This window comes from Cyanobacterium stanieri LEGE 03274 (genome assembly GCF_015207825.1).
GTDB lineage: Bacteria > Cyanobacteriota > Cyanobacteriia > Cyanobacteriales > Cyanobacteriaceae > Cyanobacterium > Cyanobacterium stanieri_B.
This window is the reverse complement of record NZ_JADEWC010000003.1, coordinates 115,343-162,723: the sequence shown is the minus strand read 5'-3', so window position 1 is coordinate 162,723 and position 47,381 is coordinate 115,343. Positions and strand designations below refer to the sequence as shown.

Genomic DNA, 47,381 nt, shown 5'->3' with positions numbered 1-47,381 from the left:
GAGGGGTTGTTGTCTTGGGGGGAGGGATTTTTGATGATGTTTCCCCGTTCTAGTTGTTCTCTGACGGTGGATTGGTTGCGTTTACGGCTACTAATGAGAGAGCCTTGGAGGAGGCTTTTTTCATACATATCTTGGGTGCGATCGCCCACTTCACTTAAATCTTGGGCGTGGGAAAGAAGATTATCTAAAAATTGTCGTAGTTTTTCTTGATCTTCTTCAAGGCGGTTACGACGGATTACCATTTCCCCGATGAGGTTATTGAGGTTATCTAGTTGTTTGACAGGTACTCTCATACTCTGTTCAAAGGTTGGTTGTTTTTGGCTCGGGGCGCTCGGGGCTGGGGGTTTTTTCCATTTTTGAGCGGAGGAGGGTTTTTCGGCTTCGGCTAAGAGGCGATCGAGATCGCTCAATTCTTTCTCGAGGTTGTTTTCTGAGCCTAAGGAAGAAACACTGACTTCTAATCCTTCATTAACAATATTTTCTAATTGTTGCCAATTTACTTCTGGGATTGATGCTTGAGCCCTATTAATAATTTTTTCTAATTCTTCAAAGGTTTCGTAGTAGTGATGGGTAACGCTAGGTAATTCTATTTCAAGGGCGGAAATTTCCGTTTCTGTAAGGAAGTGATTTTCTTGGTTAATGGTTTGTTCTAATTCGTCAAACTGTTCATAAATGATTAGTTTAGTATGAACGGTAATGGCATTTGAGTTTGATTTTTCGGCAACGGGTACTTGTTGGGGGGTTATCTCGGAAATTTCATCACGGGCATTTTCGATAATAACCGTTTGACGGGGGTTAGGAATTTCGTTATGAATGGTTAAATTATCTGTACCAAAATCGATCGCACTTTGGGTGTCAAATAAATCGTCAAGACTATCGATAATATCATCTTCTACAGAGGTATGATCATCATCAGAATCAGAGCTTAATTCTTCTTGCTCCTCTAATTCTTCCTCTTCTAAAAAGTCCCAGTCATCTTCCACATCTTGGGCAGGGGCTTCCACATTGTCCAATAACTCCATATCATCTAATAGTGAATCAATGGATTCTCCCTGATTAGTATGGGTTGAAATGGATGAAAAAAATTCACTAGTTCCCGTGGTATCGTTATGTTTAGTTGTTAAAAAATTATTGACAGTTTCTTCGTCGTCAGTATCTAAGAAAAGATCGTCATCTTCATCATATTCAATGCCATTATCCTCCAACAAATTGGATATTTGATTTTCATTGAAGGATAATTCGTTGGTTTCTTCTACTTCTTCTGTGCTGGTAAATAAAGTTTCTCGCCAAAGATCTCTTTCTAAGGTATTATTTTTATCTTCATCTTCTGGACTCGAAATAGACTCACTTTCATCGAAAGAAGTATCCATATCAGCCCCCGCATAGATGGTTTCTACGTCCATAAAACGGGTACGTGCCGAGGGTGCTAGTTCGAGCAGTTGATCACTGACACTAATGGCATTTACATCCCCTTGGAGTAAATATTCTGATGCTTGTTTGATTTCTTTGATAATTAATTTGGTGGTGGTGCTGTAATTATGGTGGGGCTTGGCGATCGCCCCTTGAGCTGTTTCCATAATCGCTACCCAGCCAAACAAGTTTTGTTTTTTTCCCTCTAAAGAAAGAGCCTCACAGTGTTTTTGAACGTTGCGTCGATTATCAGGTGAGTCCCCCTGTTTCAATAACTTTAACATTGCTCCTAGGCGAAACAAGGTCTGTTTGTATAACTCTTGAGCTTGATTAGAGGAAATCATAATACCATTCTGACCAATTTATTACAAAGACAACCTGACTGAAAATGGGTAGCACACAAGACAATGAAACTATCTCTCTAACCCCTTCTTAGTATAGCCTAACAAATTCTCCTTGAAAAATTTAATTAGTCATGGAAATAGCATTTATTGACAACATTGGGTAGGCAATAGGGCATCTCGACTACGTTTATCAACCATGGGCGATGATGAGAAAATTATCTTAACCCCATCTTGAATCTTTGCCCCAAAGAGCTAGTCTCAAATACAATTGGAAAGATAGTTATTTTTACTTAAAAACGTTATTTTCCATGACTCAAGCGCCAAATAACAATAGTCAATCTGACTCAGAACATAATAACTCGTCCTTAGTATCTGTAGAGAAAGATAAAGATTCGGTGTCGGTATCCATTCCCATGATTCCACCAAAACAATTAAGTCATGTAAAAAAACCAAAAAGTTCTTTTTCTCTCAACATTATTATTTTCCTTGCCCTTTCCTTCATCGGTATCTATGGCAATATTCCTTGGTTGGGTGCTAGTTGTGCCTTGATTGCCTTTGTTTTAGCAGTGTTACAAACAACCCCTTTTATTCAAGAATGGATTGCCTTTTTTCTCACTCCCCAAGAAAGAAGGGCATTAATTGGCTCTATTGGTTTAATAATATCCCTATTAATTTTGGCAAAATATTTGGGAGTTTATCAACGTATCAGCCAATGGTTAAATCAGTTTAAATATGATGAATTTGGTTCTTGGGCTGACTGGGTTGGGGCTTTAGGACAAATATCCATTGCTGTTTTAGCGGTGTATGTTGCTTGGCAACAGTATGTAATCTCTAAAGATTTAACTATTCAACAAAATCGCATTACCCAACAACAAACTATTGATGCTTATTTTCAGGGTATCTCAGATTTGGTCTTAGGTCCTGATGGACTTTTGGAGGATTGGCCGCAAGAAAGGGCGATCGCCGAGGGGCGCACAGCATCCATTCTTACAAGTGTTGATGCGGCGGGTAAAGCTAAGATTTTGCGTTTTTTGTCAAGATCTCGTTTAATAACCCCTTTACGGCGAGATAGTCACCTAGGGAGAGTGATTTTAGATGGGGCTGGAGGGTATGCCGAAGATCGTCAATATGGTATGAGAGTAATTAATTTGGGGGTGGTGTTGGCAGGAAATAATTTGATGGGGCAGGATTTACGATGGACTGATTTAAGTGAAGCGAATATAGTAAAGTCTAACCTGTCCCGTTGTGATTTGAGTCGGGCAAATTTATCCCGCACTGTTTTGGTGGAAGCTACTTTGCAGGGGGCAGATTTGAAAAAGGCGATTTTGTTTTATGGTAGTTATGAAAGGGCAACACCGCGCGATCGCACCCATGCCCCGAATTATGAAACGGGAGAATATACGGGCGCTGTGATCGAAAAAACTGACTTTACAGGGGTAAAAAACCTCAGCGAAGAAAACCGCTACTACTGCTGTTGTTGGGGTGGCGAATATACCCGCTCAACTATCCCAGGAGGATGTCAAGGAATTCCTAACAAACTGGAAAACAATTGACAATGGACAATGGACAATGGACAATTAGATGGATTTTAAGTAAAAAAATTCTTAGAAAAAATAATTATTTATAATGACTAATCAATATTCGATAACTCTCCTGCCCGGTGATGGCATTGGCCCTGAAATTATGGATGTTACCGTTAAGGTATTGGAAGCAGTGGGTAAACAGTGCGATATTAAATTTAACTTTCAAACCGCTTTAATTGGTGGTGCGGCCATTGATGCTAAGGGTGTACCTTTAACCCCTGAAACCGTAGAAACTTGCCTTAAGAGTGACTCTGTATTATTGGCGGCCATTGGTGGTTATAAGTGGGATAATCTTCCCCGTGAATTACGCCCTGAAACTGGTTTGTTAGGTATTCGGGCGGCTTTAGAATTGTTTGCCAACTTACGCCCTGCCACTATTCTCCCTCAATTAATCGACGCTTCTAGCCTCAAAAAAGAAGTGGTGGAAGGGGTTGATATTATGGTGGTTAGGGAGTTGACGGGGGGAATTTATTTTGGTCAACCCAAGGGCATCTTTACCTCAGAAACTGGGGAACAAAGGGGCGTAAATACCATGGCTTATACGGTTTCAGAAATTGATCGCATTGCGAGGGTTGCTTTTGAAACTGCCCAAAAACGCCAAAAAAGGCTCTGCTCGGTGGATAAGGCGAATGTGTTGGATGTGTCTCAATTATGGCGCGATCGCCTCATAAAAATGTCTGAGGAATATCCTGATGTGGAATTAACCCATATGTATGTGGATAATGCCGCCATGCAGTTGGTGCGCAACCCTAAACAGTTTGATACCATCGTCACGGGTAATTTATTCGGTGATATTCTTTCCGATGCGGCCGCCATGCTCACGGGTAGTATTGGTATGTTACCTTCTGCTAGTTTGGGTGCTAATCGCCCTGGATTATTTGAACCCGTCCACGGCTCAGCACCTGACATTGCAGGGCAAGATAAAGCCAATCCCTTAGCACAGGTATTGAGCGCGGCCATGATGTTGCGCTATGGTTTAAATGAGCCTGAAGCAGCTACAAAGATTGAAGAAGCGGTATTAAAGGTATTGGATTTAGGTTATCGCACGGGAGATATTATGTCCGAAGGGGCAAAAGCTGTGGGTTGTCAGGAAATGGGTAAGGTTTTATTGCAGGTGTTAGAAGGCAATTAACAATTAACAATTGACAATTGACAATTAATGAGTATTTGTGGGACACATCAATATTTATAAATTTCAATGGTTTAGATATATTAAAAAAATATCAAAAAATAAATCTAAATTATGTTTTTAACATTTAAAATTTTATAAATAAAGAAACAGTAAAAGTAAGATACTTAAACCTTGTTATTGTCAATTGATCTTAACTATTCACTTTTAACTATTAATTATTAACAAGCATCCGTGAATTTACCTCAATTTAATGATATTTGGCAAAATACTACTAATTGGCAACCAAATCCAGATCAACAATTATTATTTGATCAGTTATATAACAAAATTATTAAGACTAATAAATATCTTAATTTAACTCGTATTACTACTCCTGAGGAGTTTTGGGAAAAAAATTTATGGGATTCTTTAGCTCCTTTAATCGCTTATGATTTAAATCATAAAAAAGTTATTGATATTGGTACAGGGGGTGGTTTTCCTGGTATTCCTGGGGCGATCGCATTTCCCCTAGGTCAATTCACTCTGATGGATTCCACCACCAAAAAAATAAATTTTATTACTCAATTAGTCCAAGATTTAAACCTAACAAATATTACCACCTTAGTTGATAGAGTAGAAAAAATAGGACAAGATAAAACCTACAGAAACCAGTTTGATTTTGCTTTAATTAGAGCCGTTGCCGAAACATCCGTATGTTTAGAATACACTTTACCCCTATTAAAACAAGGGGGCGTAGCCATTTTATATCGAGGAAATTGGACGGAAGAAGAAGAAATAAAGAGTAAAAAAGTAGCAAATTTATTAGGAGGAAATATAGAAAAAATAGTCAATCAAAATACTCCCCTTAACAATAATATTCGCCATTGTATTTATGTAAAAAAAATAGGTAAAACTCCCAAACAATATCCCCGAGAAGTAGGGAAACCCGTTAAACAACCCTTATAATCATCTTTGGGTAACATCAGTAATTCATTACAAAGCGAATGATGATATTTTTACTAAATCAGATTTGGTATCATAACCTCATTTAAACATAAAAAAACCCCCTAAATGGGGGCTAAAATACGAAAAGCTAACTAATTAACCCAGCGCATTTGCACCAGATACAACCTCAAGAATTTGTTGAGTAATAGAAGCCTGACGAGCCTTGTTATAAGACAATGTTAAAGTCTTCATCAAATCACTAGCATTTTGACTAGCGTTATTCATCGCCGTCATTCTAGCGGCCAATTCACTGGCTGCAGATTCTTGTAAAGCTCTTAATAACTGATTATTAATATATAGAGGTAAGAGAGAATCTAAAATTTGAACAGGATCTTGTTCAAAAATCATATCCTTGGGAAAATCAGCCTTAGGAGAAGTAACAGCTTCCCTTTCAACTTGGAATGAACCATCACGGACAATGAGACGAAAGATTTCATCATCCTGAACTTCTAATCCTTGGGGGGTAAGAGGTAAAAGAGTTTGAATTACAGGTTTAGAACTAATTAAAGAAACAAAGCGGGTGTAAATCAATTCAACCCGATCAACGGTGTCAGAGAAAAATAAAGAGAGCAACTCATCAGCAATTTTTCCAGACTCCTCAGCGGTAGGAATTTGCTCTAAACCACTATACTTAGCAGAAATGGGCTCATTACGACGTTGAAAATATTGAACTGCTTTTCTACCAACTATTACGAAGGTATATTTTAAACCTTGTTCTTTTAATTCAGCTGCTCTTTGTTCAGCTTTTTTAATAATACTGGAGTTGTAACTTCCGCATAGACCCCGATCGCCCGTAATCACTAACAAAGCAACGGTTTTAACATCCCTTTGTTTAAGTAAAGGTAAATCGGCTTCTTCCATGCGTAAACGGCTTTGTAAACCGTATAAAACTTGAGCTAGGGCATCAGCAAAAGGACGAGTAGCAGTTACTTGCTCTTGCGCCCGTCTTACCTTAGCCGCAGCCACTAAACGCATTGCTTCAGTAATTTTTTTAGTGTTTTTTACTGAGTCGATGCGATCACGAATCGCTTTTAAGTTAGACATGGTGTTAATTGATAATGGATAATGGATAATTGATAATTAAAAATTACCAATAAACAATCGATAAAAAATATACTGCTTAGGATGCAGTCGGGTGGGGCTAGCCCACCGCCATTATTTCAATTAAGCAGAGAAAGCCTGTTTTGCTTCGGTAATAGCTTCTTTTAAAATAGCTTCGGCTTCATCGGTTAATTTCTTCTCAGAGTTAATAATCTCGATGAATTTAGGCTTACTATTTTTGATGTACTGTCTTAAAGTGAGTACAAATTCCACTACTTTATCAACGGCAATATCATCTAATAAGCCATTAATACCACTATAAACCTGGGCAACTTGTTCCCACACTGCTAAAGGAGAGTTTTCTGCTTGTTTGAGTAATTGACGTAATCTTTGACCTTTAGCTAACTGTGCTTGGGTAGCTGCATCTAAATCAGAAGCAAATTGAGAAAATGCTTCAAGTTCTGCAAACTGAGCTAGTTCTAATTTTAATTTACCAGCAACCTGTTTCATGGCTTTGGTTTGAGCCGCAGAACCTACACGGGATACGGAGATACCTGCGTTGATGGCGGGACGGAAACCTGCGTTAAACAAGTCGGAGGATAAGAAAATCTGACCGTCGGTAATGGAAATTACGTTGGTAGGAATATAAGCGGACACGTCCCCTGCTTGGGTTTCGATGATGGGTAAAGCAGTCATACTTCCGCCACCTAATTCGTCGCTCAATTTTGCTGCTCTTTCTAATAAGCGAGAGTGGAGATAGAATACGTCTCCGGGGTATGCCTCACGTCCTGGGGGACGACGTAATAACAAGGACATTTGACGGTAAGCCTGAGCTTGTTTGGTTAAATCATCGTAGATGATGAGGGTGGCTTTACCTTTATACATGAAGTATTCTGCGATCGCAGCTCCAGTGTAGGGGGCGAGGTATTGTAAGGTAGCAGGATCGTTAGCATTAGCTGCCACTACTACGGTGTAATCTAATGCACCTTTTTCTCTGAGGGTATCTACTACATTAGCAACGGTAGAAGCCTTTTGACCCACTGCTACATATACGCAGATTACATCTTCTTCTTTTTGGTTAATAATGGTGTCAACGGCGATCGCAGTTTTACCAGTTTGACGGTCACCGATGATCAACTCACGCTGTCCACGACCTACAGGAATCATCGCATCAATAGCAGTGATACCAGTTTGCATAGGCTCACATACAGACTTACGAGCTACAATCCCGGGGGCGGCCGATTCAATCAAACGAGTTTCAGAAGTATCAAGATCGCCTTTACCATCAATAGGACGAGCCAAAGCATCTAAAACCCTACCAACTAAAGCATCACCCACAGGAATTTGAGCAATTTTGCCAGTAGCTTTAACGTTACTACCTTCTTGGATGTCTAAACCATCACCCATCAATACCACCCCAACGTTATCCTGTTCAAGGTTAAGGGCGATACCCACAGTACCATCTTCAAACTCTACCAACTCACCCGCCATGACTTTATCCAAGCCATAAACACGAGCAATACCATCTCCTACCTGTAACACAGTACCAACATTGGAAACTTGAACCTGTTCATCATAGGATTCAATCTGTTGGCGAATAATATTAGCAATTTCGTCTGGTCTAATGTTGATCATATCTTTTTCTTAGAGCTACTTATATGTAACAAATTGATTGTCAGTTATTAATTTTATTTTGATTATGGCTAGGGCATATAAATCATATGCTCATAACAAACAATTATCACCATCAAGATAACTTAGTTAGAACCAAGCATTCCCAATGTGATACGGCGTAATTGTCCTCGTAAACTAGCATCATAAACCTGAGAGCCAACTTTGATAATTACACCACCGATGATGTCAGGATCAATTTTTGTTTCTATCTCCACGGCACTAGCACCAGTGAGAGTTTTTACTTTTTCCATCAACTTTTCTGATTCCCCTTCATACAACCTCACGGCAGAAGTAATTTCAGCAAGAACCGTATTATTGAGTTTGCGTAGAATCTCTAAATATTTGGCTAAAACACCTTCAATAAAGCTAATTCTACCTTTATCCACCAACAATAATAAAAAATTGAGCAAGAAAGGATTTATCTGCTCACCAGCGATATTTCTAATAACAGCTTTTTTTTGCTCTGCTTTAATCATCGGACTAGCAAAGAGGGCTTTTAATTCTGCAGACTCTTTTAACAAACTTACTAAAGAGCGCACATCCTCACCGATGGCATCGGCAACGTTTTTTTCTTTGGCTAGGGACATCAAGGCCTCGGCATAGGGTTCTACTACTTCAGCGGTAATAGCACTTTGCATTTTTAACCTCCTAATTGCTCAACGGCACGACTAATGATTTTTCCTTGAACCTCATCAGTCAGAGTTTCTTTTAATTGCTGTTCTGCTTTCTCAAGGGCTAGTACAGCAATGGTTCTTTTTAATTCATTCACTACCTTCGCTCTTTCAGAGTCTAGCTCTTGTACTGCGGTAGTTTTCATTCTTTCAATATCTTTTTGTCCTTGAGCCAAAATTTCTTCTCTAACTTTACCAGCGGTGGCTTGAGCATCAGAGATAATTTTCTTAGCTCTTTCTTGAGCTTCGTTTAAGTTTTTCTGTCCTTCGGCTAGAGCTTTGGCGGCATCAGCAGCTTGTTGTTCTGCTTCTTGAATTTCTTGGGCAATTTTTTTACGTCTTTCTTCGAGTAAATTGCCGACAAATTTACCACCATATACTACTAATAAACCAATTACGATAATTAAGTTAATTAGGTTAGAGCCTAGAATGTCTGAACTTAAACCAAATCCGCCTTCTGCTGATTCAGTGGCTAGATAGAATAAAGTCAACATAATTATTTTTTCTTTAAACTAGGCGTGTTTATTTTATGTTTTTTTGCAGGGAAAGAGAATGAGACATCTCTATTCTCTATGCCCTAATTATGGAGCTACTTAAGCAAATTCTTTGCCTAAAACTTTCTCTAAAATTTGCTGGGTAAGGGCTTGAACTTCTTGCTCTAAAGCTGACATGGCTTCTTTTCTTTCCATTTCAATTTGCTCTGATGCCTTTTGACGCTCGGCAATTACTTCTTGCTGGGCTTGTTGGCTTTGTTCAGAAACGATCTTTTGAGCTTCAGTTTGAGCCTCCGCAATAATTTCTTGGGATTGTTTACGGACTTCCTTTAATTCTTGTTCATATTGTTGAACAAGGGCTAAGGATTTTTGTTTTTGCTCTTTTGCACTATTTAATTGACCTTGAACATATCCTGCTCTTTCGTCAATTGCTTTTCCTAAAGGTTTATAAAATAGGGCATTTAATATTACCGCTAATAGTAAAAACTGAACTGCCATGAGGGGCAGGGTAGCGTCAATATCAAATAAACCCCCTTCTGCGGTTTCCGCCGCAAATAAAATCCATTGTGTCATCATCATTTGACTTTGGGGCAGAATTTACTGGTTCTTTTTGTCAATATGCAATTATCCTTAAAAGTATTACTGCAATTGATATTTTTTGGTTCTTAGGTGTTTAGGCATTCGCTCACACTGAGAGATACCTAAAACCTAAAACCTATTTTTTCCTTTACCTTATTTTTTAAATTTAGAGTAATCTAAATTACTTAAGCGAAAGGATTAGCGAATAATAATACTAATGCTACAACTAGACCGTAGATGGTTAGTGCTTCCATGAATGCTAAACTAAGAAGTAAAGTTCCACGGATTTTGCCTTCTGCTTCAGGCTGACGAGCAATACCTTCTACGGCTTGTCCGGCGGCGTTACCTTGACCTAATCCAGGTCCAATAGCTGCTAAACCTACGGCTAAGGCTGCTGCGATTACTGATGCTGCTTCTACGCTCATAATTTTTCCTTTTTTTCTTTAATTAAATTAGTACAACAAGAATTTTTAGTTTTTCGTGTGGGGGAATGGATTTTTTAAAATCTGTTCCCTATGTTAGTTAATCACACAATGGCAATTTATTTAAGCCCAAAATGTATTTAACTATATTTTGGTTTTTTATGCTAGTGAGTTGGGCGGTTTATTTTCCTAAACTCGTTAGTCATGTTCTTCGCCGTGGGCTTCTAGGGCTTCTCCGATGTAGGAACCTGCTAGGGTGGCGAAAATCAGTGCTTGGATGGCGCTGGTGAATAATCCTAATACCATCAAGGGTAAGGGTACAATCAAGGGTACGAGTAAGACTAATACACCTACGGCTAATTCATCCGCTAGGATGTTCCCGAATAGACGGAAACTGAGGGATAAAGGACGGGTGAAGTCTTCGATCGCCCTAAAGGGTACCATGATGGGGGAAGGTTGGGCATAGTCAGCGAAATAACCTAAGCCTTTTTTGCTAATCCCTGCATAGAAGTATGCGAGGGAGGTTAAAAGGGCAAAGGCTACGGTGGTGTTAATGTCCACGGTGGGCGCTGACAATTCTCCTTCGGGAATTTCGATTAGTTTCCAAGGAATCAAAGCACCGGACCAGTTGGATACGAAAATGAATAAAAATAGAGTACCGATGAAGGGAACCCATGGACGATATTCTTTTTCGCCAATTTGATCTTTGGTGAGATTGCGTAAAAAATCGAGGACGTATTCCATAAAGTTTTGGAATCCGCTTGGTATTCTTTGAATGTTTCTGGTAGCGGCGATGGAGGCGATGAGTAGAACACCGATGACGAACCAGGATACGATGAATACTTGTCCATGGACTTTATATTTACCGATTTCCCAGTAAAAGTGTTCTCCCACTTCAATGGCCGCTAATAAGCGATTATTTAGATTGATTATATTTGTTAGTTCCATTAAGCAAGATTTTCCCTGATTGTAGGAATCTCAGACAATTTACCATAAAATTAACCCTTTACTCTGATTTATTTTTGCCACTTAGTAAACTACTGGGCAAAACTGTGAGCAGAATAGAGGCTTTATATGTCATGAAACCTAAAAAAATAGGTATCACTTCTAGTTGTTGTCGTTGGGTGGCGATGATCATTAGTCCTGCGAAGAGTGCTAGACGGGTTGAGCCGATGCTTCGTTTGCTGTTGCCTACCTTTTCGACTTCCCTGGCTAACAGGTTAATATACACTAAGCCTACACAAGCTCCTAGGAGATAGTTTAATCCTGTGGATAGGGAGTAAAATACCCACACAAGAGCAAAGCAAGATAGCCCAATGACGATGGTGGTGATGAGAATATTATATTTTAGTTGATAATATTCGGTCATGGAGTCGTCTATTTTTTCTGGTTCTTTTTCTCCCTGATGATCGAGGGTTTCCAGATTTTCTGTGTTGGTGGAAGTTTCTGAGGTAGTCACTAGGGGCGATCGCACTTGCTTATATTTATCATGATTTTAGCCATACAACGTTAACTAGAACCAGACTACATCTTACCATGGAATGAACGCTTAACCATAGACAATTATCAGGTTAAAATTTATCATTTTTAAAGGCATAAACAATTGACAATTAACCATGAACAATTGATGATAAATGATCAAACTATTATCACCCCGACTCCCCGTCACCTCAACGCCCCATCGCCTCCAGTCCTCATCGAATCCAGTTTTGATTAATTATCAACATCTTCTTTGATAACCCAATTAAGAAAACGATTCCATGCCCACCAAATATCGTTATCTCCATTAATTTTTTGTCCTTGCTTAGAGTTGACATAGCCCACATGACCACCATGGGCAGTTAACATTAAATTTAGATGAGAATTATAAGCTACTTCTTTTTGTAAATCAGGAATAATAGTAGGGCAAAACATGGGATCATCTTTTGCGTAAATAATTAGGGTAGGTTTGTTAATCGTGGAGAGAATACGAAATGGGCTACTAGCATAATAATAATCTCTAACATTTTCAAAACCGAGAGCCGAGATAACAAAATATTGATCAAACTTACGAATACTGTCAACTAGGGCTAAATTTTTTAAACTAATATCCTGAGGATGATATTTGTGGAGCGAGATTGTTAATTCTCGTAATCCTTTGGTAATAACCTTATCCAAATACTTTTTAATAGGATGATTTTCCAAATAGCTTAGGGATTTATCAGCATCAAGACTAGGGCAAATTACCCCACAACCACCAATATCGTTGGCTGTTAAAGTAGATTGATTATTGATTTTGGTAATTTTTGAACCATAGGATATTGCCCATAGTGCTAGTTTTCCCCCTAAAGAATATCCTGTAAACCAAAATTTACTGGGAAATCCTTCTTGTTTAGCATGGGAAGCAATACTTAAAAAGTCTTGTCCTTCAAAAATACCGTCTGAGGTAAGCACGGGGGATAGTTGTGCTGTTTTTCCGTGAGCTCTCCAATCAAATAAAATGATAGCATAACCAAGATAATATGCTTTTCTTGCCAATACTTCTAAATACCATTGATTTTCTAGGCTTCCTGTAATACCGTAAGTGGCGATAATTGTGCCTTTAGCATGAGGGGGAATCGCACCGATAGCATAGAGGGGGGTATTATTCATACCATGGTATATTTTTTCCTGATAGGGAATAGGGTTAAGGTTAAGATATTTTTGCCATTTTTTTTCCATAACTTTAGCTATATAAACGGTTTGAATGAGTCCGTTTTTAAGATAAAAAGGCGGTTGATAGTAATGGTTTTTTTTGTTCATTTATGTTAGATGAGATATAGAGATAATTCTATCGTTTCAAAAAAATCAAACTTGTTTATTACTTAATAGTTAATTAGTTAGTTATTAGTTTATTTTTAGTGAAGATAAATAAAATCAGTTGATCAGCTGAATTTTGCATTAGATATTGATTTCCCTGAATTTATAGTTTTGAGGTTTTATTTTATTTATGTTCATGATCATAAAATTACAATCTTAAAATTAACCCTTAAAGGCGATCGCCCTTAGGCAAAAAATTAACGCAACAGTAAAAAATAAGATAGTATGAAATATATCTTTATGCCTCTCCTATAATTCCTTAATACGATGATAGACCCCCGCACACTTACCGAATTATACTTAAGAGAAAATACGCAAAAAAATCAGATATTATCTGAATACCAAAAATTAATTTTAGACAACATCATTGACGGGGTAGTCTTATTCAAAGACGATCGCTACATTTACGTTAACCAAGCATATATAGAAATTTCAGGTTACCAAGAAAAAGAATTATTAGGAAAAAAATGGCAAGACTTTTACCCCCCAGAAGATGCCCAAAGAATAGAACAAGAAATCCTCTCTGTTTGTCGAGAAAAAAAATATTGGCGAGGGGAAGAAATTTCTTATCACAAAAACGGCCATAAAATTTGGAAACAAATGTCCCTATCCCTAATAGAAGAAGGTATCTTAATCGGTATCTGTCGAGACATTACCGAAAATAGAAAAAATCAAGGCACACTCAAAGCCCAAGAATGTGCCATGAGGGCACTATATAAAGTTACCGCATCATCTAACCTCACCTTTGAACAAAAACTAGAAGGAATCTTCAACCTAGGCAGAAAATTCTTCAACCTTGAAATGGGGGTACTAACTCAAGGAGAAGAACAATCCATCAAAATTATCAAATTTCAAGGAGAAAAAAGAAACGGAGACATAGTGCAACTGCCCCCATACATGAATCAAGAGCAATCATTGTGCTTTATCTGCTTACAACATCAAGAACCTTTAGTCATAGAATCATTAGCCAATTCATCCTATAAAAATCATCCAGGACATACCTTTTGGAATATACAAAGCTACATCGGTTCAAGAATAGAAGTATGTGGTAAAACCTACGGTACATTGTGTTTTTTCTCCTTTGACGAACAAACAAACCACAGAATAACCGATAACTCCCAACAAATCTTAAAACTGATGGCTCAATGGATAGGTTATGAAATTGAGCGTCAACAATCTCAAAAATTATTAGAAGAAAAATTTCAACAAGAAGTTTTATTAAAAACCATTGTTCAATCCATTCGTCAAACCATTGACTACGAAGAATTATTTCAACGAGCCTCCCAAACCATCGGTGAGGCAATGAAACTAGATCGTTGTCACCTATTCACCTACGATAGTAATAAAAATCCCCCCATTACCCCCCTAGGAGAATATCTGAGCGAAGGAATCTCATCCATGGCAGATGCCAATATTAACCCTGAAAACGTTCGTAACATTCACCTAGAAAAAATACTAGAAAAAGATAAAGCCGTTGTCACCAACGATGTTTTTAAAGATCCCCTCCTAGAAGATATGCGATATTTATGTATCGAAGTTAATCTTAAGTCCATGATGGCAGTGCGTACATCTTATTTAGGACAAGCCAATGGAATTATTTGTTTGCATACCTGTAAAGAGTACAGATGTTGGAGTAAATCAGAAATAGAATTAATTGAAAACGTTGCCTCTCAGTTCGGCATTGCGATCGCACAGGCTAAACTACTACAACAAGAAAAAGAACAAAAAGAACAACTAGAACTAAAAAACAAAGCCCTAGAAGAAGCCAAAAAAGAAGCAGAAAGCGCCAACCGAGCCAAAAGCACCTTCCTAGCCACCATGAGCCACGAAATTAGAACCCCCATGAATGGCATCATGGGCATGGCCGACTTATTAACCCATACCCCCCTTAACGCCGTACAAAAAGACTACGTCAACACCATTAATCAAAGCGGTAGCCTACTACTAACCATTATTAACGATATTTTAGACCTAGCCAAAATAGAAGCCGATAAAATAGAACTAGAAAACAACCCCTTCAACCTCCATGAATGTATCAAAGAAGTATTAAAACTAATGAGAGGTAACGCCCTCCATAAACAAATCAAACTTACTTACCTCAAAAACGAACTAATCCCCACCCACTTTATGGGTGATGCCAATAGAATCAAACAAATTATCCTCAATCTAGTCAGTAACGGCATCAAATTTACTCCCCAAGGAGAAGTCCAAATCACCACAGAAGCCCGTCTTTGCCCCGATGGGTTTCACGTCATCCAATTTGCCGTCAAAGATACAGGCATTGGTATTCCGGTTGATAGATGTGATCAACTTTTTAAACCCTTTTCTCAAATAGACAACACCAACACCCGTAAATATGGAGGAACAGGATTAGGATTAGTCATCAGTCAAAAACTAGCCCATTTAATGGGAGGGAAAATCACCTTTCAGACACAGCCAGACATAGGCTCAACCTTTTATCTCACCGTCAAACTTCTTGCCCTCTCCTCCGAAGAAGTCACATCATCAAACCTGATGAATCAAAATAAAACATCATCCCAACCCAACCTCAAAATATCCTCCCTCCCCATCAAAATACTTTTAGTAGAAGACACCCCCGTTAACTACAAAGTAGCCCGTTTAATGTTCCAAAAACTAGGTTACACAGGTAATCAATTAGACATTGTCTATGACGGTTTACAAGCCCTAGAAGCGGTAAAAACCAACCGATATGACATAGTGTTTATGGATTTACAAATGCCCAACCTAGACGGCCTCAACGCCACCACCAAAATTAGAACCCTCGGTAATAAAATTAAACAACCATGGATAGTTGCCATGACAGCCTCTGCCCTAGCAGAAGACCAAGAAAAATGTTTTAATGTAGGAATGAATGATTTTGTTAGTAAGCCCATTCGTTCCGACGACATACACAAGGCACTACAAAGATTTGCCAATAGTTTGATATTATAAAAACCCCATGAATATTATTATTTTATCGATGATTGCCGCCTTGATAATTCCCATGTATCAATCATGGCATGACGACAATGTGTGGCAAAAAATGTTGGCCGTGGCCAGTGTTTCCACAAAAACAGCCCTTCTCATTCTTGTGATTGCCGTCTTTCGGGACGATTGGATGATGGGGGTTGTTGGTGTGATCATTCTCACCGTTGGTAACGCCGGATTAATGTTACTTGCTCATCTGCTCAAGAGAATGGGAGAAATTTAACCTTTGCACCTCAGTGCTATAGTCACCATTTTCAAATAAATTAATCACACGAAAACCGGGTAAATGGGAATCATGGGTAGGTTGAGCAGGGCTTACCTGAGAAAAAGTAGAAGGGCATCCCCAAAAGTCTATTCCTTTACCCACTCCATTGACATGATGATAATGTAGAGCATGGTGAATATGTCCGAACAGTACCAAACGTACTTGGGAAAATAACTGTAATAAATGGATCAAATCATCTCCATTTTCAACCCCAATTTGGTCAACCCAATCGATACCAGTGGTAACAGGATGATGATGGAGTGCGATCATGGTTGGTTTATCTCGATACTTTATTAATTCTTCCTTTAGCCAATCCAATTGAGTTTGTTTAATGTAACCCCCACCAAATTTTGCTCCCACCAACACAGAATCGAGCAACAGTAATCGCCAAAATCCTAAATCAATGCTTTGGCAACCTAAACAGTTTATGGGCGATAACATTTTTGTCAATAGATTACCATCGTCATGATTACCATATAACCAGTAGATAGGGCAATTAAACTCATTCATTGCCTTGAGTAAATATTCATAGGCAACCTTACTACCCTTATCCGTTAAATCCCCTGTTAATAATAATCCATCGGGCTGTAATTTTTTTACTTTATCTAAAATAGCCTTTAAGTTATACCAAGGATTTTCCCCCCGTAAAAATTCTTCTGGTGAATCTAATAAATGGGTATCGGTAATTTGAATCAAAGTTTTTGTCATATAAAATTAAAATTTGTCAGTATGATGAAATGGATAAAAGTTAATATATCTTATGAATTTAGAATTACTGACCTTTGCAGAAATATCCATCGAAGCAAATCTGGCTCAATTTCTGATTGTGCTTTCTGTTTCTTTGGCTGTGGCCACTATTTCAAGGGTTTTTGTCTGGTTTAAACAAATTCCTTATACCCTACTATTGGTAATTGTGGGACTTGGTTTGGCTTTGGTAGATATTCGATTAGTCAACCTTTCTCCTGAGTTAATTTTAGAAATATTTTTGCCTCCATTGTTATTTGAGGCGGCCTGGAATATCCGCTGGAAAGATTTAAAAAACAATCTCACTCCCATAATTCTCCTAGCGGTGGTGGGGGTAATTATTTCTGTTGCTAGTGTTTCTTTTGCTCTTAGCTATTTTACTACGATTTCCCTTGGTACGGCGTTATTAGTTGGTGCTAGTTTATCCGCTAGTGATCCTGTTTCTGTTATTGCTTTGTTTCGGGAGTTAGGCACGGGGAAAAAGTTGACGACGATTATGGAGGGGGAGAGTTTATTTAATGATGGGGTGGCGGTAGTTGCCTTTGTTTTGTTGGTGGGTATTCCCCTTGGTAATGAAAGTATTTCGATTACTCAATCGATTGTCCAATTTGGGACTTTTGTGGGGGTAGGAATAGCTGTGGGTTTTGTGTTGGGTTTTGGTATTTCTTATTTAACTCAAAGATTTGATTTACCTTTGGTGGAGCAGTCTTTAACTCTGGTTTCTGCCTATGGGGCTTATTTAATCACGGAAAATTTGGGCGGTTCTGGGGTTATTGGAGTGGTTACGGTGGGTTTAATTTTGGGTAATTTTGGCTCAAGAATTGGCATGAATCCTCGTACTAGGTTAAGTGTGTCTGAGTTTTGGGAGTTTTTGGCGTTTTTTGTTAATTCTATTGTTTTTTTGTTGATAGGAGATCAGATTGATTTTCCTGTTTTATTGAGTAGTTGGAAGTTAATTTTAGCGGCGATTATTTCTTTGATTTTAAGTCGTCTTGTGGCAGTATTTTTGTTGTGTGCTGTTAGTAATTTGGTGACGAAGGAAAAGGTTAGTTGGCAAGAACAACTTATTTTGTGGTGGGGTGGTTTACGTGGTTCGGTTTCGGTGGCTTTAGCCCTGAGTGTGCCTGTGGTTTTAGCGGATCGGCAGGAGGTAATTGGGACTGTTTTTGGGGTGGTTTTATTTACTCTTTTGGTGCAGGGTTTAACGACGAAAACTTTTTTACAAAAACTTAATTTAGTGGGGGATCAGAATATTAAGCAGGAATATACTGAGTTATTGGCCAGAAGAACGGCTCTTAATAAGGTTTTGGATTATATGAATCGTATTCCTATTCATACTATGCCTGAGATTGAACCTGATTTTTATAATTATGAAAAAAATTTGATTCAGGGACAGTTAAATTCTATTCAGGATAAAATTATTGATTTACAAAATCTCAATCCTGAGTTTAAAAATGTATCGATGCAGAAGTTGAGGGATAATTTGATTTCTGTGGAGGCTGATACTTATGCGGATTTGATTTTGAGTGGGGAGTTAAATGAGAATTTGTCTCCTATGGTTCAGGAAATTATTGCGAAGCAAAGGGGGGAATAATAGTTGTCGGTATAGTTAGTTTGCAGCTATTGGGGTGATGAGAGGTAGGGGCGATAATAGTTTGTTTAGTCTTTTAACAAATATAAATTTTATCTCGAACTCTATTTTTGTCGAGTTAAAGTAATTTATTCTTTGGTGGGTGTTGCCCACCTTGTTTATTTTGGTTTAAAGGCTTTGCCATTCACGGATTACGGCTGGGGGTATGGATAGGTTTATGGTGTCGCCGTTGGTGGTTGAGATGGTTAATTGTAGGGGAATTTCTGCTCTGAGTTGGGGAAGGATGGGTTTTAAGTTGTATTCGCTGACGTTTGCGGGTGGTGTTTTTTGGGAAATGTTGTTGGTAATGTTTTCGGCTTTGAGGGTTTTTCCTAGGGATGTGGTTAGGGTTAGGGGTTGGTTATGATCTAAGTTTGCGATGTCGGGGAAGGCAATTATTCTTAAGGATATGGTGGTTATGTTTTCGGGGGTTGTACGTTTAAAGGCGATCGCACTCCAATAGTTACCTGTTAAGTCTTGAAATTTTTGCCTTGATTGATAAACCATTTGTCCGGGGGCTTCTTCTATTTGTGTCACGGTGGCAATGGCTGGTAAGGGCATTATTATCCATATGGATAGGATAATTATTAATATTGATTGTAAGATGGTTTTTGGGGTGATGGATTTAATCATATTTTTGGATTTAAGTTCATGGTATCTTCTTTTTTTATTTTAAATATTTTTCTGGCATTGCTGATTTTGAGGATGAAACATTATTGAATTACAGTAAATGTATAGTATTAAAACTATTATTACTATTGTCCATTGCCAAACTAAACTAAAAATCATACCTTAATTCACTAACGCCATTTTTCTAAGGGCGATCGCCCCTTAAGACTCTTTGTTAATTCAATTTAACCTTGGTTAAAATACTTTTTATTAATTCTGATTCATATTTTTTTATTCTTTTTATCTGATCATAAAATATTCCAGATTGGTTATATTAATATTATTTTTATAGATCATTCTTAGCTAATATATTTATGATTGTAATACGCCAAATATGAGTTATTTTAGATATTAATATCATTGCTCAAATTCAATCTATTAATCATTGACAGACATCAAAAAATATTACAGAATATTTAGTAAAGATTCTTTAAAGTAAAGAGAATTATATAAAGAATGTGTAAAGCAAATTATCACTAATTTATCTAAAAGTATTTGTTTTGTGGGGTTTTTAGCTAATTTTCCCTAAAAAACTAGAAATCAATAAAACTTAAAAAAGTAAGTTATAACACATTAATTTTGCGAAAAGTTAGATATTATGATGCTAACAGTCAAAAAACAGAGATAAGCCCATGATGCTCATCAACCCCAGAAACATAAAAAATCCATCCTTGAAATCAAAAAAAACTTCATCTCATATCCATCAAAGACTGAATTATTACGACAATAAATATAATAAACTCCACAGTTCCATTAATAATCCATGGAAACGCTTAATTGATATTCTGGGAGGTTTTGTCGGTTTAACCATCACTGCTATTCTTTTTATTCCTTTAGCAATTTTAATTTATAAAGATAATCCAGGGCCGATTCTCTATTCTCAAACCAGATGTGGATTAAATGGAAAAACATTTACCATCTGGAAATTTCGCTCTATGACTGTGGATGCCGAAAAAAAGAAGCATTTGGTTAAAAATCACGCTGATGGCTTTATTTTCAAAAATCCTGAAGATCCTCGCATCACTAAAATTGGTAAAATTTTAAGGTCCACCAGCTTGGATGAGTTTCCCCAATTTTGGAACGTTTTAACAGGGGACATGAGCTTAGTGGGGACTCGTCCTCCTACCCCCGATGAGGTGGCAAAATATGATAGCTATCATTTGTTGCGTCTTCGAGTGAAACCAGGTCTAACGGGGGAATGGCAAGTAAAAGGGCGCTCTAAATGTCTTGATTTTAATCAGGTAGTGGCGATGGATTTAGCTTATCAGAAAAAATGGACTGTATGGTATGATTTATATTTGATTTTTAAAACCATTGAGGTGGTTATTAAGCGCGAAGGTGCTTGTTAGTTTATTGAATGAATCTTCCCAATACTATTACTTTTAGTCGTATCATTTTGATAATCCCTATTCTCTGGTGTATGTATCAGTCAATAGAGGTTTATCAGTGGTGGGCTTGGGGTTTATTCCTCATTGCTTCTCTGACAGATTGGCTGGATGGTTATTTGGCAAGACGTTTAAATCAGGTTACGGATTTGGGTAAGTTTCTTGATCCTTTGACTGATAAAATTTTGGTCATTGCTCCTTTATTAGTTTTGATTGAACGTCAAATAATTCCCGCTTGGGGGGTGTTTTTAATTCTGTTACGGGAAATTACTATCGCTGGGTGGCGGGTAAATCCTCAACAAAAAAATGTTTCAGGGGCTAACCTTTGGGGTAAATTTAAGACTGTTACTCAAATAGGAGCGATCGCCCTTCTTCTTTTGCCTAAATATCCTTGGGCATTATCAACGGGGATAATAGTATTTTGGTTATCTGTGATATTAACCATGGTTTCGGGGTTAATTTACCTGATGCCAAGCTCTAATCAACACTAATACCCCCAGAATTGGATTTAGGGGGATGAGGAGTAGGAAAGTAAGGCTGAATAATAGTTCAATAAATTGAACGATAAACTGTTAGCCTTGTAATTCATTGCAAGACAAGTGGTGATATATTTTCTAAAGCGCATTGGGTATATATAGTTCATGGTGGGTTTGTGAAAATACAATTTATCTATAACGAATTTCCTGAACTTGATATTAAAGATTAAAGATATTATCCCTAATTCAAGTTAATATTCCTCCCTTGCCCTCAACAAATCAAGACAACGAGGATCGATTAAAGTTGCCTTTTGTGGCTCTCGGGGAAACCAAAAAGCAGTCTTTTTACAAAATTCTACTAACATTAACATTACAGGTACTTCGATTAATACCCCCACCACCGTAGCTAATGCGGCCCCAGAATTTAGTCCGAATACCATGACAGCCGTTGCGATCGCCACTTCAAAATGATTACTCGCCCCAATTAAAGCCGCAGGCGCAGAATCCTCATAGGATAAATTCATTTTCAAGGCAATTACATAAGTAATCAAAAAAATAAAATTAGTTTGCACAAACAAAGGAATAGCAATTAACAGAATGTGTAGAGGATTATTAACAATCAATTCCCCCTTAAAAGCAAACAATAAAATAAGAGTCACCAACAAAGCTAATACCGCCACAGGGGAAAGATAATGTAAAAACTGCGACTCAAACCAAGCCCTACCCTTATACTTAAAAATCCAATATCGACTGATAACCCCAGCCAGAAAAGGTAAACCCACATATATCACCACAGAAAAGACAATGGTTTCCCAAGGTACAATCAAATTATTCGCAGACAATAACCATTGCCCCAAAGGAGCATACAAAAATAACATTGCCAGAGAATTAACGGCCACCATCACCAAAGTATGTCCTTGATTACCATAGGAAAGATAACCCCACATCAACACCATAGCCGTACAAGGAGCGATTCCCAATAAAATACAACCAGCCCCATAGGAATCTGCTAGAGAAACTTCAACGCCTCGAATTATCTCCGTATCGGACAATAAATTACTAAAAACGTAACCGAGGAAAAATTGAGCAAAAATTACCATGGAAAAAGGTTTAACGAACCAATTCACCGCCAAAGTCAGAATTACAGGCTTAGGAGTTTTAACCGCTTTAAGTGCCTGGGAAAAATCTATCTTCACCATAATGGGATACATCATGAAAAAAAGACAGATAGCAATGGGAATTGAAACGTTATAGATACTGATACTATCTAATGTCTGTGCCATATCAGGAAAAATCCTACCCAAACCAATGCCCAGAATAATACAAATGAAAACCCAGAGAGTTAAATACTTCTCAAAAAAACTTAGGCTACTTCCTGCTTTTATCGCCTTGGGGTTAATATTTACGGCCATTTTAAATCAAATTTTTTTATGGTAATGTTGAATCGACAATAACTGATTTTCCTATGGTCACTAGACAAAAGTTATTGTACACATCAAATTATAACAAAAAAACTTGGTTTGTTTTTGCTGAAAAAATATAAATTCCAAAAAGTGATTGTTGACACAACCTTATAATATATTAAGATTTTAGCTATTATTGGCGATAGTGTCTCTTCTAAATGGAAAAATACATAACAAAAAAAATTATTGTTTGTTTTACAACTTAATCACAACATTTCCGAGCAGGAACAAGGGAAGCCATACGACGAAAATCCGCCAAATATTGTTCTAAAAGTACCAATTGAGATAAATTTAAACTGTAATAAATCCATCTCCCCTCTTGACGAGTCCTTACCAAACCAGCTTCTTTGAGGGTTTTAAGGTGAAAAGATAACTTAGACTGACTGATATTTAAAACTTCCAACAACTCACAAACACACAATTCCTGAGTCTTTAATAAATCTAATACCTCAATTCTAATGGAGTCAGATAAGGCATGAAAGCCTTTTTTAATGGTGGATTGATCTGCTACTTCTGTAATGGTCATCAAAACTATCTATAAAGGTTCAAAATTCAACTATAACAATTAACTATCAACAATAGTTATACACAAAGTTTAACTAACCCTACCTTAGGTCATGGGGATTAATATATAAACTATTAGAAATATAAAGACTCCATGATATTCAAGAAATAACTAAAATATGATTTACATCAATGACATTTCTTGGGTCATAATTAGTTGTCTCCCTTTTGTTTGGGAGAAAAATATATTTAAAGATTAAGTATTGCCTTATGTCTATTTTACAAACCACAAAAGCGATTTTAGTGTTGGCTGATGGTACATCCTACACGGGTTATTCTTTTGGAGCGAAGGGAACAACTTTTGGGGAGGTTGTCTTTAATACGGGAATGACTGGTTATCAGGAAGTGTTAACAGATCCTAGTTATTCTGGGCAAATTGTTACTTTTACTTATCCCGAATTGGGGAATACGGGGGTTAATCCTGAGGATGAGGAATCCTATAAACCCCATGTCAAAGGTGCGATCGCCCGTAACCTATGTAAACGTCCTAGTAATTGGCGTTCCACCGAATCCCTACAGGACTATTTAACCCGTCATAAAGTAATTGGTATTTATGGCATTGACACCCGGGATTTAACCCGTCGTTTGCGCTCATCAGGGGCAATGAATGGGGCAATTTCCACAGATATATTAAACCCAGAAGAATTGTTAATGGAGTTACAAAAAGTTCCCTCCATGGCAGGATTAAACCTCGTCAAAGACATTACCACCAAAGCAGTTTATGAGTGGAGCGAACCCACAGACAAAGAATGGGAATTTAGCCCCCGTGCCAATTTGAGTGATGGGGAAACCTTTAGAGTGGTTGCCGTTGACTTTGGGGTAAAACGTAATATTTTACGTCGTTTAGCCAGTTATGGTTGTAAAGTCATTGTCGTTCCCGCTAATACCCCCGCAGAAGATATTCTCAAACATAACCCTGACGGTATTTTCCTATCCAACGGGCCAGGAGATCCCGCAGCCGTTGCCGAAGGTATTGCCACCGCTAAGGCTTTACTAGAAGCCCAAAAACCCACTTTTGGTATTTGTATGGGACATCAAATTTTGGGGCTTTCCTTGGGGGCAGAAACCTTTAAATTAAAATTTGGTCATCGTGGCTTAAACCAACCCGCCGGATTAAGCCAAAAGGTAGAAATTACCAGTCAAAATCACGGTTTTGCGGTGACAGAAGAATCTTTGGGGGCTGATGTAGAGATAACCCACCTCAATTTGAACGATCGCACCGTAGCAGGTTTAAAACATAAAACCTTACCTTTTTTCTCTGTACAATATCACCCTGAAGCCAGTCCGGGGCCCCACGATGCAGACTATTTGTTTGAACAGTTTGTTAAATTAATGCGAGACTATAAAAAATCATAAGTCATTACAATAACCATTCCCCCCTTTGAAAACCAAAAGGGGGCAGAAAGAGGGCTTATTCTTTTTGCCCCTACACAAAATTTAGCTCAATATTAACTAAGATTTAGGGGGCGCAACTCTTTCCTTGAATAATTTACCTGCGGAAAAAGCAGGAACTTTAGTGGCAGGAATATTCATTTTTTCGCCAGTTTTAGGGTTACGACCTTCACGGGCTTTTCTGTCACGGCTTTCAAAAGAACCGAACCCCACGAGGGTTACTTTTTCTCCACTAGAAACCGCTTCCATAATTGCTTCTACCGTGGCACTGATTACGGAATCAGCTTGTTTTTTGGTAACGGAAGCCTTTTCTGCTACTGCATCAACTAATTCGCCTTTGTTCATAGAATATACTCCTATTTTTATTTTATTTGTAGTTTTAACACTTCCCAGAAATTTCAGATATTAAAATTTTGTTAGCTGAAATAACCATCAAGTAAGTGTTTGACTGTTTTTAACACTAGATCTGATATTACCTGATTAATTGCTGAAATGTATAAAAAATGTCGTTTTTCTCGTTTTTTTTACATTTTTGGCTATTTTTGTAAAGAAACGTAACGATTTTAAGCGGTTTTTGGGCTATTTTTCCAGAAAAATCTCAGATTAGGAGGGCAGTTGATAAGCCAGTAAAAAACTTTTCTCTGTTCCCTGTTGCCTGTTCCCCGCCCTAGTTAGTTATTATTATTGAAACAAGATTGAGTATGATATATATTCAGAATGTTAGCGTTAGGAGTAAGTCACTGAAAAAAATTGTAATTATTGGGGCAGGGGTTGTGGGCAGTGCGATCGCCTTTGAACTTAGTCAAGATGCCCAATTAGACATTACATTGATTGACGAAAAAGAACCAGCCCAAGGCTCTACGGGAGGAGCGTTAGGTTTACTCATGGGGGTAATGAGTCAGAAAATAAAAGGCAGAGCATGGCGACTGCGGGAGAATAGCTTAAAAAGATATAAAACCCTACTGCCAGAATTAGAAGCCCTCACGGGGTTAAACATCCCTTACAATCGCCACGGCATCGTTAAACTACTTTTTTCCTCAGACAACCTCGACAAATGGCATACCCTAGCAGAAAAAAGAGCAGAACAAGGTTACTCCCTTGAGGTGTGGAATCGTGCAAAACTGCAATCCATTTGCCCCGAAGTCCAAGGAGAAGAAATTATCGGTGCGGTATCTTCCATGGATGATTTACAGATAAACCCCATTCCCTTAACTCAAGCATTAGCTCTAGGAGCAAGAAGAAGGGGGGTAAAGTGTATTTTTGGACAAAAAGTTGATAATTTCATCCTCAAAACCCAAGATAGCGAAGAAAAAAAGGTTTGTGAGGGTTTATCCGTGGGGGGTAAACCCCTTGGGGCGGACTTAGTAATTATATCTGCTGGTTTGGGTTCTACTCCCTTAACCGAAAAGTTAAATCAGGGGGTAGAAATAAAGCCTGTTTTGGGACAAGCCATGGTGTTACATTCTCAAAGCTGGAAACACAGAGCCGATTTTAATCCAGTGATTACGGGGGATGATGTTCACATTGTACCCTTAGAGGGTAATCGTTTTTGGGTGGGGGCTACCCTCGAATTTGCCAATGAAGACGGCATTGTAATTGAGGATAAACAATTAATGGCTAATTTATATCAAAGGGCGATCGCCTTTTGTCCTGCCCTTAAATCCGCTTCTATTATCTCCCAATGGTCGGGAAAACGTCCCCGCCCCCAAGGACGTCCTGCCCCCATCATCGAATGGTTGGAGGGTTACGATAATGTTATTTTAGCCACTGCCCATTATCGCAACGGCATTTTACTAGCCCCTGCCACCGCCATGGAAGTCAGGGAATTAATAATGAATGTTTAATTAATAACTCCACGGGGTGAATACAACTTTTTTTACTTGGACATTTCCAACATTCTTTGAATGGGTGTTAATGCTTTAGCTCTGATAGACTCAGGGATGATAATTTCAGGCTGTCTTTTTCTAGGGTGTTAAGCCTCATATAAGGGCATTCGTTACAGTTACAGTTACTGGTAGAAGGGGCGGGGATAAACACCTTTTGGGGAGCTTGTTTCTGCATTTGGTGAATGATACCCGGTTCGGTGGCAATAATGAATTTATCGCACTCACTACCCTGAGAATATTTTAAAAGGGCGGTGGTTGAACCAATGTAGTCGGCATGGCGCAAAACGGGGGTTTCACATTCTGGGTGGGCTAGTATTTGGGCTTCGGGGTTTTGTACCTTAAGTTCGACTATTCTTTTTTCTGAGAAGGTTTCATGGACAATACAGCTACCATCCCACAATACTAAATCTCGTCCTGTTTGTTCGCTGACATAACGACCTAAATTTTTATCGGGGGCAAAGATAATTTTTTGTTCTGGGGGAATTTGATTAACAATAGAAACGGCATTGGAACTGGTGCAAATAATGTCACTCAGAGCTTTAATTTCTGCGGTACAGTTAATGTAGGAGATAACAATATGATCGGGGTGTTGGGCTTTAAATTGGGCAAAGGCATCAGGGGGGCAACTATCCGCAAGGGAGCATCCTGCATCTAAATCGGGTAATAATACTAATTTATTTGGGTTTAAAATTTTGGCTGTTTCTGCCATGAAGTGTACCCCTGCAAAAAGAATTACATCCGCTGAGGTATTGGCTGCCTGTTGGGATAAACCGAGGGAGTCACCAATATAGTCGGCAATGTCTTGGATGTCTCCTTCTTGGTAGTAGTGAGCTAGAATTACAGCGTTTAATTCTTTTTTCAAAAGGGCGATCGCACTAAACAAATCATCAGGAATATTATTTTCAATCTTACGGGGGGGAGTAGCAGTAAACATATTCAACAACCGTCGGGGATTTAATAAAAGTTAGTAACCATCATATCGTGAAATTATCAAGATTTGAAAATTTAACTCCTAATTTAGATCCTAAATAATTATGAATTTCAGAGCTTTAAGATATAATTTGAAGGGAATTACCTTGATATAAATCAATTAATTTTATGGGACTTACTGATTTTTCTGTTCATTTATTCGCTCAAATAATAGAAGATCCTGATATTATTGGTCAAATTACCGATGCTTGGAATAATTTTGTCGAATCTGGACAAGTTTGGGCAATGGTTATCGGCTTATTCTTAGGATATACTTTCTCTAGTTTTACCCGTTTTTAGTAGCATAATAATAATTTAAAAATGCAGTTTAAAAATTCTCAAGAATATCGCATCTTTGGCATAAAAAGAAGTGGCAATCATGCCATTATTAACTGGATTTTTTCTCAATGTAGCAATCAAACTGTTTTTTTAAATAATTGTTATCCTGAAGGTACAAAAACCTTGAGAATTTATCAAGGAATAGGAAGAATTGATGCCAAAAACATTAACTATTGGGATTATAAACAAAGAATTATTCCTTGGGAAAAAAATCCTTTTCAAAGTAGTGAATATGTTACTTACTCAAAGGAAGATAAAAGATTTAAAGCAGAAAAACTAAAACAACTTAAGGGGAAAACAACTCTTGTAAGTTTCGAGGATAGAGATATAAATAAAATTAACTCTCTTTTTAATCAACAACATGATACTTTAATAGGAAATAGCAACTATATATTCAAAATAGTTATTTTAAGAGACCCTTTCAATTTATTAGCCAGTATTTATAAAAAATGGTCAGAAAAAGATCTATTTTATTATCGTAATCTATGGAAAGAATATGCTAATAAATTTATTGAATATGAAAAAAGTAATGATGATTATCTATTAGGCATAAGCTATAATGAATGGGTAAAAAACAAAAGTTATCGACAAAATATAGCTACAAAATTAGGTATTCCTTTCAATGATCAAGGTAAGGATAATGTCACTAATTTTGGCGGAGGTAGTTCTTTTGATGGTACATCTGCCAATAAAAATGCTACTACCATGAACGTATTTAGTCGTTGGGAAAATTTTGCTAATGATACCTTTTTTTGTTCTTTATTTAAAGATGAAGAATTATGGAATTTGTCAGAAAAAATTTTTGGTATTATTCCCCGTACTGATCAATTAAAATAACCTCAGTTTGGAATTTGTCAGTATGGTAGGGGACTTACCATGGTACTTCCGTACAGATTGCAGGGGATGGGGAGTATGGGAGATGAGGAGTAAGAGTAAAATAGTTCAATTATTCATTGTCAATTGTCAATTGTCAATTATTCACGCCTTTACAAGACTATAAATTTTATCCCGAACTCAGGTTAAAATAGTTTTTCTCCCCATAAAAAAGAGGGGGAAATATTATCCCCCCACTGTTTATTTATCTATCAAAAAAATGATATTTATTTAGTTGGAATGTTACCAAATACTTTTAAGAGGCGATCGCCCCAATACTTCACATCATAGGTAGAAACAGTCTTATACATAGCTTCTATACGCTCTTTTTGTTCATCCTCAGGCATCTCCAAAGCCCGATCAATAGCTGTATCCATACGAGTAACCGAATAGGGATTAGTTAACAGCGCTTGAGGTAATTCCACCGCCGCACCCACAAACTCAGAAAGAATTAACACCCCACTTTCATCCTTGTGAGCCGAAATATATTCCTTAGCCACCAAATTCAAACCATCTCGCAAAGGAGTAGTCCAACAAATATCCGCCGCCTTATAATAAGCCAATAAATCAGTAAAAGGAATAGGCTGGGTAAACAAAATAATCGGAGTCCAATCCAAACGGGCAAACTTACCATTAATCTGCCCCACTAACTGTTCAATTTTATTTTGAGTAGTCTTATATACCCGCATACCGGCAGCCGCCGACACACAACTAACAAGGAAATTAACCTTACCATGTAACTCAGGGCGACGTTCTAACAAACGACCAAAAGCCTCCAACATCTCCTGATTACCCTTCACATAATCAATTCTACCAGCGGCAATAATTAATTTTCGTCCGTGTAACTCCTCCTTAATTTCTTCATATTTTTTCTGCGCCTCAGGAGTGGCTAACACAGAGGCAATATAATCAGGATTAGTACCCACAGGGAAAGCATCGATAGTCACCTCTTGCCCGTTGTAGCCCAACTTAGTTACCATTTCTGGCTCGGCTAAAGCAGTTCCAGAAGTCGTAAAATGTCCTTGCACAGGCTGTCTTTCCAATACTTCCACAGGTAATAAACTGCGGGTTACATTAACAAAATTTTCCGCATAGCGAGGGATATGGAAGCCAACCACATCACAACATAACAAGCTAGAAACAATTTCCTCGCGCCAAGGAAGAATATTAAATACATCCACTGAAGGGAAAGGAGTATGATGGAAAAATGCAATTCTAGCATTAGGTTTCATTTCCCTAATATACTTAGGGGCTAACCATAAATTATAGTCATGTACCCAAATTAAGGCATCGTCAGCTGCTTCCTTACAAGCCGCCTCAGCAAATAGTCGGTTGATTTCCTTAAAGTTTTCCCACTCAGAAGATTCAGAAGTGAAATGATAGGGGAAAGAGTGGAGAATCGGCCAAAATGCCTCCTTAGAAGTAATATGGTAGAACTCCTTTACTTGATTAGGAGATAAAGGAATACGCAACACGCTATAGTTAGAACCTTCTTGTTCTACTTGTACTCTTTCTTGGAAGCTCGATTGTTCTTTTTTAGAAACTTGTCGCCATGCAATCCAAGTCCCTTTATCCACACTGTTAAAGAAACTTCTTAAGGTTGGTACGATGCCATTAGGACTTTTTTTGTCACGATAAAAAGTTTTTCCGTTTTCAATTACTTCGTCGTAGGGTTGACGATGATAAAGAATTACTAAGGATGATTTCATATTTTTATGTTTTAGGAATAATTACGGTATTTTTGTTTCAATTATTATAATTGATAGTTTTTATTTAATAGAATTTAACTTTTTTAGTTTTTTTGTTCAGTATCTATGTACATAATAATAACTGTTTTTCATTGTTTATACTCTACTAAAGGGTAATTTTATATTGTTTCTAGGACTATTATCAAAGAAGATAGCTTTAATTATAATAAATAGATTAGCTTGTTTTAAAATAATAAATAATGTTTTTAATTATGGTACTTTAAAATTAATAAACACATTTATGTATTATAAGTTACCTTCAAGTTTAGTCATTTAAACCACTCAATTAATAGGGCAATTTAACTGACTTTAATCATAGCATAAGTATCAATATTGAGTCAAATTTTAAATAATAACTGCAAAGATGGCAACTATAAATGATGTATAAATAAATGAGATATTATGGACTTAAACCTTTATAAAATAGTGGATTGAATATTATAACCCGAGTCAAATATATTCTTCGTAGAATAAAAATTCTATCCATAAATTATCGAATCAATATTACTTAATCATGGTGTGGAATATGATTCAATGACCCGACAAATTAAAACATGAAAATATTATCAGGGGATGTTTTAGATTTAGCCACTGTAGAAAAAGCGGTAAAGCATCAGGATGCGGTCGTTTGTACATTAGGTTCTGGACATCAGTTGACGGGAAATGTGCGCTCACAAGGTACACAGCATATTATTAAGGCGATGAATAAATGGGGTGTTAGCAGGTTTATTTGTCAGACAACTTTAGGGGCCGGAGATAGTTGGAGTAATCTCGACTTTTATTGGAAATATATTATGTTTGGGTTCATTTTACGAAATGTTTTTGCTGATCATCAAAAGCAGGAAGAAATTGTTAAACAGAGTTGTTTACAGTGGACTATTATTCGTCCTGGAGCTTTTGTTAAGGGCGATCGCACTGGTAAATATCGTCATGGTTTTTCTAATCAAGACAAGACATCTAAACTGATGATTTCCCGTGGGGATGTGGCAGATTTTATCCTCAAAGAGTTAGCAACTAATTACTATTTAGGCCAATGTCCTAGCTTATCATATTAATTAAATTATCTGCTTTCATGGGTGACAATATTGCTCACCCTGCAAAATTTTAACATCATCCCCAGCTACTAAAAATAACCCATTCTTGACAAATTAGCCATTGATGAGTCAAATTATTAAAGGCAGTGAATTAGACCATGTTTTAAAAAATACCTAGGGTTGGCATTATGAGTCCCAGAAAACTATCTGAAGGCGATCGCACGGAAATCTTAGACTTGTATCGTAACACAGATGCAACATCATCTACCTTAGCAGATCGCTACGGAGTAAGTAACTCCACTGTCAGCCGTTTTTTAAAAATGAGTCTTTCCCAAGAAGAATATGACTCCCTAATTCAGCAAAAGCGCCTTGCCCGTAGCAACTCCAACAACTCCAAAAAGAAAACTAAAAACGTAAAATCAGAACAATCCAAAAAAGAATCACCCACTACCAATCAACAAAAACTAGAAATAGAAGAAGTACAAGAAAATCAAACTACCACGAATCCAGAACAAGAGGAAACCCCTAGCACTACTGAAAAAAATCCCGAAGAAACCGTAGAAAAACCAATTTTAAAAACCAAAAAAACCCCCGATAACCCTCCCGACTCACAACCCACAAACATTGACGAAGATGATGAAGATGACGATAACAAAAACTTAGAATCCGTCAACACTGCCCAAGAAATGTTTGGAGAAGAAATAGTCGAAGAAGAAGACGACGAAGACGAAGAAGATGACTTTGAAGAAGAAGAAACAGAAATCAAAATAGAAGTTCGAGAACTTATCGTCCTACCCCTTTCCCAAGCTAAATTTAACCGTAACTGTTATCTAGCAATAGATCGCACCGCAGAACTAATGACACGTCCTCTCAAAGACTTCGCCGAGTTAGGAAATATACCCCAAGAAGAAATCAATCAAAAAACCCTACCCATTTTTGAAAATCATCGTGTTGCCAAAAGGTTTTGCGATCGCCGCGGTAAAGTTATCAAAGTACCTGATACCAGAATTATTGAAAAAACCGTATCCTGTCTCCAATCAAAAGGCATCAGTCGAGTATTAATGAATGGAAAAGTCTTTAAACTTAATGAATAGTCCTGAGGATTTTTATTAAATCAATGACATAAATTGAATATTCACAAATGAAATATAAGGTTACTAAGCAACCACCATAGTGACTTTACACTATCCCAATTCACCAAGGTGGGCAATGCCCACCAAAACAATCAAAAATTAACGGTGCATAGCCTTAGCCAACTCCGCAGCCACCTCAGGGCGAGAAAATTGAGGAGGGGGCAACTCACCACGTCTCAACATCTCCCTTACCTTAGTACCCGAAAGATGAACCCTTTCCTCAGGGCTAGAAGGACTGGTTTTAGAAGTCGCCATCTGCTCAGTGCGCTTACAATAAAAAGCGTGTTCAAACTTCATGGGCGTAATACCCAATTCCCCGGGTTCAAACTCATCAAAAATTAACTGAGCATCATAAGTACCATAATAGTCACCAACCCCAGCATGATCACGACCCACAATAAAATGAGTACAGCCATAATTCTTACGAATCAAAGCATGGAAAATCGCCTCTCGAGGGCCCGCATAACGCATCGCCGAAGGATTAATCGCCAAAATCACCCTGTTTTGGGGGAAATACTTGTCCATCATAATCTCATAACAACGCATTCTCACATCCGCAGGGACATCATCACTCTTAGTTGCACCCACCAAAGGATGGAGAAATAAACCATCAACCGTTTCCAAAGCACACTTTTGGATGTACTCATGGGCGCGGTGGATAGGGTTACGAGTCTGGAAACCAACCACAGTTTTCCAACCCCTTTCCAAAAACAACTTGCGAGACTGGGCAGGATCAATTTGATATTTCGGGAAAAGAGGATGGTCATCCCTTTGTAACAACCAAATAGGGCCAGCAAGATTGATTTCTCCCTGCTCATAAACCACCTTTACCCCGGGATGTTTATCCTCATCAGTACCATACACTTTAACAGCCTCATGGGTTTTATTGTAACGATACTTCTGGGTAAGTTCTAAAACCCCAATAAATCTACCATTAGCATCATCTAAACGAACCCAACCGCCTTCTTTTAAAGGCTCTGCCACTTCCTCAGTTACAGAAAGGGTAACAGGTACAGACCAAGGTAAGTCATTTTTAAGGCGCATATTATCAACTACATTTTCGTAGTCATCCTGCTCCATAAATCCCTGCAAAGGACTAAAACCACCGATCGCAATCATCACCAAATCAGAAGTTGCCCTTTCATCAAGTTGAACCCTAGGCAGTTTATCCGCCTGAGCCATAAATTCATCTCTCTCGGCAGTAGTTGCCAACCTATTTATTAATTTACCACCATGGGCGGGGATGGTTTCTTCAATTTTAGTCATAAAATTTTAATAAAAGTTAAAAATTAGCCACGTTTTATCCTATCAAGCAATGAGCATTTTTCCTAACCCTCTAATGTCAACCAAGAGTTGACCGAAAAGGAAAAAATCAAGTAAAATGCAGTAATCCTAAACTCTTAAAGAAAAAACTATTCTTTAATCAATACTCCATGGAGACGCAAGAACTTGCCGAACTTTTTCCTCTTTTTCATAACCTTAGTGATGAAACCCTCGAATCGGTTATTAAACTACTAGATACCAAAACCTATGAAAGAGGAGAAGTCATTATTTCCCAAGATGATTGGGGTAGTTGTTTTTATCTAATTTCCTCAGGCTGGATCAAAGTACAGCGTTTTTATGGAGGACAACCCATCACCATCGAAATCATCGGCAAAGGTGGTTTTGTGGGTGAAATAGGTATTTTGGGTAACACTAATTTTCATAGTCAGGTATTAAGTATTTCTGATGTGGAAATGTTTACCATCTCCGCCCAGAGATTTATCCAAGTATTATTCAGAGATGCTCAAATACAAAATCGCTTATTAAAATCCATGGTAAACAAGGTGATAGAGTGCCAAGAATATTACCGCTTCCACCATCAAGCCACTAAAGTTCGATTAGTCACTATTTTATTATCCCTTGCCGATAGATATGGACAAGCCATCGAAAACGGTATGGAAATTTATAATTTTCATCTTCAAGATTTAGCGGATTTAGCTTTATTATCCCTAGAAGAATGTGTGCAAAATGTCAGTAAGTTAGAACATAAAAATCTAGTCCAAATTGACAATGAATCTAACACTATGTTGTTACCAAATATCAAACAATTACATCATATTATTGGTCAATTGGGTAATGAATAAATCATTCATTGATTGAAGAATAATAAATAATTTTCACGGTTACGTAAGTATTAGAATATTTTTAATCAAAAGTTTATAGTTTTTTCGATATTTTTAGTCTATTATTAGTAGATTATTTGGATAAGATAACAACATCTAATGAAAGCTAATTTTATTTGTAGAATAACTTACAATTTAACTTATGTCTTCATAACTCATTTATTGATTAATATGCCCAAACTAGAAGCTGCTGAGCTATTCAATGGGGGGGCGTGTCCTACAGGTCAGGCAACTACTGCTTTGGCAAGTGGAAATATCCTGAACGCCAATCCTTTTTCGACCAATGGAGGAAATGCTTTTCAATGTTATCGTCTCGACTCTTTTACAGGTACTCCTCTTTCTGCTTTGGTTGGCTTGAGAAATATAGGCTCAGGGAATGCCATCGAGACACAGTTTGTGATTACTGTAGAAGAATTTTTAAACGAAAGTTCTAGTAATTTTCAACAGCCCACAGCCGGAACTATTGCTGATTTGAGAGGTTTTTTCTTTAACTTTGGTGGTGCAGGTGGACAATTTAATAATTTAATTTTAACTAATTATTCTGCTTCAGGACTTACTTCAGGTAATCAATCCTTTTCTTTTGAGAAAAGTTTGAACAACATAACATCGGCTGGTTCTAAGGCTAACACTATAACTCCAGAAGGTCCTTTTGACTTAGGATTAGAATTCGGCACAAATGGTATTGCAAGGGATGATATTCAAAGAGTAACATTTCATATTAGCTCTACCACTGGAGCGGTCAGAGCCACTGACTTCACAAGTGCAGGAACTGGACAAGGAAATAACTTATTATTTGGTTTACGGGCAACCAGTGTAGGAGTTGATCCAAATCGTGAAGGTAGTTCCAAAGCTGTTTATTCTGGAACTCCAGAAACTGGAAGTAATACAAATTTGATAGAAGTGATTGCTGTTGATGAACCCATAGAAATCCCTGAAGGGCAGAACATATTGATGTTTTTTACCTTGGGGGGTTTCATGAGAATGAGCAGGCGTCTGCGAAAAAAAGAAACTCTCTAGTTTGTAATGGTTAGTTAAAACTCCTGTATTATCTGAGTATTTTACGAATCAAAATGGTAGCTTTAAAATAAAGAAACTGCTACTTATCACATAAAAATGAATATCCAACAACCAGACATCTACTATCAAGTCTCCATGGAAAATCCTGAATTACATTTATTTCAGGTAAATTTAACCGTTAGTAACTGGGTAGATGAAATACTTGATATTATAATGCCAGTATGGACACCTGGATCTTATTTAGTAAGGGAATATTCCAAAAATTTACAAGAATTTTCCGCATTAGATGCCAAAACCAATCAATCAATTACATGGCAAAAAAAATCTAAAAATCATTGGCAAATAGAAGCAAAAAACACCAAAGAAATTAAAATTAGTTATAAAATATATGCCAACGAATTAACCGTTAGAACTAATCATTTAGATAGTACCCATGGTTATTTTAATGGTGCTGCTTTGTTTTTTTATATTCCCGAATATCAACATATTCCCCATACCGTTTCCATTATCCCTCCCCGTAAAGATTGGCAGGTGACAACATCCCTACTCAAAATTAGTCATAATACCTTCTGTGCTGATTGTTTTGATACCCTTGTGGATAGCCCCTTTGAAATTGGTACTCAAGAAATTGATAATTTTGTGGTATCCGATAAACCTCATCAATGGGTAACTTGGGGTAAGGGTAATCTTGATAAAGAAAAATTAATCAAAGATACTAAGGCAATTATTGAGAAAGAAGAAGAATTATTTGGGGATTTACCCTACGAAGATTATTTCTTTTTACTACATCTTTCTGGAAGTGGTTTTGGGGGTTTAGAGCATAAAAAATGTTGTGTTTTAAACTATCCTCGTTTTGGTTTTCGGAAAAAAGACAAATATAACCGCTTTATGCAGTTAGTCGCCCATGAATTTTTCCATCTGTGGAATGTAAAAAGAATTCGCCCCAAGGAGTTGGAAAATTTTGATTATAGTAAGGAAAATTACACGGCTTCCCTTTGGTTTTGTGAGGGGGTAACTAGCTATTATGATATTTTTATTCCTTATCGTGCCAAGGTTTATTCCCGTAAGACTTTGTTAGATTTATTAAGTAAAGATATTAGTCAATATTTATCAATACCTGGCAGACATATTCAACCTTTAAGGGAATCAAGTTTTGATGCTTGGATTAAGTTATATCGCCGTGATGCTTATAGTAATAATAATCAAATTTCTTATTATCTTAAAGGACAATTTATTGCTTTATTTTTAGATTTAATTATCCGCAAAAATAGTGGAGGTAAAAAGTGTTTTGATGATGTAATGCGGGAAATGTGGCAACGCTTTGGTATTGATGAAATTGGTTATACCGAAGAAGAATTAAAAGGGGTTATTGAAGAAGTAGCGGTGCAAGATTTAACGGAGTTTTGGGATTTATATTTAAATAGCACTCAAGAATTACCTTTTAATGAATTTTTTAAACCTTTTGGATTAAAGTTGGAGGCAAAAACTTCCAAGGATAGTCATCCTTATTTGGGTATTTTGATTCAAAAGGAAGGAGGGATGGAAAAAATTAATTTTGTGGATGCTAATTCTCCTGCGGGAAAAGTTGGCATTGAGGCAGGAGATGAATTGTTAGCTATCGATGGTTTTCGGGTTGGTGCGGATAATATTGGGGATAGGTTAAGGGATTATCAAGAAGGTGATGAAATTGAAGTGACTATTTTCCATCAGGATGAGTTAAAAAGTTTGATGGTTACATTGGATAAAGCAAAGGTTTTTAGCTACCAATTGAAGGTAATGGATAAATTGAATGATAACCAGCGCACCTTACTTGCTAATTTTTTCGGTGAAGAATAATATCAAGTTGGGGTAATCAGTTGTAAATAGATTTTATTTTCGCCGCCCCACCGTGTAATTACAGGGCTAACGGTAGTTCGTTCAATAAATTGAACTAAGATAATAAATAGTGGGCAATGCCCACCTTAATATCATCTTAACGCTTAGTTAACTTAGTTAAAACATTGTTGGAACGTTCTACAAAAGCAGTCATTCCTTCCGCATCAAAAGCCCTTTGTGCCATCAAAGCCAAATCATAGACGTGTTGACACATCATGTTAACCATCTCTTTGGTGGTGGATTCTCCACTACCTTGGATAATAGTGCCTTTATTGAGTTGATAGATATTTTCGATGAGGGGATGGGAGGTATTAATCACCAACATATGCTCATCGGGGAATTTCATTTCCCTTTGTTGCATCATAGCTGTCATCTCTTGGAGGCGGCGCATGGCTTCGGGTAACAATACCATGGCGGGGGGCGTTTCTTCTTGGGATTCGGCTTTGAGGGATTGAGTTTTGATGTTTACTTTGGGCTTATTGATAGCCGTTTCAAACATTTCTTTGATTTCCTCTGAGCGAGTTTTATTGGTGGTGGGGTTAACAATATCACTGGCTTTGTCTTCTTCGACGAGGTTAGAATCTAATTCAGAGTCAACCCGAGAGAATTTAACTTCGTTGTATTCCCTTTCGAGGAAAGGGATAAAGTAGTTGGTATCGATAAAGGAATCCATGAATAACACTTCGATGCCTTGATTTTTGTACAAGTCAACGTAGGTGCTTTGGGTTTGGGGATTGGTGCAATAAAAGACGTTGTTTTCGTGTTTTTCTTTATTTCTTTCGAGGTATTCTGTGAGGGTGGTAAAGGGTTGATTGTCATCTTCTTTAACCTCTGCCCATGCGTCATCCCCTGAGTCGATTTCTACTTTGGGTTTTTCGGCGTTTTTATCGGCTTGGTAGGTGGTGCGATAGATGATTAAGTCTTCGACTTGTTTTTTGAATTTCTCGTCTCTCAAGGCACCATATTTAACGAATGTGCCAACGTCTTCCCAACAACGGATATATTCTGATTTATTATCATTGTATAACGACTTGAGGCGATCGCCCACCTTCTTGGTAATAAAATCAGCAATTCTTCTGACAGTGCGATGGTTAGTCAACGCACTACGAGACACATTAAGGGGAATATCAGGGCTATCAATTACCCCCCGTAAAGGCATCAGAAATTCGGGGATAACCTCTTCACAATGATCACTAACAAATACCTGATTACAGAATAACTTAATATGACCCTTAGTCACATCCACATCAGGTCGTAATTTAGGGAAATATAGAATACCATTGAGCAAAAAAGGATAATCAGTATTTAGATGTACCCATAATAAAGGATCTTCTTGAAAAGGATAAAGATAACGATAAAATTCTAAATAATCCTCATCCGTAAGATTTTGGGGAGACTCCTTCCAAAGGGCTTTTTGACGGTTAACAGTTTCCCCATTCATCTTAATCGCCACAGGGACAAAATCAGAATACTTTTTAACCAGATTTTTTACTCTTGCTTCCTCTAAATACTCCGTCTCCTCATCCAACACCGTTAAAGTAATAGTCGTGCCGGGGGTAGTGCGAGAAGATTCACTTAATTCAAACTCAGGTGAACCATCACAACTCCAATGGACAGGGGTTGCACCATTACGGTATGATAGGGTGTCGATTTCCACTTGTTTGGCTACCATAAAAGCAGAATAGAAACCCAAACCAAAATGCCCGATTAAATCATTAGCGGTTTTGCCATATTTGGTAATAAAATCCTCAGCGCTGGAAAAAGCTACCTGGTTAATATATTTTTTCACTTCCTCCACCGTCATCCCAATACCATTGTCACTAATAGAAAGGGTTTTTTTCTCCTTATCGATGGATAGGGTAATTTCAGGCTCTGGTAAATCTGTACTAAATTCCCCCGCCAGAGATGCCATTTTTGCCTTAGAAATAGCATCCACAGAGTTAGAGATTAATTCCCTTAAGAAAATTTCATGGTCAGTGTAGAGGGATTTTTTGATAATAGGAAATATATTCTCGGTATGGATGGAAATATTACCTTTTTCTACTACGTTACTCATAGGTGATTTTTGTTTAATTTTTTATCCGATAACTATAACAGCCTGTTGATTGTGGCTAGTTTTTATCATGTCACAACTTATCTATCCCTTTCAAGATGTGGTTTACCGTATCAAGTTAGGGAAATAGGTAATGAAGAATAAATCTTTGTATTCTGGGGAAAATATAAGTTTAACTAAAAAGTAAAGAAATCTTACCTCATTGTTATAATTAGTTTTAGATAGTAAGAAATAAAAAAAAGCCAAAATGTTAGCCAAATTAACAACGAAAAATCAACTAACACTACCAAAACGAATAACCCAAGAAATTGGCGCTGTGGAATATTTTGATGTGAAGGTAGAGAATGGACAAATAATTTTAACTCCTGTCAAGATTCAACGTGCGGATGGAGTAAGGGCTAAGTTAGCAGAGTTAGATATAACAGAAGAAGACATTGCTGATGCTGTTTCATGGGCAAGGCAATAATGAATAATAGGTTACGAGTGGTAATCGATACGAATTTAGTGCTATCGGCTTTAGTATTTGGGGGAAAAGTTGCTCAATTACGTTTGTTTTGGCAAAGTAAGAAAGTTACTCCCTTAATTTCTAGGACAACAACTACTGAATTAATTAGAGTTTTAGCTTATCCTAAATTTAAATTAACCAAAACTGAACAAGAAGATTTATTATCAGATTATTTACCCTATTGTGAGACGGTGAAAATACCCCTTGATTTACCGAGTATCCCTAAATGTAGAGATATTTTTGATGAGAAGTTTTTGCTTTTGGCGAAAGTGGCAAATGCTGATTATTTAGTAACAGGGGATAAAGATTTATTATCTATTGATGATAATTTTATTTGTCCTATTATTAATATGGATGAGTTTTTAAAGGAAATAAATAAGATTATTTAATAATAAAATTAATTATTCCTTGATGATTAATCAACATATATTTTAAGAAAAATTTGATTTTTTTTCAGCACACCTTAAATGTTATTTTTAACCGTCAATAAACTGATCTAATTCTTCATAATCAGGCAGTTGAGTATCCACTATTTTACCATTTCTTATTAAGGTGCGATCGCACTGATTTCGTGACAATAATTCACTAAAATAACGACCTTTAAAAAGGATTAAATCTGCGGTACTTCCTACGCTTATTTTGCCGAGGTGAGGTAATTTGATCATTTTTGCTGGAGTTTTGGTTACAGAGGTGATCCAGTCGCTATAAGGAGTGTCTAGGTGAGTAATGCGCACGGACTGGGTAAATACTTCTAACATATCATGATCACCAAAACCATAAAAAGGATCTCGACAATTATCACTGGCAAAAGCCACATCAAGCCCCCCCTGTTTCAACTCTTTTACCCTCGTCACCCCACGCCAAAAGGGGGTAGTTTCTTCCTGTCTATCTTGCAAATAGAGGTTACACATGGGCAAACTAACGATACTTATATTAGCTTCTTTTACTAATTCGATGGTTTTTTTTACCACTTCTGGAGGTTGTACTGCTAAACTGCAACAATGCCCACAGATTATGTTACCTTGATAGTTCATGTTAATAGCAGTTTCTGCTATTTTTTGTAAGCAAATGGAATTAATTTCGTTATTTTCGTCGGCATGAAAATCTAAGTCTAAATTGCGCTCTATGGCGAGTTGAAATACTTTTTCAATCTGTTTATCTATGTCTTTATTCATATAGGCAACTCCCCCCAAAATACCTTCTTTTTCTGCCATTTTATCGGCTAGTTTTGTTCCATCAGGGGTGAGAAAATAATCTAAACTAACGAGGGATACTGCTTGAATTGTTAGTTTATTTTGCCATTCTTTTTGTAGTTGTTTCCAAATATCGACACTAATAAAATCATCATAACTATAACAGTCTAAATGGGTTCTAAGGGCGATCGCACCATGGGCATAACTACATTTTAAACCGAAATTCATCCTCTGATAAACTTCTTCTTGCGTCCAATATTGAGCATCACTTCTCGCCATTTTTAAAGCCGTTTCAAAATCCCCTTTTAAATTAGGAGAACGTTGATAAATATGCCCTTTATCTAAATGAGTATGAATATCCAGAAAACAAGGTAAAACAATACCTTTTTTTAAATCCTTACCCTCAGTTTTATCACTGGCCCGAATAATTTGTTTGATCTTTTCCCCTTCAATTTCAATATCACAAAGCACTAAACCTTCTTTTGTTTGTTGTTCAAATTTAACTGCAGTATTATCAATTAAATCTAAAGGAATATGAGCATTTTTTAACCAATATTTATTATTCATTATTATATCTATTTAATAATATTATATTTATTAATAGGCTAGAAACATTTTAAAATAGTAGTTCAATTTATTGAACGTTATCTAGTAGCCGTGGAATTTATTACACGGTGATATTTAATATAACTAGAAACATTTTAAAATAGTAGTAGTTCAATAAATTGAACTTTATCTAATAGCTGTGTAATTTATTACAAGATTTTAACTATTTAAAACTGCTTTTATTTCCTCTAATTTAGTGAATAATTTATCAGTATCCAATAAATTTATAACAGTATCAATGCCATCTTTTAAAGAAGATGAAAAACCACAACGCCAAAGATAAAACCCACCATTTAAGATAACACTATCAGATAAAATTGATTGTTGTCCTTGCAATAATTTGTTTACCTCTTGATAATAACTTTCATAATCCTTTAAGTCCACATCTTCACGACTCAAATTAAACTCTTCAGGATGAATTTTAAGATACTCATAACCCTCCTCCCTCTGAGTATTATTGACACAAATAATGGTAGTTTGTCCTAACTTTAAATCTGGGCTACCCTCTAAACCTTTAATGAGCGTAAATTGTTCTATTCCTCTTATTTTTAGAGCTTCCCTAATCATTTTTTCGGTGGGAGGATGGACAAAACCAGCTATCAAATGACTGTTGCCTGTGTAGGGTTGCCAGATTAATTCTAGGGTTGCTAGGGGAGGACGTTTACCAATTTCTTCTCGGTATTGTACCAGTTTATTTGCAAGGGGAAAATGTTCTGGTAAATAAAGGAAAGAAAAGTTAGTTTCTTCCAATAAATTTTGAGCTTTTTCGATGCTTAATTGAGTTAAATTTACTCCTAAGTTTTGCCAAATTTCAATGAGGGGTAATCCATATTTGGTGGGCATGGTTTTCCCTCCGTGCATCAATACTGGAATGTTATGACAAGCTAAAATAAGGGCTGTAATGGGTGATATGGGGGCAGTGCGCGATCGCCCGTCGTAGGGTATTCCCAGAATTGTGAGAGGATAAGAGATATGGGGTATAGTATTTAATTTTGCACCCAAGTCACTGTAAGCATCAAGCATTCCAGCTAATTCGATACCTGTGGGGCGTTTAATACGATGAGCAATCAGAAAAGCACCGATTTGGGCGGGGGTAGCTTCCCCTGTTAACATCATTGTGGCGGCTTGATGGGCTTCTTCTCTGGTTAAATTTTTGTGGGTATGCGCTCCACTACCAACCTTTTTTAATAATTCTCTGAATTCTGCGCTCATTATGATGGATTTAGTTAAAATTAGGGTTTGTCTATGGATAAGACAATGAATTTATTTTAATCTATTTAGGTAATTTTATTTAATTGTTGTAGGGCTGACTGAGCATAAATTTTGCTTTTTTCGTCCCCTATATTAACAATATTTATGAGAATATCAACCGATTCTTTAGCTTCCATCTGTTGCCATGTATAACAAAGATTTTGGATAATAAGATCTGATTTTTTTGCTAACTCATGGTTACGATAAAATTTTAAGGTTATTTTGGTAATAATTTCTTTTATTTTTGGTTTATTTATTCTACCTAAAATGGCTATTATTTCACAACATATTTCTTCAGAGACTAAATATAGTGCTTTTTCGAGGGCATAAAGACTGTAAGAAGTTTCTTGCCAAGCAAGGGCTTTGATGATGGTATCTTGAAGGGGAATGGGGGTATATGGCTTAATGAGGGTAGAAAAAAGGATGTCTGTGGTGAGTTGACTAGGAATATGACTCAAACAGATGGCTGATTGTTGACATACTGTTAAATCAATATCCTCAAGATAAGGGGAGATAACGTTAGTTAGTTGTAAGGGGGAATAATATTTACTTTTTCTAATTAACCCTATTAATGCTTCTTTCCTAATAGCTGAATTATAGTCGGTGAGGGCATTTTCTAGGATGGGAATAATGGAAGGGTTATCAAAGTTGCTCAAAGAGGCGATCGCACTTTGCCTAATTTGTACACTATCATCATTAACCACAGAAAGCAAAGGTCGAATAACTAAACCATGGGGAATTTGGGCTAATGCCTTAGTGGCGCAGAGACGATATTGGGGAGAATCAAGGAGAGAAGTTAAAATAGAAATAGCCCTTTCCCCTTGACTAGCAAGAATTTGAGTACCTAAAACTATTAAATCTTCATCCTCCGTAATACCCAATAACTCACTAATAATTAAAACAATTTCAGGATTATCTAATTGACTAATAATTTTAAGGGCAAACCAACGATATTCACTCTCCTGATGTTCATCGAGAATTACTCCTTTTAATGGCTCAATAACATCATCACCATATTTTACCAGAACCTTGGCGATCGCCCATCGCTCCTCAAAATCGCCATTTTCCAAAATCACCAGGGCAGAATGTAAAGAAAATGATTCGAGATTATCCAAAGGGATATTACGTTGTTGGGGTAAATACATTATCTTTTCGGCTTATGATACCATCTATTAACTACCCCAGTTTAAAAGAATTCACTCCCCTATTTAGTCATACATAATACATTTTATGTATTGTCATGCAATAAATACATTAGCAAAAAACAATATTTACATAAAACAAAACCCTTAAGGTTGGGTTAAAAAAAAGAAACCCAACAAAAAGACTCTAAGACAAATAAAAAGGATGGGGGGAAAAAATAAACCCCAAACCATAACCTTAACTTAATTTGAGAGCATTAACAGGCACATCATCCCAACTATTAACAGTGCGTAAAACAGCCTTCCAGCCTTGCTTTTGTTGATCATCCGTTAACTTTTCCTGCCAATCACGATGACAATCATCAGCCGCTTCCTTATTAACTCCAGCAATACAGGCTTGAACAATTCCACAACCGTCAATTTGTTCATTTACCCAAATAGTCATAAATAAAACCTCATTATTTCATCTGTCATACCTATATTGTAGATCCCAACCCGAAACAGAAACGATAAGTTAATTTTTTGTAAATTTTTTCTGGCACTGTTATTTTAACCTCAGTCGGTATTTGTCAGTATGGTAGGAGTGTAACATGGTATGTCCGTAAAGGTTGCAGGGGATGGGGAGTATGGAAGATGGGGAGTATGGGAGATGAGGAGTAAGAGTAAAATAGTTTAATTATTCATTGTCAATTGTCAATTGTCAATTATTCACGCCTTTACAAGAATATAAAATTTATCCAGAACTCAGATTATTTTATATTAAAAAAAATAAATCAAATATCATGACAAATAATCATAACCTCCCTTTCACCGCCGCCCACCAATGGGCAAAACTAATCCATAAAAAAGAAATTTCTCCCCTCGAATTAACCCAACTATACCTGCAACGCATTGATAACATAGATAGCCAACTAGGTAGCTTCGCCCATGTCGCCCACGATAGCGCCATCAAAGATGCCCATCTGAAAACAGAAATTCTCGGCAACACCAAAAACACCCAAGAATTACCCCCCTTTTTCGGGATTCCCACCGCCATCAAAGATTTATACTCCGTAAAAGGAATGCCCATAGGCTATGGAAATGGTTTTATCAAAGACAATATCAGCGAGTTTGACAGTGGCATTGTTACCAAAATCAAAGAAGCAGGGATGATTATTTTAGGTAAAACAACCACATCAGAATTAGGCTCATTGCCCTATATTGAGTCTCCTAGTGTTCCCCCTTGTCGCAACCCTTACAACGTCGAATATACCGCAGGGGGTTCTAGTGGAGGGGCAGCCGCGGCCGTGGCAGGGGGTTTAATTCCTGTAGTACATGGGTCAGATGGTGGTGGTTCAGTGCGTGGACCTGCTTTTTGTTGCGGTTTAGTAGGTTTAAAGCCTTCTCGGGGAAGAATCTCTAGCGCCCCTGTGGGAGATTACCTAGCAGGAATGGCAACCCATGGTTGTTTAAGTCGTAGTGTTATGGATGGGGCTATTTTGTTAGATATTCTATCAGGCTATGTTATGGGAGATCCTTACTGGTTGGAAAATCCTTCGGAGGGTTTTGCTTCTTTAGTGAAGAATAATCCTCCATCTTTGAAAATTGCTTTTGCCACGGAAATATTACCCTTTGGTAAAGCGGATGATTGTTTACAAAAACAGGTAAAGGATGTGGTGGATATTTTTGCTAATATGGGGCATCAGGTTTCTGAGGGTTGTCCTGATTTTTCTACTATTGTTGAACCTTTTAAGATTATTTGGCAAGGAAGTGTTGCCCAAGCTGATTTTCCTGAAACTATTCTTAATCCGATGAATCAATGGTTAAGGGAAACCGCACCTAGTTTGCGAGAATATTTAAATGCTGTTCACCGAGTGCAGGTGATTTCTCGTCAAATTGTGGCATTTTTTGCTGATTTTGATGCTCTGATTCTACCTACTTATCTCCAACCTCCTATTAAGGTGGGGCAATGGGCTAGTTTATCATCGGAGGCGACTTTAAATAATATCATTAATTGGATTGCTCCTTGTCCTCCTTTTAATGCTACGGGACAACCGGCGATCGCCCTTCCCACAGGATTTACAGATGAAGGTTTACCCGTCGGTATTCAAATTGTGGGAAAACCTAAGGATGAGATTACGTTACTTCAATTAGCTTATCAGTTAGAACAAATCAAACAATGGCAAAAATATCAACCTTCCATCCCCTTGTAATGAATTACAAGGCTAATAGTTTACCATTCAATGAATTGAACTAAATTATATTTAGGGATTTAGTATCACAGCGCCCATAGTTAAAATTTATACTAAATCCTGTTTCAATAATATACTAATTAGGGTGGGGAACAGGGAACGGGGAACAGGCAACAGAAAAAAGATAATAATTGTTTATTGTCAACTGTGGCAAGTGGATGATAGTAAATTTTACAAATCGGATTTGGTATTACTGGGAAGATCGATAATGTAAGAAGTATGAAGAACCAGTGTTCATTAATTCTTCTTCTAACATCTTTTTATAAATATTAGGTAAACTACGGGTGATGGAATTGCTTTCGATACCATAACCTAAACTTGTCCAAGTGGGGGAGAGTAATTCTAATACTGTGTTTATTTGTCCTTGTTCTAGGAGTTGAGTAATATCAGTGCCACCCCATGCGTTGGTATCCCTGAGCCAACTATATAATACTTTATCTTGGTAAATAGGCTCAAAACTGTAACTTTTGCGTAAAAACCCTGAAGGTTCGGGATGATAAAGGTTAGCTTTCTCGGCCCATGTGGTGTTCAAAAATTGGTATCTTCCCGCAGCGGTGGAGCATCTACCACGGTTTGGCCCGTTGGCAATGGTTACACATTGATTGGGGTGTTG

Annotated in this window: 42 protein-coding genes and 2 pseudogenes (1 of these 44 cut by a window edge); 20 read left to right on the top strand and 24 right to left on the bottom strand. The window is 37.3% G+C overall.

Annotated features, from left to right (window positions below; translation table 11 throughout):
- Nucleotides 1-1,754, bottom strand: a pseudogene (locus IQ215_RS02605) (hybrid sensor histidine kinase/response regulator); the annotation flags it as partial.
- Nucleotides 1,755-2,062: 308 nt separating this feature from the next.
- Here IQ215_RS02605 and IQ215_RS02600 point away from each other — a divergent pair.
- The 3 genes from IQ215_RS02600 to rsmG all read left to right on the top strand — a co-directional run bounded on the left by IQ215_RS02600 (nucleotide 2,063) and on the right by rsmG (nucleotide 5,414).
- Nucleotides 2,063-3,307: a pentapeptide repeat-containing protein gene (locus IQ215_RS02600; protein ID WP_193799764.1), complete on the top strand. Its 1,245-nt coding sequence runs from the start codon at nucleotides 2,063-2,065 to the stop codon at nucleotides 3,305-3,307.
- A 73-nt stretch (nucleotides 3,308-3,380) separates the two neighbouring features.
- Complete coding sequence (gene leuB / locus IQ215_RS02595) at nucleotides 3,381-4,469, top strand: 3-isopropylmalate dehydrogenase (protein WP_193799763.1); 1,089 nt, start codon at nucleotides 3,381-3,383, stop codon at nucleotides 4,467-4,469.
- Between the two features lie 231 nt (nucleotides 4,470-4,700).
- Nucleotides 4,701-5,414 (top strand): 16S rRNA (guanine(527)-N(7))-methyltransferase RsmG, encoded by a 714-nt coding sequence (gene rsmG / locus IQ215_RS02590; RefSeq protein WP_193799762.1) that lies wholly within the window; start codon nucleotides 4,701-4,703, stop codon nucleotides 5,412-5,414.
- 135 nt (nucleotides 5,415-5,549) lie between these two features.
- On the opposite strand, the gene IQ215_RS02585 is transcribed toward rsmG, so the two are convergent.
- The 9 genes from IQ215_RS02585 to IQ215_RS02545 form a co-directional block, all read right to left on the bottom strand.
- Nucleotides 5,550-6,497 (bottom strand): F0F1 ATP synthase subunit gamma, encoded by a 948-nt coding sequence (locus tag IQ215_RS02585; protein WP_193799761.1) that lies wholly within the window; start codon nucleotides 6,495-6,497, stop codon nucleotides 5,550-5,552.
- 120 nt (nucleotides 6,498-6,617) lie between these two features.
- Nucleotides 6,618-8,129: a F0F1 ATP synthase subunit alpha gene (gene atpA / locus IQ215_RS02580; protein ID WP_193799760.1), complete on the bottom strand. Its 1,512-nt coding sequence runs from the start codon at nucleotides 8,127-8,129 to the stop codon at nucleotides 6,618-6,620.
- Nucleotides 8,130-8,251: 122 nt separating this feature from the next.
- The gene (gene atpH, locus IQ215_RS02575; RefSeq protein WP_193799759.1) at nucleotides 8,252-8,806 is read right to left on the bottom strand and encodes an ATP synthase F1 subunit delta; all 555 of its coding nucleotides are present in this window, start codon (nucleotides 8,804-8,806) and stop codon (nucleotides 8,252-8,254) included.
- A 2-nt stretch (nucleotides 8,807-8,808) separates the two neighbouring features.
- Complete coding sequence (locus tag IQ215_RS02570; RefSeq protein WP_193799758.1) at nucleotides 8,809-9,333, bottom strand: F0F1 ATP synthase subunit B; 525 nt, start codon at nucleotides 9,331-9,333, stop codon at nucleotides 8,809-8,811.
- 99 nt (nucleotides 9,334-9,432) lie between these two features.
- Nucleotides 9,433-9,906, bottom strand: coding sequence for a F0F1 ATP synthase subunit B' (locus tag IQ215_RS02565; RefSeq protein WP_193799771.1), 474 nt, complete (start codon nucleotides 9,904-9,906; stop codon nucleotides 9,433-9,435).
- A 191-nt stretch (nucleotides 9,907-10,097) separates the two neighbouring features.
- Nucleotides 10,098-10,337 (bottom strand): ATP synthase F0 subunit C, encoded by a 240-nt coding sequence (gene atpE, locus IQ215_RS02560; RefSeq protein WP_069789574.1) that lies wholly within the window; start codon nucleotides 10,335-10,337, stop codon nucleotides 10,098-10,100.
- A 195-nt stretch (nucleotides 10,338-10,532) separates the two neighbouring features.
- A complete protein-coding gene (gene atpB, locus IQ215_RS02555) occupies nucleotides 10,533-11,282 on the bottom strand; it encodes a F0F1 ATP synthase subunit A (protein WP_193799757.1) in 750 nt (249 codons plus the stop codon).
- 58 nt (nucleotides 11,283-11,340) lie between these two features.
- Nucleotides 11,341-11,808 carry an ATP synthase subunit I gene (locus tag IQ215_RS02550; RefSeq protein WP_193799756.1) on the bottom strand — a complete coding sequence of 156 codons (468 nt, stop codon included), beginning with the start codon at nucleotides 11,806-11,808 and terminating at the stop codon, nucleotides 11,341-11,343.
- Nucleotides 11,809-12,047: 239 nt separating this feature from the next.
- Nucleotides 12,048-13,115 carry a YheT family hydrolase gene (locus IQ215_RS02545; RefSeq protein ID WP_193799755.1) on the bottom strand — a complete coding sequence of 356 codons (1,068 nt, stop codon included), beginning with the start codon at nucleotides 13,113-13,115 and terminating at the stop codon, nucleotides 12,048-12,050.
- Nucleotides 13,116-13,439: 324 nt separating this feature from the next.
- Here IQ215_RS02545 and IQ215_RS02540 point away from each other — a divergent pair, with 324 nt between their 5' ends.
- Nucleotides 13,440-16,124, top strand: a complete 2,685-nt coding sequence (locus tag IQ215_RS02540; protein WP_193799754.1) for an ATP-binding protein — start codon at nucleotides 13,440-13,442, stop codon at nucleotides 16,122-16,124.
- A gap of 7 nt (nucleotides 16,125-16,131) precedes the next feature.
- Nucleotides 16,132-16,383 (top strand): hypothetical protein, encoded by a 252-nt coding sequence (locus IQ215_RS02535; RefSeq protein ID WP_193799753.1) that lies wholly within the window; start codon nucleotides 16,132-16,134, stop codon nucleotides 16,381-16,383.
- On the opposite strand, the gene IQ215_RS02530 is transcribed toward IQ215_RS02535, so the two are convergent.
- Entirely contained in the window at nucleotides 16,345-17,133 is a 789-nt protein-coding gene (locus IQ215_RS02530; protein ID WP_193799752.1) for a metallophosphoesterase, read from the bottom strand. The two genes, IQ215_RS02535 and IQ215_RS02530, sit on opposite strands and share 39 nt — an antisense overlap.
- 52 nt (nucleotides 17,134-17,185) lie before the next feature.
- Here IQ215_RS02530 and IQ215_RS02525 point away from each other — a divergent pair, with 52 nt between their 5' ends.
- Nucleotides 17,186-18,763, top strand: coding sequence for a Na+/H+ antiporter (locus IQ215_RS02525; RefSeq protein ID WP_193799751.1), 1,578 nt, complete (start codon nucleotides 17,186-17,188; stop codon nucleotides 18,761-18,763).
- Nucleotides 18,764-18,928: 165 nt separating this feature from the next.
- Here IQ215_RS02525 and IQ215_RS02520 read toward each other — a convergent pair whose 3' ends face one another.
- Nucleotides 18,929-19,360, bottom strand: a complete 432-nt coding sequence (locus IQ215_RS02520) for a DUF3122 domain-containing protein (protein ID WP_206688481.1) — start codon at nucleotides 19,358-19,360, stop codon at nucleotides 18,929-18,931.
- Between the two features lie 779 nt (nucleotides 19,361-20,139).
- Here IQ215_RS02520 and IQ215_RS02515 point away from each other — a divergent pair.
- The gene (locus IQ215_RS02515; protein WP_241735232.1) at nucleotides 20,140-20,817 is read left to right on the top strand and encodes a sugar transferase; all 678 of its coding nucleotides are present in this window, start codon (nucleotides 20,140-20,142) and stop codon (nucleotides 20,815-20,817) included.
- An 8-nt stretch (nucleotides 20,818-20,825) separates the two neighbouring features.
- Complete coding sequence (gene pgsA / locus IQ215_RS02510) at nucleotides 20,826-21,344, top strand: CDP-diacylglycerol--glycerol-3-phosphate 3-phosphatidyltransferase (RefSeq protein WP_193799748.1); 519 nt, start codon at nucleotides 20,826-20,828, stop codon at nucleotides 21,342-21,344.
- A 236-nt stretch (nucleotides 21,345-21,580) separates the two neighbouring features.
- On the opposite strand, the gene arsB is transcribed toward pgsA, so the two are convergent.
- Together arsB and IQ215_RS02500 are read right to left on the bottom strand one after the other, a co-directional pair.
- The gene (gene arsB, locus IQ215_RS02505) at nucleotides 21,581-22,741 is read right to left on the bottom strand and encodes an ACR3 family arsenite efflux transporter (RefSeq protein ID WP_193799747.1); all 1,161 of its coding nucleotides are present in this window, start codon (nucleotides 22,739-22,741) and stop codon (nucleotides 21,581-21,583) included.
- 253 nt (nucleotides 22,742-22,994) lie between these two features.
- Nucleotides 22,995-23,318 carry an ArsR/SmtB family transcription factor gene (locus tag IQ215_RS02500; protein WP_193799746.1) on the bottom strand — a complete coding sequence of 108 codons (324 nt, stop codon included), beginning with the start codon at nucleotides 23,316-23,318 and terminating at the stop codon, nucleotides 22,995-22,997.
- A 248-nt stretch (nucleotides 23,319-23,566) separates the two neighbouring features.
- Between IQ215_RS02500 and carA the strand changes: the two genes are divergently transcribed.
- Nucleotides 23,567-24,712: a glutamine-hydrolyzing carbamoyl-phosphate synthase small subunit gene (gene carA, locus IQ215_RS02495; RefSeq protein ID WP_193799745.1), complete on the top strand. Its 1,146-nt coding sequence runs from the start codon at nucleotides 23,567-23,569 to the stop codon at nucleotides 24,710-24,712.
- Between the two features lie 96 nt (nucleotides 24,713-24,808).
- On the opposite strand, the gene IQ215_RS02490 is transcribed toward carA, so the two are convergent.
- Nucleotides 24,809-25,093 (bottom strand): HU family DNA-binding protein, encoded by a 285-nt coding sequence (locus IQ215_RS02490; protein WP_069791918.1) that lies wholly within the window; start codon nucleotides 25,091-25,093, stop codon nucleotides 24,809-24,811.
- A gap of 395 nt (nucleotides 25,094-25,488) precedes the next feature.
- On the opposite strand from IQ215_RS02490, the gene IQ215_RS02485 reads away from it, so the two are divergent.
- Nucleotides 25,489-26,592 (top strand): NAD(P)/FAD-dependent oxidoreductase, encoded by a 1,104-nt coding sequence (locus tag IQ215_RS02485; protein ID WP_193799770.1) that lies wholly within the window; start codon nucleotides 25,489-25,491, stop codon nucleotides 26,590-26,592.
- Nucleotides 26,593-26,624: 32 nt separating this feature from the next.
- Here IQ215_RS02485 and nadA read toward each other — a convergent pair.
- Nucleotides 26,625-27,568 (bottom strand): annotated as a pseudogene (nadA, locus tag IQ215_RS02480) (quinolinate synthase NadA).
- A gap of 164 nt (nucleotides 27,569-27,732) precedes the next feature.
- Here nadA and IQ215_RS02475 point away from each other — a divergent pair.
- Nucleotides 27,733-27,903 carry a hypothetical protein gene (locus IQ215_RS02475; RefSeq protein ID WP_193799744.1) on the top strand — a complete coding sequence of 57 codons (171 nt, stop codon included), beginning with the start codon at nucleotides 27,733-27,735 and terminating at the stop codon, nucleotides 27,901-27,903.
- A 21-nt stretch (nucleotides 27,904-27,924) separates the two neighbouring features.
- Nucleotides 27,925-28,779, top strand: a complete 855-nt coding sequence (locus IQ215_RS02470; protein ID WP_193799743.1) for a hypothetical protein — start codon at nucleotides 27,925-27,927, stop codon at nucleotides 28,777-28,779.
- A 263-nt stretch (nucleotides 28,780-29,042) separates the two neighbouring features.
- Here the strand turns inward: IQ215_RS02470 and ggpS are convergent, their stop codons facing one another.
- Nucleotides 29,043-30,524, bottom strand: a complete 1,482-nt coding sequence (ggpS, locus tag IQ215_RS02465; RefSeq protein ID WP_193799742.1) for a glucosylglycerol-phosphate synthase — start codon at nucleotides 30,522-30,524, stop codon at nucleotides 29,043-29,045.
- Between the two features lie 593 nt (nucleotides 30,525-31,117).
- Here ggpS and IQ215_RS02460 point away from each other — a divergent pair.
- Together IQ215_RS02460 and IQ215_RS02455 are read left to right on the top strand one after the other, a co-directional pair.
- The gene (locus IQ215_RS02460) at nucleotides 31,118-31,618 is read left to right on the top strand and encodes an NAD(P)-dependent oxidoreductase (RefSeq protein WP_193799741.1); all 501 of its coding nucleotides are present in this window, start codon (nucleotides 31,118-31,120) and stop codon (nucleotides 31,616-31,618) included.
- 167 nt (nucleotides 31,619-31,785) lie between these two features.
- The gene (locus IQ215_RS02455) at nucleotides 31,786-32,691 is read left to right on the top strand and encodes a transposase (RefSeq protein WP_193799740.1); all 906 of its coding nucleotides are present in this window, start codon (nucleotides 31,786-31,788) and stop codon (nucleotides 32,689-32,691) included.
- 138 nt (nucleotides 32,692-32,829) lie between these two features.
- Here the strand turns inward: IQ215_RS02455 and sat are convergent, their stop codons facing one another.
- The gene (gene sat / locus IQ215_RS02450; protein ID WP_193799739.1) at nucleotides 32,830-33,996 is read right to left on the bottom strand and encodes a sulfate adenylyltransferase; all 1,167 of its coding nucleotides are present in this window, start codon (nucleotides 33,994-33,996) and stop codon (nucleotides 32,830-32,832) included.
- 167 nt (nucleotides 33,997-34,163) lie between these two features.
- Between sat and IQ215_RS02445 the strand changes: the two genes are divergently transcribed.
- From IQ215_RS02445 to IQ215_RS02435, 3 genes are all read left to right on the top strand, one after another.
- Nucleotides 34,164-34,856, top strand: coding sequence for a Crp/Fnr family transcriptional regulator (locus IQ215_RS02445; protein WP_193799738.1), 693 nt, complete (start codon nucleotides 34,164-34,166; stop codon nucleotides 34,854-34,856).
- Nucleotides 34,857-34,994: 138 nt separating this feature from the next.
- Entirely contained in the window at nucleotides 34,995-35,912 is a 918-nt protein-coding gene (locus tag IQ215_RS02440) for a hypothetical protein (RefSeq protein ID WP_193799737.1), read from the top strand.
- Nucleotides 35,913-36,008: 96 nt separating this feature from the next.
- Nucleotides 36,009-37,748, top strand: coding sequence for a M61 family metallopeptidase (locus IQ215_RS02435; protein WP_193799736.1), 1,740 nt, complete (start codon nucleotides 36,009-36,011; stop codon nucleotides 37,746-37,748).
- Between the two features lie 136 nt (nucleotides 37,749-37,884).
- Here the strand turns inward: IQ215_RS02435 and htpG are convergent, their stop codons facing one another.
- On the bottom strand, nucleotides 37,885-39,843 hold the full coding sequence (htpG, locus tag IQ215_RS02430; protein WP_193799735.1) for a molecular chaperone HtpG: 1,959 nt from the start codon (nucleotides 39,841-39,843) through the stop codon (nucleotides 37,885-37,887).
- Nucleotides 39,844-40,087: 244 nt separating this feature from the next.
- On the opposite strand from htpG, the gene IQ215_RS02425 reads away from it, so the two are divergent.
- Nucleotides 40,088-40,306, top strand: a complete 219-nt coding sequence (locus tag IQ215_RS02425) for an AbrB/MazE/SpoVT family DNA-binding domain-containing protein (RefSeq protein ID WP_193799734.1) — start codon at nucleotides 40,088-40,090, stop codon at nucleotides 40,304-40,306.
- Complete coding sequence (locus tag IQ215_RS02420) at nucleotides 40,306-40,734, top strand: putative toxin-antitoxin system toxin component, PIN family (RefSeq protein ID WP_193799733.1); 429 nt, start codon at nucleotides 40,306-40,308, stop codon at nucleotides 40,732-40,734. The genes IQ215_RS02425 and IQ215_RS02420 overlap by 1 nt, the downstream gene beginning before the upstream one ends.
- A gap of 87 nt (nucleotides 40,735-40,821) precedes the next feature.
- Here the strand turns inward: IQ215_RS02420 and IQ215_RS02415 are convergent, their stop codons facing one another.
- From IQ215_RS02415 to IQ215_RS02400, 4 genes are all read right to left on the bottom strand, one after another.
- Nucleotides 40,822-42,105 carry a cytosine deaminase gene (locus IQ215_RS02415; RefSeq protein WP_193799732.1) on the bottom strand — a complete coding sequence of 428 codons (1,284 nt, stop codon included), beginning with the start codon at nucleotides 42,103-42,105 and terminating at the stop codon, nucleotides 40,822-40,824.
- Nucleotides 42,106-42,303: 198 nt separating this feature from the next.
- Entirely contained in the window at nucleotides 42,304-43,356 is a 1,053-nt protein-coding gene (locus tag IQ215_RS02410; RefSeq protein ID WP_193799731.1) for an anthranilate phosphoribosyltransferase family protein, read from the bottom strand.
- A gap of 65 nt (nucleotides 43,357-43,421) precedes the next feature.
- Nucleotides 43,422-44,540, bottom strand: coding sequence for a HEAT repeat domain-containing protein (locus tag IQ215_RS02405; protein WP_193799730.1), 1,119 nt, complete (start codon nucleotides 44,538-44,540; stop codon nucleotides 43,422-43,424).
- A gap of 235 nt (nucleotides 44,541-44,775) precedes the next feature.
- Entirely contained in the window at nucleotides 44,776-44,982 is a 207-nt protein-coding gene (locus IQ215_RS02400) for a glycogen debranching protein (RefSeq protein ID WP_069789958.1), read from the bottom strand.
- 337 nt (nucleotides 44,983-45,319) lie between these two features.
- Between IQ215_RS02400 and IQ215_RS02395 the strand changes: the two genes are divergently transcribed.
- Nucleotides 45,320-46,729 carry an amidase gene (locus IQ215_RS02395; RefSeq protein WP_193799729.1) on the top strand — a complete coding sequence of 470 codons (1,410 nt, stop codon included), beginning with the start codon at nucleotides 45,320-45,322 and terminating at the stop codon, nucleotides 46,727-46,729.
- A gap of 229 nt (nucleotides 46,730-46,958) precedes the next feature.
- Here the strand turns inward: IQ215_RS02395 and IQ215_RS02390 are convergent, their stop codons facing one another.
- A protein-coding gene (locus IQ215_RS02390) for a glycoside hydrolase family 24 protein (RefSeq protein WP_193799728.1) crosses the window boundary here: on the bottom strand, nucleotides 46,959-47,381 show its 3' portion. Its footprint extends 312 nt past the window's final position; only the last 423 of its 735 coding nucleotides appear in the window; its start codon lies off the right edge, out of view; its stop codon occupies nucleotides 46,959-46,961.

Excerpts from the sequence above, each read along its gene's own strand:
- atpA (WP_193799760.1), bottom strand. The coding sequence starts at position 8,129 with ATGATCAACATTAGACCAGACGAAATTGCTAATATTATTCGCCAACAG.
- IQ215_RS02435 (WP_193799736.1), top strand. The coding sequence starts at position 36,009 with ATGAATATCCAACAACCAGACATCTACTATCAAGTCTCCATGGAAAAT.
- IQ215_RS02425 (WP_193799734.1), top strand. The coding sequence starts at position 40,088 with ATGTTAGCCAAATTAACAACGAAAAATCAACTAACACTACCAAAACGA.
- ggpS (WP_193799742.1), bottom strand. The coding sequence starts at position 30,524 with ATGAAATCATCCTTAGTAATTCTTTATCATCGTCAACCCTACGACGAA.
- IQ215_RS02420 (WP_193799733.1), top strand. The coding sequence starts at position 40,306 with ATGAATAATAGGTTACGAGTGGTAATCGATACGAATTTAGTGCTATCG.
- IQ215_RS02470 (WP_193799743.1), top strand. The coding sequence starts at position 27,925 with ATGCAGTTTAAAAATTCTCAAGAATATCGCATCTTTGGCATAAAAAGA.
- IQ215_RS02475 (WP_193799744.1), top strand. The coding sequence starts at position 27,733 with ATGGGACTTACTGATTTTTCTGTTCATTTATTCGCTCAAATAATAGAA.
- IQ215_RS02520 (WP_206688481.1), bottom strand. The coding sequence starts at position 19,360 with ATGCCCTTACCAGCCATTGCCACCGTGACACAAATAGAAGAAGCCCCC.
- pgsA (WP_193799748.1), top strand. The coding sequence starts at position 20,826 with ATGAATCTTCCCAATACTATTACTTTTAGTCGTATCATTTTGATAATC.
- IQ215_RS02400 (WP_069789958.1), bottom strand. The coding sequence starts at position 44,982 with ATGACTATTTGGGTAAATGAACAAATTGACGGTTGTGGAATTGTTCAA.
- IQ215_RS02535 (WP_193799753.1), top strand. The coding sequence starts at position 16,132 with ATGAATATTATTATTTTATCGATGATTGCCGCCTTGATAATTCCCATG.
- arsB (WP_193799747.1), bottom strand. The coding sequence starts at position 22,741 with ATGGCCGTAAATATTAACCCCAAGGCGATAAAAGCAGGAAGTAGCCTA.
- IQ215_RS02410 (WP_193799731.1), bottom strand. The coding sequence starts at position 43,356 with ATGAGCGCAGAATTCAGAGAATTATTAAAAAAGGTTGGTAGTGGAGCG.
- IQ215_RS02445 (WP_193799738.1), top strand. The coding sequence starts at position 34,164 with ATGGAGACGCAAGAACTTGCCGAACTTTTTCCTCTTTTTCATAACCTT.
- IQ215_RS02415 (WP_193799732.1), bottom strand. The coding sequence starts at position 42,105 with ATGAATAATAAATATTGGTTAAAAAATGCTCATATTCCTTTAGATTTA.
- IQ215_RS02530 (WP_193799752.1), bottom strand. The coding sequence starts at position 17,133 with ATGACAAAAACTTTGATTCAAATTACCGATACCCATTTATTAGATTCA.
- carA (WP_193799745.1), top strand. The coding sequence starts at position 23,567 with ATGTCTATTTTACAAACCACAAAAGCGATTTTAGTGTTGGCTGATGGT.
- IQ215_RS02460 (WP_193799741.1), top strand. The coding sequence starts at position 31,118 with ATGAAAATATTATCAGGGGATGTTTTAGATTTAGCCACTGTAGAAAAA.
- IQ215_RS02565 (WP_193799771.1), bottom strand. The coding sequence starts at position 9,906 with ATGACACAATGGATTTTATTTGCGGCGGAAACCGCAGAAGGGGGTTTA.
- atpH (WP_193799759.1), bottom strand. The coding sequence starts at position 8,806 with ATGCAAAGTGCTATTACCGCTGAAGTAGTAGAACCCTATGCCGAGGCC.
- sat (WP_193799739.1), bottom strand. The coding sequence starts at position 33,996 with ATGACTAAAATTGAAGAAACCATCCCCGCCCATGGTGGTAAATTAATA.
- atpB (WP_193799757.1), bottom strand. The coding sequence starts at position 11,282 with ATGGAACTAACAAATATAATCAATCTAAATAATCGCTTATTAGCGGCC.
- htpG (WP_193799735.1), bottom strand. The coding sequence starts at position 39,843 with ATGAGTAACGTAGTAGAAAAAGGTAATATTTCCATCCATACCGAGAAT.
- atpE (WP_069789574.1), bottom strand. The coding sequence starts at position 10,337 with ATGAGCGTAGAAGCAGCATCAGTAATCGCAGCAGCCTTAGCCGTAGGT.
- IQ215_RS02600 (WP_193799764.1), top strand. The coding sequence starts at position 2,063 with ATGACTCAAGCGCCAAATAACAATAGTCAATCTGACTCAGAACATAAT.
- IQ215_RS02405 (WP_193799730.1), bottom strand. The coding sequence starts at position 44,540 with ATGTATTTACCCCAACAACGTAATATCCCTTTGGATAATCTCGAATCA.
- IQ215_RS02545 (WP_193799755.1), bottom strand. The coding sequence starts at position 13,115 with ATGAACAAAAAAAACCATTACTATCAACCGCCTTTTTATCTTAAAAAC.
- IQ215_RS02455 (WP_193799740.1), top strand. The coding sequence starts at position 31,786 with ATGAGTCCCAGAAAACTATCTGAAGGCGATCGCACGGAAATCTTAGAC.
- IQ215_RS02540 (WP_193799754.1), top strand. The coding sequence starts at position 13,440 with ATGATAGACCCCCGCACACTTACCGAATTATACTTAAGAGAAAATACG.
- IQ215_RS02440 (WP_193799737.1), top strand. The coding sequence starts at position 34,995 with ATGAAAGCTAATTTTATTTGTAGAATAACTTACAATTTAACTTATGTC.
- IQ215_RS02490 (WP_069791918.1), bottom strand. The coding sequence starts at position 25,093 with ATGAACAAAGGCGAATTAGTTGATGCAGTAGCAGAAAAGGCTTCCGTT.
- IQ215_RS02525 (WP_193799751.1), top strand. The coding sequence starts at position 17,186 with ATGAATTTAGAATTACTGACCTTTGCAGAAATATCCATCGAAGCAAAT.
- IQ215_RS02500 (WP_193799746.1), bottom strand. The coding sequence starts at position 23,318 with ATGACCATTACAGAAGTAGCAGATCAATCCACCATTAAAAAAGGCTTT.
- IQ215_RS02585 (WP_193799761.1), bottom strand. The coding sequence starts at position 6,497 with ATGTCTAACTTAAAAGCGATTCGTGATCGCATCGACTCAGTAAAAAAC.
- IQ215_RS02570 (WP_193799758.1), bottom strand. The coding sequence starts at position 9,333 with ATGTTGACTTTATTCTATCTAGCCACTGAATCAGCAGAAGGCGGATTT.
- IQ215_RS02395 (WP_193799729.1), top strand. The coding sequence starts at position 45,320 with ATGACAAATAATCATAACCTCCCTTTCACCGCCGCCCACCAATGGGCA.
- leuB (WP_193799763.1), top strand. The coding sequence starts at position 3,381 with ATGACTAATCAATATTCGATAACTCTCCTGCCCGGTGATGGCATTGGC.